The sequence below is a fragment of the Oceanobacillus damuensis genome, from assembly GCF_001618145.1.
GTDB lineage: Bacteria > Bacillota > Bacilli > Bacillales > Amphibacillaceae > Oceanobacillus > Oceanobacillus damuensis.
This window is the reverse complement of sequence record NZ_LQNF01000016.1, coordinates 1-57671: the sequence shown is the minus strand read 5'-3', so window position 1 is coordinate 57671 and position 57671 is coordinate 1. Positions and strand designations below refer to the sequence as shown.

50 protein-coding genes and 1 riboswitch (1 of these 51 running past the window's edge) are annotated in these 57671 nt (G+C 40.8%); of the genes, 36 read left to right on the top strand and 14 right to left on the bottom strand.

The genetic code is table 11. The annotated features are described in order from the left end of the window. The 14 genes from A4245_RS11525 to A4245_RS11460 all read left to right on the top strand — a co-directional run. Positions 1 to 1035 carry the 3' portion of a catalase gene (locus A4245_RS11525; protein WP_067728026.1) on the top strand. Its footprint begins 1014 nt before the window's first position, so the window shows 1035 of its 2049 coding nt (coding positions 1015–2049); its start codon lies beyond the left edge, outside the window; its stop codon occupies positions 1033 to 1035. 306 nt (positions 1036 to 1341) lie between these two features. Further along, a complete protein-coding gene (locus A4245_RS11520; protein WP_067728024.1) occupies positions 1342 to 2514 on the top strand; it encodes a ParM/StbA family protein in 1173 nt (390 codons plus the stop codon). A gap of 13 nt (positions 2515 to 2527) precedes the next feature. Continuing rightward, complete coding sequence (locus A4245_RS11515; protein WP_067728019.1) at positions 2528 to 3049, top strand: hypothetical protein; 522 nt, start codon at positions 2528 to 2530, stop codon at positions 3047 to 3049. Positions 3050 to 3170: 121 nt separating this feature from the next. Beyond that, the gene (locus A4245_RS11510; RefSeq protein ID WP_067728017.1) at positions 3171 to 3707 is read left to right on the top strand and encodes an RNA polymerase sigma factor; all 537 of its coding nucleotides are present in this window, start codon (positions 3171 to 3173) and stop codon (positions 3705 to 3707) included. Next, complete coding sequence (locus tag A4245_RS11505) at positions 3697 to 4482, top strand: hypothetical protein (RefSeq protein WP_067728015.1); 786 nt, start codon at positions 3697 to 3699, stop codon at positions 4480 to 4482. Before A4245_RS11510 ends, A4245_RS11505 begins: the two co-directional genes overlap by 11 nt. A 20-nt stretch (positions 4483 to 4502) precedes the next feature. Continuing rightward, positions 4503 to 6398, top strand: coding sequence for an asparagine synthase (glutamine-hydrolyzing) (asnB, locus tag A4245_RS11500; protein ID WP_067728013.1), 1896 nt, complete (start codon positions 4503 to 4505; stop codon positions 6396 to 6398). 120 nt (positions 6399 to 6518) lie between these two features. Beyond that, positions 6519 to 7154: a DUF421 domain-containing protein gene (locus tag A4245_RS11495; protein ID WP_067728011.1), complete on the top strand. Its 636-nt coding sequence runs from the start codon at positions 6519 to 6521 to the stop codon at positions 7152 to 7154. A gap of 203 nt (positions 7155 to 7357) precedes the next feature. After that, positions 7358 to 8203 (top strand): MBL fold metallo-hydrolase, encoded by an 846-nt coding sequence (locus A4245_RS11490; RefSeq protein WP_067728009.1) that lies wholly within the window; start codon positions 7358 to 7360, stop codon positions 8201 to 8203. Positions 8204 to 8401: 198 nt separating this feature from the next. Then, positions 8402 to 9385 carry an ABC transporter substrate-binding protein gene (locus A4245_RS11485; RefSeq protein ID WP_067728007.1) on the top strand — a complete coding sequence of 328 codons (984 nt, stop codon included), beginning with the start codon at positions 8402 to 8404 and terminating at the stop codon, positions 9383 to 9385. A gap of 185 nt (positions 9386 to 9570) precedes the next feature. After that, positions 9571 to 10563: an ABC transporter permease gene (locus A4245_RS11480; protein WP_067728005.1), complete on the top strand. Its 993-nt coding sequence runs from the start codon at positions 9571 to 9573 to the stop codon at positions 10561 to 10563. Beyond that, the gene (locus A4245_RS11475; protein ID WP_067728003.1) at positions 10556 to 11350 is read left to right on the top strand and encodes an ABC transporter ATP-binding protein; all 795 of its coding nucleotides are present in this window, start codon (positions 10556 to 10558) and stop codon (positions 11348 to 11350) included. The genes A4245_RS11480 and A4245_RS11475 overlap by 8 nt, the downstream gene beginning before the upstream one ends. A 900-nt stretch (positions 11351 to 12250) precedes the next feature. Next, positions 12251 to 12448, top strand: a riboswitch (cobalamin riboswitch). Between the two features lie 122 nt (positions 12449 to 12570). Then, entirely contained in the window at positions 12571 to 14805 is a 2235-nt protein-coding gene (locus A4245_RS11470) for a ribonucleoside-diphosphate reductase subunit alpha (RefSeq protein ID WP_067727996.1), read from the top strand. Continuing rightward, positions 14790 to 15236, top strand: coding sequence for a flavodoxin (locus tag A4245_RS11465; RefSeq protein ID WP_067727995.1), 447 nt, complete (start codon positions 14790 to 14792; stop codon positions 15234 to 15236). The genes A4245_RS11470 and A4245_RS11465 overlap by 16 nt, the downstream gene beginning before the upstream one ends. After that, positions 15217 to 16260, top strand: a complete 1044-nt coding sequence (locus A4245_RS11460) for a ribonucleotide-diphosphate reductase subunit beta (RefSeq protein WP_067727994.1) — start codon at positions 15217 to 15219, stop codon at positions 16258 to 16260. Before A4245_RS11465 ends, A4245_RS11460 begins: the two co-directional genes overlap by 20 nt. Positions 16261 to 16554: 294 nt before the next feature. Here A4245_RS11460 and A4245_RS11455 read toward each other — a convergent pair whose 3' ends face one another. Beyond that, complete coding sequence (locus tag A4245_RS11455) at positions 16555 to 17820, bottom strand: hypothetical protein (protein WP_157087711.1); 1266 nt, start codon at positions 17818 to 17820, stop codon at positions 16555 to 16557. Between the two features lie 243 nt (positions 17821 to 18063). Between A4245_RS11455 and A4245_RS11450 the strand changes: the two genes are divergently transcribed. Beyond that, positions 18064 to 18465, top strand: coding sequence for a class I SAM-dependent methyltransferase (locus A4245_RS11450; RefSeq protein ID WP_067727992.1), 402 nt, complete (start codon positions 18064 to 18066; stop codon positions 18463 to 18465). 62 nt (positions 18466 to 18527) lie between these two features. Here the strand turns inward: A4245_RS11450 and A4245_RS11445 are convergent, their stop codons facing one another. Then, positions 18528 to 19658: an N-acetylmuramoyl-L-alanine amidase family protein gene (locus tag A4245_RS11445; protein WP_067727991.1), complete on the bottom strand. Its 1131-nt coding sequence runs from the start codon at positions 19656 to 19658 to the stop codon at positions 18528 to 18530. 333 nt (positions 19659 to 19991) lie between these two features. Here A4245_RS11445 and A4245_RS20130 point away from each other — a divergent pair, with 333 nt between their 5' ends. After that, positions 19992 to 20150 carry a hypothetical protein gene (locus tag A4245_RS20130; protein ID WP_157087710.1) on the top strand — a complete coding sequence of 53 codons (159 nt, stop codon included), beginning with the start codon at positions 19992 to 19994 and terminating at the stop codon, positions 20148 to 20150. A 229-nt stretch (positions 20151 to 20379) separates the two neighbouring features. Here A4245_RS20130 and A4245_RS11440 read toward each other — a convergent pair whose 3' ends face one another. The 3 genes from A4245_RS11440 to A4245_RS11430 all read right to left on the bottom strand — a co-directional run bounded on the left by A4245_RS11440 (position 20380) and on the right by A4245_RS11430 (position 23668). Then, on the bottom strand, positions 20380 to 20910 hold the full coding sequence (locus A4245_RS11440) for a flavodoxin family protein (protein ID WP_067727990.1): 531 nt from the start codon (positions 20908 to 20910) through the stop codon (positions 20380 to 20382). A 603-nt stretch (positions 20911 to 21513) separates the two neighbouring features. After that, positions 21514 to 22743, bottom strand: coding sequence for an ABC transporter permease (locus A4245_RS11435; protein ID WP_067727989.1), 1230 nt, complete (start codon positions 22741 to 22743; stop codon positions 21514 to 21516). Next, on the bottom strand, positions 22736 to 23668 hold the full coding sequence (locus tag A4245_RS11430) for an ABC transporter ATP-binding protein (protein ID WP_067727988.1): 933 nt from the start codon (positions 23666 to 23668) through the stop codon (positions 22736 to 22738). Before A4245_RS11430 ends, A4245_RS11435 begins: the two co-directional genes overlap by 8 nt. Before the next feature lie 1061 nt (positions 23669 to 24729). Here A4245_RS11430 and A4245_RS11425 point away from each other — a divergent pair. From A4245_RS11425 to A4245_RS11400, 6 genes are all read left to right on the top strand, one after another. After that, positions 24730 to 25245 carry a DoxX family protein gene (locus A4245_RS11425; RefSeq protein WP_067727985.1) on the top strand — a complete coding sequence of 172 codons (516 nt, stop codon included), beginning with the start codon at positions 24730 to 24732 and terminating at the stop codon, positions 25243 to 25245. 200 nt (positions 25246 to 25445) lie between these two features. Beyond that, complete coding sequence (locus A4245_RS11420; protein WP_067727983.1) at positions 25446 to 26060, top strand: superoxide dismutase family protein; 615 nt, start codon at positions 25446 to 25448, stop codon at positions 26058 to 26060. Between the two features lie 138 nt (positions 26061 to 26198). After that, a complete protein-coding gene (locus tag A4245_RS20125; RefSeq protein WP_157087709.1) occupies positions 26199 to 26294 on the top strand; it encodes a putative holin-like toxin in 96 nt (31 codons plus the stop codon). Between the two features lie 524 nt (positions 26295 to 26818). After that, the gene (locus tag A4245_RS11415; RefSeq protein ID WP_067727981.1) at positions 26819 to 28003 is read left to right on the top strand and encodes an MFS transporter; all 1185 of its coding nucleotides are present in this window, start codon (positions 26819 to 26821) and stop codon (positions 28001 to 28003) included. 76 nt (positions 28004 to 28079) lie between these two features. Continuing rightward, complete coding sequence (locus A4245_RS11410) at positions 28080 to 31265, top strand: DEAD/DEAH box helicase (protein ID WP_067727979.1); 3186 nt, start codon at positions 28080 to 28082, stop codon at positions 31263 to 31265. Between the two features lie 1006 nt (positions 31266 to 32271). Beyond that, the gene (locus A4245_RS11400; protein WP_067727976.1) at positions 32272 to 32598 is read left to right on the top strand and encodes a hypothetical protein; all 327 of its coding nucleotides are present in this window, start codon (positions 32272 to 32274) and stop codon (positions 32596 to 32598) included. A gap of 81 nt (positions 32599 to 32679) precedes the next feature. Here A4245_RS11400 and A4245_RS11395 read toward each other — a convergent pair whose 3' ends face one another. Further along, positions 32680 to 33969 (bottom strand): hypothetical protein, encoded by a 1290-nt coding sequence (locus tag A4245_RS11395; protein ID WP_067727975.1) that lies wholly within the window; start codon positions 33967 to 33969, stop codon positions 32680 to 32682. Positions 33970 to 34009: 40 nt separating this feature from the next. Beyond that, a complete protein-coding gene (locus A4245_RS11390; RefSeq protein ID WP_067727974.1) occupies positions 34010 to 34798 on the bottom strand; it encodes a serine hydrolase in 789 nt (262 codons plus the stop codon). A 278-nt stretch (positions 34799 to 35076) separates the two neighbouring features. On the opposite strand from A4245_RS11390, the gene A4245_RS11385 reads away from it, so the two are divergent. Next, the gene (locus A4245_RS11385) at positions 35077 to 36705 is read left to right on the top strand and encodes a glutathione ABC transporter substrate-binding protein (RefSeq protein WP_067727973.1); all 1629 of its coding nucleotides are present in this window, start codon (positions 35077 to 35079) and stop codon (positions 36703 to 36705) included. 104 nt (positions 36706 to 36809) lie between these two features. On the opposite strand, the gene A4245_RS11380 is transcribed toward A4245_RS11385, so the two are convergent. Genes A4245_RS11380 through nikC form a run of 4 tightly spaced genes read right to left on the bottom strand, consistent with a single transcriptional unit; the run spans position 36810 to position 40767 of the window. Then, positions 36810 to 37829: an ABC transporter ATP-binding protein gene (locus A4245_RS11380; protein ID WP_067727971.1), complete on the bottom strand. Its 1020-nt coding sequence runs from the start codon at positions 37827 to 37829 to the stop codon at positions 36810 to 36812. Next, a complete protein-coding gene (locus A4245_RS11375) occupies positions 37804 to 38847 on the bottom strand; it encodes an ABC transporter ATP-binding protein (protein ID WP_067727970.1) in 1044 nt (347 codons plus the stop codon). Before A4245_RS11375 ends, A4245_RS11380 begins: the two co-directional genes overlap by 26 nt. Positions 38848 to 38891: 44 nt before the next feature. Further along, positions 38892 to 39848, bottom strand: a complete 957-nt coding sequence (locus tag A4245_RS11370; RefSeq protein ID WP_067727968.1) for an ABC transporter permease — start codon at positions 39846 to 39848, stop codon at positions 38892 to 38894. A gap of 16 nt (positions 39849 to 39864) precedes the next feature. After that, on the bottom strand, positions 39865 to 40767 hold the full coding sequence (gene nikC / locus A4245_RS11365) for a nickel transporter permease (RefSeq protein ID WP_067727955.1): 903 nt from the start codon (positions 40765 to 40767) through the stop codon (positions 39865 to 39867). 288 nt (positions 40768 to 41055) lie between these two features. Between nikC and A4245_RS11360 the strand changes: the two genes are divergently transcribed. The 9 genes from A4245_RS11360 (at position 41056) to A4245_RS11320 (ending at position 50049) form a co-directional block, all read left to right on the top strand. Then, positions 41056 to 42126: an NAD(P)H-dependent flavin oxidoreductase gene (locus A4245_RS11360; RefSeq protein ID WP_067727953.1), complete on the top strand. Its 1071-nt coding sequence runs from the start codon at positions 41056 to 41058 to the stop codon at positions 42124 to 42126. Between the two features lie 136 nt (positions 42127 to 42262). Next, positions 42263 to 43261, top strand: a complete 999-nt coding sequence (locus A4245_RS11355; protein ID WP_067727951.1) for a TAXI family TRAP transporter solute-binding subunit — start codon at positions 42263 to 42265, stop codon at positions 43259 to 43261. A gap of 89 nt (positions 43262 to 43350) precedes the next feature. Then, on the top strand, positions 43351 to 43899 hold the full coding sequence (locus A4245_RS11350; protein ID WP_067727949.1) for a DUF1850 domain-containing protein: 549 nt from the start codon (positions 43351 to 43353) through the stop codon (positions 43897 to 43899). Then, positions 43896 to 45896, top strand: coding sequence for a TRAP transporter permease (locus A4245_RS11345; RefSeq protein ID WP_067727947.1), 2001 nt, complete (start codon positions 43896 to 43898; stop codon positions 45894 to 45896). The genes A4245_RS11350 and A4245_RS11345 overlap by 4 nt, the downstream gene beginning before the upstream one ends. A gap of 107 nt (positions 45897 to 46003) precedes the next feature. Next, positions 46004 to 47356: an MATE family efflux transporter gene (locus A4245_RS11340; RefSeq protein WP_067727946.1), complete on the top strand. Its 1353-nt coding sequence runs from the start codon at positions 46004 to 46006 to the stop codon at positions 47354 to 47356. After that, entirely contained in the window at positions 47353 to 47790 is a 438-nt protein-coding gene (locus A4245_RS11335; RefSeq protein ID WP_067727944.1) for a hypothetical protein, read from the top strand. Before A4245_RS11340 ends, A4245_RS11335 begins: the two co-directional genes overlap by 4 nt. Next, positions 47787 to 48422, top strand: coding sequence for a lysozyme family protein (locus tag A4245_RS11330; RefSeq protein WP_199860679.1), 636 nt, complete (start codon positions 47787 to 47789; stop codon positions 48420 to 48422). Before A4245_RS11335 ends, A4245_RS11330 begins: the two co-directional genes overlap by 4 nt. Before the next feature lie 63 nt (positions 48423 to 48485). Further along, positions 48486 to 48863, top strand: coding sequence for a RidA family protein (locus A4245_RS11325; RefSeq protein ID WP_067727940.1), 378 nt, complete (start codon positions 48486 to 48488; stop codon positions 48861 to 48863). Between the two features lie 16 nt (positions 48864 to 48879). Next, entirely contained in the window at positions 48880 to 50049 is a 1170-nt protein-coding gene (locus A4245_RS11320; RefSeq protein WP_067727939.1) for an iron-containing alcohol dehydrogenase, read from the top strand. A gap of 685 nt (positions 50050 to 50734) precedes the next feature. Here the strand turns inward: A4245_RS11320 and A4245_RS11315 are convergent. Both A4245_RS11315 and A4245_RS11310 read right to left on the bottom strand, forming a co-directional pair. Next, positions 50735 to 50980, bottom strand: coding sequence for a YuzB family protein (locus A4245_RS11315; protein WP_067727938.1), 246 nt, complete (start codon positions 50978 to 50980; stop codon positions 50735 to 50737). 173 nt (positions 50981 to 51153) lie between these two features. Continuing rightward, positions 51154 to 52353, bottom strand: coding sequence for an MFS transporter (locus tag A4245_RS11310; protein WP_067727937.1), 1200 nt, complete (start codon positions 52351 to 52353; stop codon positions 51154 to 51156). A gap of 333 nt (positions 52354 to 52686) precedes the next feature. On the opposite strand from A4245_RS11310, the gene A4245_RS11305 reads away from it, so the two are divergent. Both A4245_RS11305 and A4245_RS11300 read left to right on the top strand, forming a co-directional pair. Next, on the top strand, positions 52687 to 53574 hold the full coding sequence (locus A4245_RS11305) for a DUF1002 domain-containing protein (protein ID WP_067727936.1): 888 nt from the start codon (positions 52687 to 52689) through the stop codon (positions 53572 to 53574). Between the two features lie 345 nt (positions 53575 to 53919). Continuing rightward, the gene (locus A4245_RS11300) at positions 53920 to 54711 is read left to right on the top strand and encodes a 3D domain-containing protein (protein ID WP_067727934.1); all 792 of its coding nucleotides are present in this window, start codon (positions 53920 to 53922) and stop codon (positions 54709 to 54711) included. A 105-nt stretch (positions 54712 to 54816) separates the two neighbouring features. Here the strand turns inward: A4245_RS11300 and A4245_RS20795 are convergent, their stop codons facing one another. Beyond that, positions 54817 to 54948, bottom strand: a complete 132-nt coding sequence (locus A4245_RS20795) for a hypothetical protein (RefSeq protein WP_267886914.1) — start codon at positions 54946 to 54948, stop codon at positions 54817 to 54819. 218 nt (positions 54949 to 55166) lie between these two features. Here A4245_RS20795 and A4245_RS11295 point away from each other — a divergent pair, with 218 nt between their 5' ends. Together A4245_RS11295 and A4245_RS11290 are read left to right on the top strand one after the other, a co-directional pair. Beyond that, entirely contained in the window at positions 55167 to 56357 is a 1191-nt protein-coding gene (locus tag A4245_RS11295; RefSeq protein ID WP_067727933.1) for a glycine C-acetyltransferase, read from the top strand. A gap of 36 nt (positions 56358 to 56393) precedes the next feature. Then, positions 56394 to 57350 (top strand): L-threonine 3-dehydrogenase, encoded by a 957-nt coding sequence (locus A4245_RS11290; protein ID WP_067727931.1) that lies wholly within the window; start codon positions 56394 to 56396, stop codon positions 57348 to 57350. Positions 57351 to 57671 lie beyond the last annotated feature (321 nt).

Sequence of the window (57671 nt, the reverse complement as noted above, 5' to 3'; positions counted from 1 at the left end):
TTTCATCCGGGACATGTCGTCCCAGGGATTGATTTTACCAATGATCCGCTTCTGCAAGGCCGGTTATTCTCCTATACCGATACACAGCTTATCCGTCTTGGCGGTCCGAACTTCCATGAACTGCCAATTAATCGTCCGGTTTGCCCATTCCACAATAATCAACGAGACGGTTACGGCAGACAGACAATCAATAAAGGTCCTGTAAGCTACCATAACAATTCCTTGGCTCAAAACACACCAGAAACCTCTACTGCTGATGAAGGTGGTTATGTTCACTATGAAGAGAAGGTGGAAGGACGTAAAGTACAGGCGAGAAGCGATAGTTTTCGGGATCATTTTTCACAGGCAGTCCTGTTTTGGAATAGTATGAGCGTTTCCGAAAAGGAGCATATTATTGAAGCATTCAGCTTTGAGCTTGGTAAGTGTAAAGAAAACAGAATCAAGGAACAAGTAGTGGATATGTTCGCTAATGTAAACCTGGAGATGGCTCAGCAGGTTGCCGTCAATTTAGGGATTAAACCGCCTGAACACGGTGGGTCCAGCATTACTAAAGCCTCTCCAGCATTGAGTCAGGAAAATACGAGGAAAACACCTGATACTAGAAAAGTAGCTGTTTTATTAACAGATGGCTACAGTGGGAAGGAAGTACATTCTATAGTAAATGATTTACAGGAGAAAGGACTTCAACCGGAAATCGTTGCTGAGCGATTAGGAATGATCACAGGTACAGAGGAAGTACAACTCGAAGCAAAACATACATTTATTACTGCTGATTCGGTGTTGTTTGATGCAGTCTATGTCGTTGGTGGAGAAGTTTCTAATTTGACATTTTTTGAGAATGCTTCTTCCTTTGTGAAAGAGGCATTCAGCCATTACAAACCAATCGGTGCTACGCATGAAGGTATTCGGATTCTTCAGGAAAATAATATGCTAAATAGTATTGGTGTCGTCTCAGGTGAAAGTGCGGAAAAATTCCTGCATGATTTTGTAGGATCAATCTCTGTTCATAGACACTGGGCAAGAGATGTAATTTAATAAGTTACAAGAATAAGGGCAGTCTGTGCTGCCCTTATTTTTTTGGGGTTTCTGACAACAGGGTAGGGGGCAGATACAATTTGATATATACAATAGTTGATTACAAAAGTGTATACTTGTATACTTAGAAAGAAATATTGTTTTCAAATATGTAAACATGTAATCAAATGCGTACACATACCGTTGTAACAATGAATACAAAATGTATACATGTAAACATAAAAGAATACATAATTAGACTCATTGTATAATCCATAGAAAACAATTATTCTATTTGTATAGGAAAATATGAGAGGGGTAGTATAAATGGTAAAATCGAGAGTCGCTGCAGTTGATGTCGGTAATGATGCGTTAAAAGGTAATTTTGGTAAATTGGAAAATGAACTCTATATCCCTAATGTTATTGCACCGGATTTAGAAGATCGCCCTGTTATTGGAATCGAGGAGTTGGATAAAAAGGAAGTACTGGAAAATATCCATATTAGGGTACACTCCCCTGCTTTGGATGAAAACAACGTTATTTATCGTGTTGGTAATCTGGCAACGAAAACTACCAATTCTCAGGAGCTCGATCCGGGAAGCAGCAAGTCTGAAGAAGATCAGACGTTAATCATGCTTTTCGCTTCATTGGCATTGGATGCTGTCAGTACAGAGGATTTCAAAGAGAAAAATGGCGTTATAGATGCTACCTATACATTAGGAACGGGACTTCCATTAAGAGAAGTGAAAGAAGGTAAGGATGTAGGATACCGTTCCCAACTGCTTGGTTCTGTGCATCAGGTGGAATTTCTTGTTACACCAAAACACCAAGGGAAAAAGGTGAACATTAAGTTTGATGAAGTGAAAGTTTATCCGGAAGGGTTTGCAGCATATGTGAACTTAATAATGGATAACGATCTAAAAGTGATTAACAAGGAACTGATTGATAAACAGATTTTAATCCAGGATATCGGAGGTTTATCAACAGATATTGCAGTCATCAGAAACCGCAATGTCGATGATGATAAAGCGCAAGGCTTCAATCTTGGTGTGTCTGAGTCCCTGGAAGCTATCAGGGAGGAAATTCGTTCGAAGCATGGTGTGGAATTGGACAGCCGTCGGGATGTAGTGGATATCATTACTAGAAAGAATGATCGTCATCATATCATGGTAAAAGGCAGCAGAACGAATGTACACGATATTACAGACCATATTTTATTGGAACTTGCCAAAAAAGAGTATCGCTTTTTAAGAAATGTATGGGCAAAAAACTCACAATCTGAAATCTGTTATTTCGTCGGCGGCGGATCGGCAGTACTTAAAGATTATATTAAAGCCCTCAACAATAAGCTTGATGGTTACAATATTGAATTCTTTGAGGATGAAAATGAAAGTATTTGGATGATGGCTAACGCCTACTATAAATTGATTACTGATTTTATTCAAAAGGCTGGCAGTAGTACGAAGACAGAAGAAAAAGCGACTTCAAAGGCAAAATAAATAGGGTGAGATCATGTCGAAAAATAGTATAGAGAGGGGACAATCAATAACATTTCGTGTTCCCTCCGATACACCTGATTATCTATTAAAACAATTGCAGAATCTGAAGGAAACCGAACGAAGAAATTTTTCAAGCAAGATTGCTGGTTTTGTTCTCAAAGGGGTCAATGAAACCTTCGTAAAGGAAAAGGAAACCGTTACGATTCCGCTGCCTAAGCAGTTGACGAAGGAACAACGGAGCTGGCTGAAGCACGAGCATTCAGAGGCGCTTATTGGAAGTATATTGTATCACTTGCTAAATGACCCGATGCGTGCGACTACCCTGCTTGCTGCTCTGAACAGTAATACAAGCAATATTAATGAAGCACTTTACCTTCAGGAAGAAACAAATACGTTGAAGGAAAAACCACCAAAACAGGACATGGACCTGGATGATTTCAGTCTGGATGGACTGAATCTGCATGAAGAGGAAACAGTTGAAGAGGAGGAAGATGAAGATCCTTTAGGCGATTTCTTCTCCAGTATGAATAAATAAACATAGTAAGTACCGGATAGGATGAATTTCTTATTCGGTACTTTTTTATTTTAATTGAAAACTTTTCGAGTATGGAAAAGGTATATATAGTATAGAGCGTTTTGCGAAGGGGGTAATACTGTTGGCTGATCCGGAAAGAAAACTTATTAGGAAGATAAAAAAGGGGAATCAGCAGGCCTTTAAGAAGCTGTACGAAATCTATGCCGACTATTCATTGCGAACAGCCTATGCTATTACGAGGAATAGCAGCGATGCATCGGATATTGTGCAGGAAACATTTATCAAGGTTTATAAAAACATTGATTCCTATGATATTACGAAGCCATTTCGGCCTTGGTTTTACCAGATATTAATGAATGAAAGCAGAAGATATATGAAGAAAAGATCCAAAGAAGGGATAAGTGTTGAAAGTGAGCAATTACTTGATCATCTACGTAACCAGATGGAAGAAGAGAAAAATTATGAAGTGCGTGAGGCAGCTATGGAGCAGCTAAATGATCATCATCGCACTGTCGTTGTATTGAAATATTTAAATGGCTTCTCAGAGAAAGACATTTCCCATGTGCTTGACCTGAATGTGAACACCGTAAAATCAAGATTATATAAAGCAAGACAACAGCTAAAGGCATTTATAGGGGGTGTTGCAGATGAGGAATGATAATTTAGATAAACAAATAAAACAACTATTAAACAAACAGACAGAGGCTGCCGTCGAACGAAAGCAAGAAACGTGGAATAAGATAAGCAATGAACTGGACGCACTGACATACAATAAAAGAGCGTATAAGAGAAAGAATCAAGGAAGGGGACTTGCTATTGCCGGATTGAGTGCAGCTATCATTGCGTTTCTGCTTTTTGGAGCAATGACAGATACAGGGCAGGCAATGATCCAAAATTTAAAGGACATATTTATTGGAGAAAAAGAAGAAGAAATCGACTTGGAGGGCCAAAAGGAAGATACGAATGTCCAATTGGAAACAAACGAAGAACTGCGCTATGTCATCTATATTGACCAAGATCGGTACAAAATGGTGGAAGGAGAAACGGCTGATCGTATCGAGACAATCGAACCGTTTGGTGACGAGTATCCAGAGGTGTATATGGAAATAACCCATGTAGAGAATACAACAACGGAAGAAGCGATTGCAAATATTATCGAACGAATTGAAAACGATGAAGAAATGGAATTATACATGGAGGAGCGTACTACAGAGCCAATTGAGGCTGAGATGGTCCAGGCAATGGGACTAGAATACACAAACGAGTTTGGGAAATTTGGCTACCAGTGGGATACGCCCATCCATCGATATTATGTGACGGACGAGGATGATGGGAGCGTATTCATTATCAAACTAGTATATTTTGTCGAGGCGGAAGAAGGACATGGAGCGAGGTTTCATTATATGCTGGAAAGCTTTCAAGTAGTTAACTAATTAAAATGGAAGGTGACACTATGTGTGGATTTATAGGAGTATTGCTGAATGAAGATGCTAAATTTAATGAGGAACATGTAAAGGCCATTGGGGAAGCGAATGATTTAATAAAGCATCGAGGACCGGATGACATGGGTTTCTATCAAGATCCACACTTATCGTTCGCCTTCCGGAGGTTAAGCATCATAGATATCGATGGGGGACATCAGCCATTTCATTTCGGTGGAGGCCGCTACAAAATGGTGTTTAATGGTGAGATTTATAATTACGTAAAACTTAGAGAACAATTGGTGGAAGAAGGTTATACATTCCATACGAATTCAGATACCGAAGTGGCAGCCAATCTGTTTTTAGCTAAAGGCATACATGCTTTTTCCGTTCTAAGAGGTATGTTTTCCATCGTTATCTGGGATGTAAAGGAAAGAAAACTGTACGGAGTGCGCGATCCTTTTGGAATCAAACCATTTTATTATATGGAAAGTGAACATGAAATGATTTTTGCCTCGGAAAAGAAAAGCATTTCCTGCTTAAGCCATATGGAATCTGTCAATTTGGCAGCTGTTCAGCATTACATGTCGTTTCAATATGTACCAGAGCCACTAACGATGACAGAAACAGTAAGAAAATTGCCTGCAGGACATTACTTTGTGAAAGAATGGGGAGAACCGGTCAAACCCCTGCCATATTTTCATGCGAAATTCAATGCTGTATTTGGCAGTGAAAGTCAGATCATTAAACGGGTCAGAGAAGTGATGCTTGAATCGGTAAAACTGCATCTGCAAAGTGACGTACCTGTAGGATCGTTTCTCTCCGGGGGGATTGATTCCACATTAATCGTGTCCATGGCAAAGCAATTCCAACCCAATATTAAAACATTCTCTGTAGGATTTGAAGAACATGGCTACTCCGAAATTGATATAGCCAAAAAAAGTGCTGACGAACTTAACGTGGAAAATATATCAAAGATTATCACCCCGGAGGAGTTCGTGGGGAGCCTTCCCGAAATCATGTGGCATATGGACGATCCATTGGCCGACCCATCATGTGTTCCACTCTACTTCGTTGCGAAAGAGGCGAGGAAGCATGTAAAGGTAGTACTGTCCGGAGAAGGTGCTGATGAGTTATTTGGGGGATATAATATTTATCGTGAACCGCAGCATTTGAGATGTTTTAACAAAATGCCAACATGGCTGCTTAAGGCGATCAATCGATTTGCAGCTGGTTTACCTGAAGGGATGAAAGGAAAAAGCTTTCTCGAGAGAGGCACTACCCCATTGAGTGAAAGGTATATTGGAAATGCAAAGATGTTTGAGGAGAACCAAAAAATGAATCTATTGAAAAATTACAGCCATGCCTATACGTATCAATCACTTACCGCGGCAATGTATCAGCAAGTCAAAAATAATCATCCTGTCGAACAGATGCAGTATATTGACATGCATACATGGCTGACTGGAGATATTTTATTAAAAGCCGATAAAATGACAATGGCCAATTCCCTTGAACTGCGGGTGCCTTTCCTTGATATGGAGGTGTATGATCTCGCAAGCAGGATTCCCGTCGAATATAAAATTGCAGATGGCACAACCAAATCGATACTTCGAAAGGCTGCACATGGTTTTGTACCAGAGCAGGTTCTGAATCGGAAAAAACTTGGATTTCCCGTTCCGATCAAGCATTGGCTGAGAGGAAGCCTTTATACATGGGCTAAGGACCTGATTATTGCCAGTGAAACAGATCATATTTTGCAAAAATCTGTCGTACTTGACTTGCTTGAAAACAATAAAGCGGGGAAAAGAGACCATTCAAGGAAAATATGGACAGTTCTCATGTTCATGCTGTGGCATCAAATATACGTGGAAAAGGTGTATGTATTTGGTGAAAAAAATTCAGAGGAACAGTTGAAAACCTCATAAATTAAAAGTGCAATCTGGTTTGCCAGGGTGCACCTATGTAAGTCGAAAGCCAGTGTGAGAATAAAAAATCCCTTTATTGTAAAACTAATCAGTAATAATATGCTTCAAAGGGGGATTACAATGGAATTTGACTGGATATGGAAGGCAATCCTGATTGTACTGGCTGGGACATTTCTTCTTAGACTGGCAGGGAGAAAGTCCATATCACAAATGACTCTGTCTCAAACGGTAATTATGATTGGTATCGGTTCATTATTAATACAACCGTTGGCAGGTAAAAGCGTATGGATGACGATCGCTGTGGGGCTTATTCTGATTTTAACGTTAATCTTAATGGAATACATTCAAATAAAGGGCGATTTTTTTGAAAGTATACTGACAGGGAAATCAGAAGTATTAGTTGAAAATGGGACACTTCAGGTCAATAATCTGAAGAAAAGAAGACTGACTGTCGATCAGCTGGAAATGAATCTCAGACAGCAAGGTATTTCCCGAATCAGTGATCTAGAATGGGCTACACTGGAGCCAAACGGTCAGATAGGTTATTTGTTAAAACAAGAAGTACAGCCGGTAACAAAAAAAGAGTTTCAGGAAATTAGTGAACTGATTGCAGCGTTACGGGCAGATCAAGCCCGCCTTGGCGAGGCCTTGCGTAAACTGGATAGTGAATCGCTTCCTGCCAATGAACAGGAAAACATATTCAGTGAAGTGAAGCGGAACAGGCATAAAAATAACCCGCCAGATCATTTAAAGTAATGGCAGGTTATTTTTATCCTTCATTAACGACTGAATAATGCTTTCACATCCACTTCTGGTAAATTAAGTATAGCAAATATTCCGCTATGAAATTAAAGAATATTATAAATAATATCTAACACCCAGGACTTTTGGATTAGATTAATTACTGTTATACAGGGGAAAATATTAATATAACAAATAGAATAGGAGGGAATTACTGAATGGCAAATGAAAATCTTGATAAGTACATGCCAATGACTTCAGTTGAAAGCGGGAACCTTCATCAAGTGGCTGAGGACGTGCATTGTTTTACAAATCAGATTGTGAATCTCTGCTTTGTAGGAAATGCAGATAACTGGGTGCTAGTTGACGCAGGAATGCCTAAGTCGGCCAAAAGAATAATCGATCAGGCGGAAAAATTATACGGAGAAAATGCAAAGCCGAAAGCACTGATTCTGACACATGGTCATTTCGATCACGTCGGTGCTGCTGAAGAGCTTGTTGAAAAATGGAATATTCCTGTTTTTGCCCATCCATTGGAGCTTCCATTTTTAACCGGAGAAAAAAGCTATCCAGATCCGGACCCGAGTGTTGAAGGTGGCATGGTTGCAAAAATTTCAGAGTTTTTCCCGGAGGAGCCAATCAATTTGAAAGGTAACATTTCGGCATTCCCTGAAGATGGGACGGTGCCCGGTTTGCCTGATTGGGAATGGCTTCATACACCTGGACACACTCCTGGTCATGTATCCCTCTTACGCAAAACGGATAAGCTCCTTATAGCTGGAGATGCATTTATCACCGTGAAGCAGGATGAGTTATGGAAGGTAATGATGCAAACGGAAGAAGTTAATGGGCCACCTCGTTACTTTACACCGGACTGGGAGGCTTCTGAATGTTCTGTTGCAAAACTTGCAGGGTTGAATCCAACGACTGCAATAACCGGACATGGAAGGCCTATGAGCGGAGAAGATTTATCTGAAGGTCTCCAAAGACTGACAACTAACTTTAAAGAAATTGCTGTACCAGATCATGGAAAATATGTAGAACAGAATAAAGAGAACAATTAACATGTTGGAGATGGCTCTTGTAATGGGCCATCTCTTCTTTAATTCTATATATAGCAATATATGATAGCGCTTACTCAAAATTATGGGTAAAATATCCTTTTCCAGACGAAGAAAAAGTTATCGCAAATGAATAAATAGTATGATATAATCACGTTTAAATATTTGGAAAACGACAATCGTCGGTAGGGGGAGAATAATATGAAAAAAATATTAATGCTGGGAATGATTATTGCAGTCATTAGCTTAGCTGCTTGCGGAGCTGATAATGATACCGAGGGATCATCTTCGGAAGGTGAGAATACATATAAAGTTGGCGCTACACAAATAGTGGAACATCCTTCACTTGATGCGGCCTACGAGGGATTTAAGGATGCTTTGGCAGATGCCGGACTTGAAGTGGAGTACGATTTTCAAAGTGCACAAAATGACCAGAACAATGTAAAACCGATTTCAGATGGCTTTGTTGCAGATGATGTCGATTTAATTTTTGCCAATTCAACACCAAGTGCGCTTGGTGCACTGCAGGCTACAAGTGATATTCCGATTGTTTTCACATCTGTTACAGATGCTGTCGATGTAGGGCTAGTTCCATCCATGGATGAAGCTGGGGAAAATATTACAGGGGTAGTTGATTTACATCCGGAACAAATTGACGCAACAGTTGAATTCATTGGCAATTACTTTGAAGGCGCATCAATTGGAATGGTATACAATGCAGGTGAACAGAACTCCGTCAATCAAGTGGAAGCGGTAAAAGCAGCAGCGGAAGACAAGGGTCTCGAAGTTGTTGAACGTACGGTTGCCAACGCAGCTGAAGTGCAACAAGCAGCAACCACACTAGTTGGAGATGCAGATGTTTTTTACATTATCACAGACAATACAGTGGTATCTGCTTTGGATAGTGTCATTGGAGTTGCAAATGATCAGGACATTCCACTGATCGTAGGTGAGCCTGATTCACTCGCTGGTGGGGGATTTGCTACATTTGGCATTGATTACCATACCATCGGATACCGTACAGGAGAGATGGCAGCAGAAATCCTGACTGGGGAAAAATCTCCAAGCGATATCCCTGCAGAATATCCGCCTGAAATTCAATTGTTCATTAACAAGCAAGCTGCAGAAGAACAAGGAATTGAATGGAATACAGAATGGGACGAAATGGCACAATTCGTAGAGTAATAGATTTTACTGGAGCCAGGTATTCATCTGGCTCCTTTCATTTAGCAGGTAAGAAAGCGTAAACTTTCCTGCTAGCATAAGTGCAACTAAGGCATTCGTCCAAAGCCTATAGGCAGTTGCCAAGTTTTCTGATCAAGTTAATCGCTTTGCACACATAACAAAGACGTAGCGGGAGGAAAAGAATTATGTTTATATCAATGTTCGGTGCTGTAGAGTCAGGAGTAATCTATGCCATTATGGCTTTAGGCGTTTACTTAACCTTCCGTGTATTGGATTTTCCTGATTTGACAGTCGATGGAAGCTTTGTAACGGGGGCGGCAGTTGCCTCCCTCTCCATTGTAAATGGTGTTCCGCCAGTTTTTGCTACACTATTGGCATTGCTTGCTGGATTTGCGGCAGGATGTATCACTGGACTATTGCATACAAAAGGAAAAGTAAATGCCCTGCTTTCAGGGATTTTAATGATGACAGCTCTTTATTCGATCAATCTTCGAATATTGGGGTCCCCGACAGTTTCTATGCTACATGAAACAACCGTGTTTGATCAGCTTAACTCGATTTGGTCCTTGACTGGAATTGATCAAGTACTGAACGGAATGCTTTCGATGTTTGGGTTGGACCGATTTCCCAAAACGTGGGGAATTGTGCTCATCATGCTCATTGTGACACTTCTGATTAAACTGGCTACAGACTATTATTTAAAAACAGAAGTCGGCCTCGCACTGAGAGCAATTGGGGATAATAAAAAAATGATTCGCAGCCTTTCTGCGAATACAGATAATTTAACCATTGCTGGAGTTGGTCTATCAAATGGTCTTGTGGCACTTTCGGGTGCATTGATAGGTCAGCTTGGAGGGTTTGCCGATGTAAACATGGGTATTGGTATGATTGTAGTCGGCCTTGCGTCTGTAATTATCGGTGAAGCATTGTTCGGTACGAAGACGATTGCAAGAGCCACCTTAGCGGTTATAGGAGGGGCAATTATCTACCGAATCATTGTCACACTTGCACTGCGTGTCGACTTTCTGGAAACGGGTGATATGAAAATGATCACTGCGGTTATTGTTATTTTCGCTTTAGTTGGCCCGAGAATTCTGCAGGCAAGAAAAGAGAAGAAACGAAGACTGCAAAAACGCCAGCAGCTCAGTGCTCAGTCAGGAGGTAATCATCATGCTTAAGATCGCTAATATTTCTGTAACGTTTAACGAAGGTACCCTTGATGAGAAAAAGGCATTGAACGGGATTGACCTGGAAATGGAACGAGGGGATTTCGTAACAGTCATCGGCAGTAACGGAGCGGGAAAATCGACCCTGATGAACGTGATTTCCGGTAATATCCTGCCAGATGTTGGAGATGTGCTTATTGATGGAAAACAAGTTGTACATTTGCCTGAATACAAACGGTCTGCATTCATCGGCCGTGTTTTCCAGGATCCGATGGCAGGAACGGCACCATCGATGACAATAGAAGAAAATCTCGCTATGGCATATTCACGTGATAAGAAACGAAAATTAAAGATTGGTGTTACAAAAAAAAGGAAGGATATCTTCCGTGAACACTTAGGAACACTTAATCTCGGTTTGGAAGACCGTTTATCTGCCAAAGTCGGTTTGCTTTCCGGTGGAGAAAGACAGGCGCTTTCCCTAATGATGGCAACATTTACCGAACCAAATATTCTTCTTCTCGATGAGCATACCGCTGCGTTGGACCCATCACGGGCTGAACTGATTACGTCACTTACCGAAAAAGTTGTGCGGGAATCTGGTCTGACAACATTGATGGTGACCCACAATATGCAGCAGGCACTGGACCTTGGCAATAGATTGATTATGATGGATAAAGGTCAAATCATTTTTGAGGCAAATGGTGAAGCTAAAAAAGAGCTGACGGTCGAGCGCCTTCTGCAGGAGTTCCAGCGGATACGCGGCGAGCAGTTTGAAGATGATCGCGTTGTGCTTGGTTAGAATTTAAATACTGGAGAGGTATTTTCCCAGATCATCCACTATAAAATAAATGGTGGTCTGTTTTAGGGAAACCTATTAATCTATGATGCAATTTCATACCAATTAAATAAGTTCAGATATTTAATAGGGCTAAGCATTAGAATGTCTTATATAATCCCCTTGCCGACTTTGGTGAAAATGTGGCTGCTTTTTTAGAGTGTTTTTTTCGTAGTGTTTGTTGCTTTGTATTCGTTGTAGTTTATGTGAACTGTGACGTAACTCAGGTTTTTTTCAGGAGATATGTGCATCTGCTGCCGTCCGGGATCGCTCTGGGCGGATGCTTTCCGCGGGCACGGCCTCAGCCCCGAAGAGAAAACCACTCTTCTGGTCTTCGGACACGTGCTTTTCCCGCAGGAGTCACCGCCCGCCGCTCACCCGGACTGGTGAAGCTGTATAATTATATTTTTATTACGGATGCAGTTTAGTAGCAGCAAACTTAACCAGCTCGGGGAAATACACGGAGACTCCAACGGGAGGCAAGGCATAGGTGAGACACTGAAATGCGTAGCATGAAGGGGCTCACCAGCCGCCCGTGGAAAGCGCAGTGTATTTCCCCGAGCGGTCGCCGAAGTAACTTATTTTACTTCGCATTTTATATCAAATGCGAAATAAAAACGATAAATATGTTAAGAGTCTAGGAGTCTGGATGTATCCAGACTCCTAAGATTTTAATAGGCAATCCCAATTTATACTAAAGCAGTGTATCTACAGCATTCCTTATTCTATAAGACCAATTTGCCAATATCATTCTACTAAAATTGCTTTCTATGAATAAGCACAAAGAAAATATTTGCTTTACTTATTTTTATATGATACTGTTTATACAAGATATTGATATTATATTATAATCAAAACACAACATATTGTATTATGAGAAAAGGTGACATACTAGCATATGTCTTAAAAGGGAACCCGGTGTAAATCCGGGACTGTCCCCGCAACTGTAAGTGTGGATGAACGAGAATAACCACTGTATTACCGCATTGAATAGGCAATATGGGAAGGACTCTAGTAAAACGAAACACAAGTCAGGAGACCTGCCTTAGCTTGAAGTTTCATACCTCCGGGATGAGAGATGATGAAACGATGGGGATAAATTTCTTTTTCTGTCGTTTTATAGCCATTCATCCATTTGGAGGGATGGCTTTTTCGTCGTACATATAAAATGGGAGGCAGATATCATGATAATAGAATCAAAAACAAACGAGGACATGATCAGAGAGATTATAAACGAGGCTTCGGAAGGTTTGTCCCTTGATACACAACAATTTGCACAGAAAGCTATTAAAACGATCAAACCGGAGACTTCACCTGAAAAAGCAGCAGACATCCTTATTAAAATTGCGCTGGAAAATATCGACGAGGCTAATCCCGAATGGACATTTGCAGCAGCGAGAATCTATTTGCGGGAATTGTATCGCCAGGCTGCGGCCAATCGGAAATATAGTGAGGATGAACGTTACGGATCATTGTATGAGCTCGTTCAAACACTGACAGATCAAGGTATTTACGCGTCTAATATCATTTCCAAATATACGAAAAAAGAAATGGAACACTTTGAAGGGATGATTCAGCCAGACAGGGATTTTCTATTTAACTATCTGGGTATCTATACAATCGCTACACGTTATTTGGCAACAGATCACAATAAAGGCATCTATGAACTTCCACAGGAACGCTGGATGATTATTGCCATGTATTTAATGCAGGATGAAGATCGAGCCATTCGAACACAGCTTGTGGAAGATGCTTATTGGGCCTTGAGTAATCTATATATGACAGTCGCCACTCCAACACTGACAAATGCGGGAAAAACACATGGACAGTTATCAAGCTGCTTCATAGATACAGTGGATGACAGCCTGCAATCAATCTATGACAGTAACACCGATATCGCAAAGCTTTCAAAGAACGGTGGAGGAATTGGTGTCTACATGGGCAAAATCCGTGCCCGAGGAAGTTCAATTAAAGGATTTAAAGGGATGTCCAGCGGGGTTGTACCTTGGATCAAGCAGTTGAATAACACAGCTGTCAGTGTGGATCAGCTCGGAACAAGAAAAGGGGCAATCGCCATTTATCTTGATGTGTGGCATCAGGACATTGAATCCTTCCTTGATCTGAAGCTGAATAACGGGGACGATCGTATGCGGGCCCATGATATATTTACTGGAGTATGCTTGCCTGACTTGTTCATGGAGCAGGTGGACAGGCGCGGGGATTGGTATTTATTTGATCCACATGAAGTACGTCAGGTGATGGGATTTTCTCTTGAAGATTTTTATGATGAAGAAAAAGGTAATGGTGAGTGGCGTCGGAAATATGAAGCGTGTGTGCAATCGGATAAGCTCAACAAAAAGAAGATAGCTGCCATTGATATTATGAAAAGAATCATGAAGTCCCAGCTTGAGTCGGGAACCCCATTTATGTTTTACCGGGATGAAGTCAACAGACAAAATGCGAATCCGCATAATGGAATGATCTATTGTTCCAATCTGTGTACCGAGATTACGCAAAACCAGTCACCGACACAGTTTATCGAGGAATTTATTGAGAATGAGAATACCATTGTCAAAAAGTATCAGTCCGGAGATTATGTCGTCTGTAATTTAAGTTCCATTAACTTAGGGAAAGCAGTACCGGATGATGTTTTGGAACGCCTGATACGAATTCAGGTGCGGATGCTTGATAACGTGATAGATATTAATACACTGCCAATTAAACAAGCGGAACTTACGAATAAAAAATATCGTGCAATTGGCCTTGGAACATTTGGCTGGCACCATCTGCTTGCACTGGAAAACATTAAATGGGAATCAGAGGAAGCTGTCGACTATGCGGATAAACTATATGAAAAAATTGCTTATCTTACCATTAAAAACAGTATGGAGCTGAGCAGGGAAAAAGGCAGCTATCCAGCATTTGAAGGCAGTAAATGGAGCACTGGTGCCTATTTTGAAGAAAAGGGTTATCAAAGTGACTCGTGGGTTGAGCTATGGGCAAAAGTTGTAAAACACGGTATGCGGAATGGCTATCTGATGGCAGTGGCTCCAAATTCCACAACTGCCATGATTGCAGGTTCAACTGCCAGCATCGATCCAATATTTAATGTCTTTTACAATGAAGAGAAAAAGGATTTTAAAATTCCGATAACGGCACCTGAGCTTAATCATCGCACATATGATATTTATCGCCGTTCTGCCTATATTGTCGACCAACGTTGGTCCGTCAGACAAAATGCCGTTAGACAGAAGCATATTGATCAAAGCATATCCTTTAACTTCTACGTGCCAAATACAATCCGGGCATCTGTTTTGCTCGATCTTCATCTTCAGGCATGGCGCGAAGGACTAAAGACAACATATTATGTACGTTCAACGTCGAATGATGTCGAAGAATGTGAGTGGTGTCAAAGTTGAGGGCTCTCGTGGCATATTTATCCTATAGTGGAAACACGAAAGAGGTCGCTGAAATTGTTGAGAGTAAACTGAAGGAAGAAAATGTTCTTGTGGATAACCATCGAATCGGAATCGATCCACCGATAGATCCTGAGTACTATGATATTATTTTTATCGGGACGTTTACATGGGAATTGGGCGCTACCCCAGATGAGGTAAAAGATTTCGTGCTCGAGATAGGCTATAAACCGGACAATATTGCAGTGTTTGGAACAGGGGACACCCAATTCGGTGGAGATGACCTGTATTGTAAAGCTGTGGATAAGCTTGGGAAGTTTTATCGAAGTAGATGGAACGGCTTGAAGATCGAACAGTCACCAAGGGGAAGTCAGGAAAGAAAAGTTGAGTCATGGGTGGAAGGAGTGCTGCAGCATGCCAAGAGCTTTGCTTGAAAAGGCTAAAACATTGGAACCATTATATCCAAATAAATCAACTGCGCTATTTGGAGGAAAATCAAGTGGAATTTTAAACTGGAATGATATTGCTTATCCACATTGGCATAAAATATATAAGCGGCTGGTAGGTAATTACTGGCAGGCGGATGAAGTGAATATGTCCAGTGATGTCAAGCAGTTTTCCAGCCTTACTGAAGAAGAGCAAGATGCATATCTTAAAATAATAGGGCTGTTGTCGACATTGGATGCACCACAAACCAGAACAGCACTTTTGATATCGTTGTATGCGACAGATCCTTCTGTTCAGTCCATTATGGCGGTAATCGCCCAGCAGGAGGCTGTTCATAATGAAAGCTATTCCTACGTGCTGTCATCGGTAGTTGCACTCGATGAACAGAATGAGGCATTTCAGCTTGGCAGAACGGATGCGATTTTGCTAAAGCGCAATGCGAATCTTATTGAGCAATATAATAATTTTGTGGATAACCCAACGATGGAAAACATTTTAAAGACACTCATTTATACTTCATTGCTGGAAGGAATGTTTTTCTATTCCGGATTTGCCTTTTTCTATAATTTGGCCCGGCAAAATAAAATGGTCGGCACCTCAACGATGATCAGCTATATTAATCGGGATGAGCTGGAGCATGGACGCTTTATAGCGGAACTGTTTCGTGCAACGCTTGCCGAGAATCCGGAATATAATACGGCGGAATTAACAGACTGGATTTATACCCATTTTAGGGAGTCCGTTGATTTGGAAATCGAATGGTCCAACTATGTATTAGCAGAAGTAGAAGGTATTGATCTTGATGAAATGGCAGGATATATAAAATTTCGCGCCAATAAAATGCTGAGAATGCTTGGATTGAGTGAAATTTACCCACAAGATGTGGATAACCCAATGAAATGGATCCGCGCCTATGTGGATAATTTTGACGGTACAAAGACAGATTTCTTTGAACAAAAATCGAGGCAGTATACAAAGACAAGCGATTTGAATGGATTTGACGATTTGTAAGCAGATGGTGAGCCCACTCCTTAGTTAATATAGGGAGTGGGCCTTATTTTGGGTTAAATGTGGTGAAATGCCATAGTTCACAGTGAAAATGCCATAGTTCACAGAAAAGATGCCATAGATCGACCAAAAGGACCCAAAGTTCACACACAAGATACCATAGTTCACATCTGAAAACTCACCAGTGCCTGTCACTCCCCGAAATTTGTCGAATTTTGCAATGTGGAACAGAAGATTAACAAAAACGGCATGATTTAGTAGAGACAGAACCTCTGGTAAATCATGCCGTTTACAACGTTACATCTCATCAAGCAATACTATTTCACCTGTAACAGCATCCACTCCATGGGAGCAGTCAATTTTACCGCATAAGATATAACTGTTCTGCGTTTTATCAAATACATAAACAGGTGAGATTTCGATATGCTCACGCAGTTTTTCAAATGCTTCCTCTTCAGATATCTTCGGTTTGTCAGCCTTTGAGAAATGATCAAACATATCTACAATCACAAGGTTATCCACATAATTAACAGCACGATCACTTTTATCGTCAATAATGAGTTTTATCTTTCTGTCAATAACACGCGCATCTGGAGAAGATGGTTTTAGTTCAGCAAAGATAAATCCTCTTTCATGCCATATTCCTGTCAGCTTCCACTTACCGCTGTCTTCAGGGAATTCACTTCGCAGAAAATCCCTGCACGCTTTCACAGCAGCTTGCTGTTTCTCGGTGCTTAATCCATCCTTATCTATGGATTTCTCCTGCTTAAAAGCTTCATCAGGTGTCACTTCCAATGAAAGATCAATTTCCTGTTTGGAAAATCCTTCTTCAATTGGCTCATCCCATTCCAAGAGGACGTCCTTTGATACAAAGGATTTTGGACTTTCAACCTCTTCGAATGAAATCGTTCGTTTCCCATCATTTGTAACAAATACGGTTGAAGTACCATAAACGGCTTCCCATTTTTCTTTATCTTCAAGTGGAATTTCCAGCAATTTTGTCTGTGATTTTGCAATTGGATCTATTTGCTCTGCTGTTAGCGCAAATGGCTCCCAGTTTAGCTGATTTTCGTTTGGAAAAGTCCCGTCAACTGAAAATAGCGAGAGTTTTCCTTCTTCATTATGTTCCAAGTCGATCGACCCGGAAGGAAATACGGCAACATTATCCACAGCTGCCTGAAAGTATAATTCTTTTTCTTCTTCATGTACCAGCTTGAATTGTCTGCCAAACTCCAACCCTGTTTCCGCTTCAATCCATTCAATGGCAGCCTCTGTATTTGCTGCAGGTGGGAAATCCGCATCTGTATTATTTTCCCCGTCAACAAATATGATTCTTTTTACCAGCTTCGTTTCGAGATCAACGTCAATGCTCACTGTTCCGGATGGGTTGTAATCTTCAACCGTCTCGTCCGCATCGTTAGGAATCCACTCCATATTTAAAATAAATGATTCTTCTTGCAACTCTGTTTCTTCCCGGAAGATATGGTGCCTTTTTAAAGAGTAATTTTCCAGCTTAAATTTTTCAGCGGTGAAATCAATAATTTCCTGTAATTTTTCCTTCATCATCCAACCCCACTTATTAAAATAATTGCCTACAGTATAACATAGGTGCCTGGCACTCCCCGAATTTTGTCGAAAACCGAACAGTGCCAGGCACCGCCCGAAATTTGTCGAATGCTGTTGGGATGTTACCTCTTTCCCTTAACGCCAGGTGAACGTTTATAGTATAAGAAAGAGGAGTAAATAACATGCATATTAAGGAAGCGGCAAAGACATTGAATACAACACCTAGGGCAACCCGATAAGATGCTCGCTGCTTGCAAGAGAAAACATCCCGAGATTGAAATCCGCAAAGGACATTTTCTCGCTTTACCTCTGATGGATAACTCTGTGGATGGAATCGTTTCAAGCTATGCATTGCATCATTTACCAGGTGAGGAAAAATTGCTAGCCTTGGAGGGAATGGATCGTGTTCAAAGGCTGAATGGGCAAATTTGCCTCGCGGATTTGATGTTTGCGGATGAGGACCATCGTAATTCGGTAATACAGAATTATCGCAATCAAGGGAATATGGAAGCGGTAGTCTCCATTGAGGATGAGTATTATGCAGACGGAGGTTTGTTGGTCAACTGGCTGACCAAGAAAAATTATATGGTGGAGACACACCAATTTATTGATATCTTAAGCATGATTTATGCAAAGAAATGAAAAATACCTGTCACTCCCCAGTTCGACAACAATCGACAAAATTCGGGAAGTGACAGGCACCATTATTCAAAATAGTGTATGAGACCGTTTGTTATGGCGTTTGCGACTTGATTTTGGTAGCCTTCTGTTTGGATGACAGCCAGATCATTTTGATTGGATAAGAATCCCAGCTCAATCAGCACAGATGGAGCTGTTGTATTTCGCAGTACCCGAAAGTTCCCCTGCATAATACCGCGGTTATTCAGATTCACGGAAGATGCCAGCGAGGATTGGATATTTTGCGCCAATTGTCGATCGGAACCGTCTCCATAATAAGTGCTTATCCCGTTTACGGATAAGACTGGAAAAGAATCATAATGCAAACTGATAAATGCGTGTGTATTGTAAGCATTGCTTATATCTATCCGATCATTGAGTGAAACAAAATGATCACCTGTTCTTGTCACGATAACGTTCGCTCCTGCGTCCTCTAAGTGTTTTGCTGCTTTCGTTGCTGTGGAGGAAACAAGATCTTTTTCATAAACTCCTCCATGAGCGATTGCTCCCGGGTCTTTCCCACCATGTCCGGGATCCAAAACAATCGTGTAGCCTTCCAAGGAACCATTTGCTGCCGGCTGTGAAGCACTACTGCCTCCACTGCTGTCTTCGCTGCTTTCATCAACAGATGCAGAGGCTACCTTAGGGGCGGCAGAGTCAGTCAACCAGGCAGCAATCCAGCCAACAGATCCATTCGCTAAGTTAACCTTATGCCAGTCACCTGATGTTTCCGCTAAGTTGTATGTATCACCTGATTGCGTTGAACCAATAATTGAATGATCCGTGCTCGGGCCTGAACGGACATTAACACTGCTTGCTGTAACGGTAATTGAATTGCCTGAATCCGATGTTTGGGTACTTTCACTTGTATTGCTGCCAGTACTCGCTGGCCAAAGATAATGCTTCGCTACCCATGCTTCTTTACCGCCATAATAGGTTTGCACCCATCCATATTGTTCCTGGAAAGCTACCACTTTATTACCTTTACTGAGATAGCCGAGGATTGCAGCGTCAGAAGCTGGCTCGCTTCTCACATTCAGAATGTTTGTTGTCACTTCATAGGCTTGTCCATCATTGGCTTGTGTTGATTCTGGAACGGCAAAAGCTAATAAGAGCAGGAAGCTGATGCCAACGATTAAATTTTTTAAGTACTTCATTTTTTCCTCCTTCTGCTACCAAGTTTAGACTATTAAATTAATAATAATAGTTAAGAGTTTCCTAAACAACAGTTATTTAAACGTTTTTCCAGAAAAACCCTACTGATAGACTAGCATAAAATGATAATTTAATCACATTTATCCATTAAGAAAGAAGGGAAAAGTGCTAACTTCCTCGAATAGCAGTATAACAATATTAAAAGGGGAAATGACTGAGTAAAAAATTATAAAAAATTGCCTATCCACATGCTAATGATCCCACAGCACTGAAAGAATATAAAAGCATATCTGCAGAATCCGACAGAACATAAAATCGTGGGAGAATCGTTTTATTTGGCGAAGAAAGAATTAGCTGTATTGAAAGCTACAGATTTTACGGCAAAACTCCCCATGTTCAGCTACTTGCTGCAGACAGCAGAAAAGGCTTGTAAATCAACACTGATTTTCGCTCCATTCGTTTATTTGTGTCAAGTGGTGCGTCTCTTCCGGTAACATTGCTGTATAAATTTGAGAAATTTTAATGCTGCAGTTATAGAAGGATATGGATTATCTATTGATTCCTCTTCTAATACATATTGATCATTCCCATTCAAGAAACCCCATTAGCCGGTGCTGAATGGGGTATATGAAACATATTATAAGAACAATAAGTAAGTCACCATGAAAAAGAGTGCGGAGATAGCATCTTTTCGCGGTGACAACCATTTTTCATGTATGAACTTCATCTGATTAGGGTGGAGGCTGCCCGTAATGCAGCTTTATCCTTAACAATTTCACCGGGTTTACTCGCCTTGCCAATCACATAGCCTTCAAAAGACATATTGTAAAACTGGCAAATATAGTTGAATTGCTGGACAAGTGGCAAGCCCTTAATCGTTGGTGTATCTCCCCCGACAGCAATAAGGTAAACTTTCTTTTTCGATAATTCCCCGCGAAAATGCTTATAACTAGGGTCCCTTAATATCTGTGACCATCGATCTATAAACGTTTTCATCGGTCCAGACATGCTGTACCAGTATATGGGGGTGGAAAATACAATTGCCTCATGTAAGAGCATCTGATCAATAAGGTCCTTATGTTGATCCTCAACAGCATCAAAGCCATTTTCATCATGCCGCTGATCGATGATCGGTATCATATTGCAGTCACGCAAATAAATATGGGTTCCTTTTTCTTTAGGCACAGCATGGTATGTTAAGTATTCTGTATTTCCATTAACACGGGTTGAACCGTGAAAAACGATTGTCTTCATATTCATCCTCCTTGAAAGTAAATGCTAAGAGGTGCTCAAGACCAGGCAATTAAAATCCAATGTTATATATTTATATGAACAATAATACGATAACATGAAAAAGAAACGTTTTCTTAAGTGACTTATGCGATGAAAGACAATCATATAACTTATGGGACATACATTGGACAGACCATGGTTCAAATCTGACGATGCTAATAAGGCGAGTGATCATAAACCGTTAAAATAAATGTGTAATGGCGGGTACCGTTGAGGCACCCACCATTCAATATAGATCAGAATCAAATAATCGATCATTATAACGTTCCATCTATTATTGTGCAGTCAAATGTGATTATCAGTCCCATACCTCACTTGCAATGATGAGGCTAACGGAAAGACTAATACAAACAGCAATCACAGCGATAAGCATGAACATTACCCCCTTATTTTGTAAGCGAATCCTTCTATATATTGATCATAAGTATATTATACAATACTTTAGATGGAAATAGGTTTAAATTATATTTGAAACGTATTCAGCCGGTTATATATCTATAGGCTGTTGGAAAATGTCAAAATATCGAGGAAATCTTACTCATCTATTTTCTGACCTCACAAAAACTAAGCACGAATCCACTTCCAGATTTCTCCTGGAGATGCATTTTTTCCATACATTAAAATGCCCACTTTAAATATCTTCCCTGCCAGCTTCATGAAAATAAGAATACTTACGATGATGATAGCAAGTGAGATGATAATTTCCATCCATGGCCATTCCTCGAGCATCGTTAGCCTCATAATCAACACACCTGGAGCGGTAAAAGGAATGTAAGTACCAATCTGTGCAACGAGTCCACTCGGATCACTAAGTACAGGTCCGATCATAATAAAAGGCAAAAATGGCAGCATCATTACCATACCCTGGAAATTACCCGCTGTCGTAACATCGGCCATTGTTGCACCAATTCCGACAAATATCGCTGCGAACATTAAATAGCTGAGAATCGCAATCCCGACGAGTAAAACAGTCTCCGGTACAAGCAGATATTCAATAATGGGAATATCGGTTTTCCAAAGGACAAATGGGAGTATCAGACCTATGAACACAACAACTTGTATTAGTCCCAATACAAAATAGCCAATTATTTTTCCCTGCATCAAATCGCCAGGCGTTAACGAAGATAATATAATTTCAGCAATCTTGTCTTTCTTTTCCTGGGAAGCACTTTGAAAAATTGCCATTCCGGTAAAAACAATCGATAACAAAATGACTCCAGCAAAGATGCCTGGCACTAAGCGTTCGACATTACCGAGTCCTGCTTCGTCTGGAGATTCGCCAACTGAAGCCGTTTCCTCTGTTGTTTCAATGAAGGCCACACCTTGCATGACAGTTGCGGCTTCCTCTTCCGATAGCCCAAGCTGGGATATTTTAATTGCCTGAAGGGGTGCACTTAATAACTGAACCTGGTTAATGAAATAGGGATCAATCTCATCACTGGTATAGACTGGGATAATACCACTTTGCAATCCAACTTCATCTATAAAAATATAGGCAGTATTTTCCTCTTTATCCAAGTCGGTAACCTCTGACTCATTTAATTCAGTCGTTTGCATTTCCCAATTTAATTCACTTTGCTCAACGACCTCCTGAAGTGCAGGGTAAACATCTAACTGATCATTTATAAAGACAGTTGTAGTCTCAGACTCCGCCGTATCAGAATCTCCAAACATACTGCCGATGAACATGAAGACAAGAAAAAGGATAGGAGTTATAAACAGTCCAATGATAAACGTTTTGTTCTTCAGGTTCCTTTTAATTTCCCACTTGGCGACTTTCATGGAGTTACGCATGAACAACACCTTCTTCCTTCAGTAAATTTTTATCTGTTGCAATATCGATGAATATTTCATGCAATGAGATTCTGTTTATTTTTAATTCGTTGATTGCTAGATGATCCGGCAGTTTTTTCAGCCATACCGATGGCTCCACATCCTTATGTAAATGCAAAACAGAAGAGTCATCCTTTTGTTCCACACGCAGCACGTCAGGAATTCGCTCCAATTCCTGGATATTGTTTATTCCATGAATGGTACATTTAAAGTTTGCATACTGTTTTTTGACATCCTCCAAGGTTCCATAGATTACTTTTTCACCTTGCTGGATCATAAACAGACGATCACACATTTCTTCCACCAGATTCATTTGATGGGAGGAAAGTAAGATTGCGGTTCCTTTGTTGGCTAGACTCCGAATTTCATCTTTAAATATTTCCTGGCTCACAGGATCAAGACCCGAAAATGGTTCATCAAGAATGAGCAGTTCGGGTTCATGAATGATGGAACCGATAAATTGGACTTTCTGGCCCATTCCTTTGGAAAGCTCCTCTACAGAGACATTTTCCTTGCCTTCCAGGTCGAATTTTTTCAAATATGCAAGAATACGAACCTTTGCTTTATCAATTGGATAGTCCTTTAAATCTGCGAGGTAAAGCAGAATATCCATTACTTTGACATTTTTATACAATCCTCTTTCTTCCGGCAAATAACCAATTTTATTTCTTGGAATACCTGTTCCATTATGATTGTGAAATGTAATGGAACCCGAGTCAGGATACATAATCCCCATAATATTTCGGATAGTTGTTGATTTTCCAGCACCATTGGGCCCGAGGATCGCCATGATTTCCCCTTTGTGCACTTCGAAGGAAATACCCTTCAGTGCTTTCTTGTCTTTGAATGACTTTTCCAACCCTTCCACAGTCACCATTGTTTCCATACCTATCTCCCCTGTTCGTAATTTAGCTTTGTGATTCTTGCTGGACGGATTAGCCAATCTTTATTTAAGTGACTTGTAATCCGGCCCGCGTATTCCTCCTTTTCATACGATTTAAAAGAGAGAAAGTTTCCTTTTTTTCAAAAGTATTTACTCAACTTTCGTACCAATAAAATGAGTTAAAACGATTAACTGGGTTGAACTTAGAAAGCCATTAAAAATCGCCTTCCTAACACGACAAAAGAAAGGCTGGTTTTCGTAATTTTTGTTCTCTTAATAAGACTCGAATTTTGTGTAAACTACAAAGTAACTTAATTAATTACAATTGTATTTGATATAATCTGTGACGCGGAATAAGTAGCTTCGGCGACCGCTCTGGGAAATACACTGCGCGCATCCTAAGGCGGCTGGTGAGCCCCTTCATGCTAACGCATTTCAGTGTCTCACCTATGCCTCTCTTCCCGTAGGAGTCTCCGTGTATTTCCCAGAGCTGGTTAGAGGATTGCTACCACTTACTACCTGTGCGATAGCTAAACTAGCAACACACAGATTTACCAGTCCGGGTGAGCGGCGGGCGGTGACTCCTGCGGGAAAAGCACGTATCCGAAGTCCTGAAGAGTGGTTTTCTCTTCGGGGCTGAGGCCGTGCCCGCGGAAAGCATCCGCCCAGAGCGATCCCGGACGGCGGCAAGAGCACCTATCTCCAAGAATAAACTCAAGTTACTTCGCATTTTATATCAAAAGCGATAATAGCCTAGCGTTAATCCAAAGGCATCTTAAGTAGTGCGTCTCCAACACTCCTAATTCTAACAGGGCTTATTTGTCAACTTCGCTCTTCAAAAGTTGAGTATTTAAAATTAGCTATGGCTACACTATACACATGGAAGATTATAGGGATGTTCAAATAATAGACACATCTTTGTTTCTAAATTGTGAACTAATTCACAAATATATTTGCAGGAGGACGAAAACCTGTTATTCTTTAAATGTACCAAGGAACACCTTTACAATATATTGTGAAACATTGAACATGATAATAAAAACATATAAAAGGAGATGGATGTAATGATTATGGATTTCATTCGCAATAACAAAGTAGCTGCCGGGGGATTGGCTTTCTTAAGGATTTATATTGGATATCAATGGATGACAGCAGGCTACGGCAAAATAACCGGTGGACAATTTGATGCTAGTGGTTTCATTCAAGGCGCGATTGCAAACTCAAGTGGTGAAGAAGCAACCGTTCAGGCATGGTGGGGGAGTTTTCTTGAAGCAGTGGCACTACCGGGAGCAGATGTGTTTACGTACATGGTAATGTGGGGAGAGTTTTTAGTTGGTGCAGCACTTATTCTGGGAATCTTTACAAATTTTGCAGCACTAATGGGTATCACAATGAACTTTGCTTTCCTATTCAGTGGAACGGTAAGCACAAATGCTCAAATGGTAGCTATAACCGTATTTATTGTTGTAGCTGGATATAATGCTGGAAGATATGGTTTAGACAGATGGGTACTGCCTTTCTTGAAAAGCCATACTCCAATCATTAAAGATAAAGTGAAAAAAGAAGTAGCTGTTGCCTGATAGTTTGCTTAAAAAGAGCCGATCCTAATGGATTGGCTCTTTTTTTGCAAAGAAGGAGTCTAAAAATAAGGAAAGCTTCTGCAGGAAGGTGATTTTTTCTTATTAGGGCAATCGGTCATACTCCACTTCACTCAGAAATGTTTAACATACTGCCAGTTTGTGAAACATACATAGTAAAACCAATGAAGGGAGATTTTAAGATGAATCGTTGGAGAGGATTTCTATTTATCCTATTAGCTGCGTTCTTTTTAAGTGCTTGTGCAACTGGAAATGAGGAAGAACAGGAAACAGGCAATCAGGACCAAACCGCAACGGAAAGTGAGTCGGGTGATGAAGAAGCGCACGAAGCAAATGATACATCTGAAGAAGAGGTATTAGTTTCTTTAGTGAACAGTGAAGGGGAAATGGTGGCTACGGCAACATTGACAGAAGGTGAGGCAGGAGTTGACATTCGTTTGGAAGGCGAAAATCTACCATCTGGCACAAAAGGCTTCCATATTCATGAAGAGGGCAAGTGTGAAACGCCAGATTTCGAATCTGCAGGAGGGCATTATAACCCGACAAACGCCGAACATGGTTTTGAACATCCGGATGGACCGCATGCAGGTGACTTATCGAATATTGAAGTTGCCGAAGACGGTACGGTAGAGGAAGAAGTTACTGCTGAGATGATTACATTAGAGAAGAATGGAGAAAATACGGTCTATACAGATGAGGGAACAGCGTTAGTTATTCATTCTGAAGAAGATGATTACAACTCACAGCCATCAGGCGATGCAGGAGATAGAATTGCATGTGGTGTTATCGGTGAATAATGAAGTAGTCAAATAGAATCAATTTAGGCAAAAACAGAATATGTGTTCTGTTTTATGTGCTAGATATGCTATAATGATTGAAGATAATGTTCTGTTAGGGATGGGTCGGCTACCCTTTGTCTGAAAGGGGGAATGCCTATGAGCATGTACGAAGTGATGATGGTGCTTGGAAGTTTTGGTACTTTTCTGATTGCATTGCTCGCATTGGTCACCACCTTGATCAATAAAAAATAGGCCATCCCTATTAGCCGTCTAAAGTTCTTAGGGAGAGGCCTGGAGCAGAAAGCAGCCGATTCCAGCTTAGGGGAACCGCTTATCTGATGGCCCAGTTACAGCTGGGCCTATTTAGTATATTTAATATCCAGATAAATTATACCATATTTAAGCTATATTGAAACGCACATGCATCCGAATCATAGGTAATTTAGTAAATTCTGTTGCAAAAAAAGATTTAGCTACTATAAAGAAAGTGCGGCATAACTTACGTCCATGCTAGATATGCAATGTTGCTAATGTAAAAAGCCACTTAGCAACCTTAGTGTCTTTCCAGAGCGTTCGCCGAATAATCTTATCCCGACTTTGTTTACGTCACGATCCACCGTTTTTTCGTTCTTTCTGAAAATAATTTCGCATACTTATGGGATATCATCAAACCTGAACAATCAGAATAAATAACCAATCAATGCCAATGGTTTCATTTCCTTTGCTCAAAGACTCCTGTATAATATGCTATTAATAAAGTGGAAAGGGAGCTTTTTATGGAACAGCAGCCTAAAATACAGGGATTCTCGAAACAAAATAAAATCTGGACACGTGATTTCCTTTTTATTTGCTTTGCTAACTTCTTTGTTTTCCTTGGTTTCCAAATGACATTGCCAACGATTCCGCTATTTGTTAAGGAACTTGGCGGTAGTGACCAAATGGTAGGGGTAATTGTAGGTATTTTTACATTCTCTGCATTACTGATCAGGCCATATGCTGGTCATGCATTGGAAACGAAAGGACGGAGGTTTGTCTATATGGCAGGGCTAAGTATGTTTGTCCTCTCCGTTGGCGCTTTTGCTTTTGCGGCAAGTATGGTTCTTCTAATTATTATCCGCATGCTTCAAGGAATCGGATGGGGGTTTTCCACAACAGCAGGAGGAACCATCGCAACCGATCTTATTCCACCGAAAAGACGTGGAGAGGGAATGGGCTACTTTGGTCTTTCTGGCAATATTGCCCTCGCATTTGGACCAGCTCTAGGGTTGACGCTTGCAGGCATCATTCCATTTTCGCACCTATTTCTAATCTGTGCTGCTTTTGGATTCATTGCATTGTTATTCTCTTCAAAAATCCGTTACAAGGCAGTCGAAGAATCACCACATAAAACACAAACAATGAAATTGGATATATTTGAAAAGACTGCATTACAGCCTTCCATACTTCTCTTTTTTATAACGGTTGCATTTGGAGGAATAGCCACATTTTTACCATTGCATGCAATGGAGCAGAATGTTTCCGGCATCCAGTTATATTTTCTCTTTTTTGCTATATTTTTAATGCTATCCAGAACATTTGCAGGCAAACTATATGATCGGAAAGGTCATATTTACATATTCCTGCCTGGGTCATTGCTTGTTTTCGTATCGATGCTTCTTCTGTCATGGCTGCCAAATACGGCGACATTACTGCTTGCTGCAAGCTTATTTGGACTTGGGTTCGGTGGGTTGCAACCGGCCCTTCAGGCATGGGCAGTCGATCGTGCGCCAGACAACCGGAAAGGCATGGCCAACGCTACTTTTTTCTCCTCATTTGATTTGGGAGTAGGTATAGGTGCGGTGGTGTTTGGCCAGATAGCTTCCTATTACAGCTATGGTGCCATTTACCTGGCATCAGCCGGCTCGGTGGTTGCAGCTGTAATAATATATATTTTTTTAGTCCTGAAAGTTCTGAAAGGATAAGTTCGATTATTTCAAAAACCAACTAAACTCGTATACAATAATAGAATCAGATACTAGAAGGTGGGTTCCTTGTATTTTGAAAAAAATAAGTGATATTAACATCCAGAAATTATTTCCAGCTATCGTCTATAGGCGAGGAATGGACTATTATAAACAAAATAAAGTGAGCGATCTTTTATATGATATAAATTACCTTGTGTGGACAGCGACGGTCCATGGTTCAGAGGATTACTTTGTGGAAATTAACATGAAGGATTTTGATAGAGGTTCCATTGAAACATATTGTGACTGCCCTGCATTTGAAACGTTTGGCTCCTGCAAGCATATAGCTGCGACACTGATCAGCATTGTCAATATGGAATCGACTGCACCGAATGCAGCTGTCAAACCTAATTATCAGCTGACAAACAGCTTTATACAAGCTTTAAGCCAGGTTCCGCAGCAGAATGGGACGTCGAATATTTTGACGGATAAAATTCCCATGCATGTCGAGTATTACTGCAGATGGAGCTTTGATAAGAAGCTGCAGCTGGAAATAAGGACCGGTGAAAAGCATTGCTATGTTGTGAAGGATGCCTTGGAGTTTTTAAGTGATGTGCTTCTTGGACGTGATCACTATTTCACGAAAAAATTTACGTATAATCCTGAAACCCATTATTTCCTGCAAAAGGATTACGAGATTTTTGAGATGCTGTTTGACATTAAACAGAATGAAAAAATTTACCAAAGCTATTCCTCCACTTTTACGTTGGAGGGAAACAGTGGTGATAAAAGATATTTAACGATTCCTCCGCTTGCCGCCAAAGAGCTTATTGAAAAACTATCCGAAAGGGACTTTACAGTTGAGACAAAGAACAAAAGCTTTCAGAATGTCATGATCGCGGAGGATTCATTGCCATTTAACTTTTCTGTAACGAAAAACGAACGCAATGATTTGATGCTGAAAATCGGAGATGCTGAAGGAGCAACGTATTTTCAATTGTATGAAATGCTGTTCCATCAAGGGATATTCTATTATCCAGCCAAAGAACAGGTTCGGATATTGGAGGAAATTTCACGATTTGGCATGAATGACCTTGAGCTTCCAATCAGCAAAGCCCAGGCGGATACTTTCTTATCGGAAGTAATGCCTTCATTAAAGAAAATCGGTAATGTCGAGTTAGAGGAAACGATCACTGCAGAGATTATCCAGGTACCATTAAGTGCAAAGCTATATCTGGAAGTGAAAAATGCCTGGATTACGGGCAAATTGGAGTACCATTACGGTGATCAGACGGTAGACCCATTCACTGGACGCAAAGAGAATAATGATGTCATCATCATTCGTGATGTGGAGAAGGAACAGCAAATTATGCAGCTGATTGAGCATGCCAATTTCCATTACAATGGGAAGGATTTATACATTGAAGCGGAGGAGGAAGAGCTATATGATTTCCTTTATCATGTATTGCCTTTGCTGAATGACTATGTTGAATTGTACTTAACACAGGATATACGCGGAATGATTGCTGAAAATGAGCCACTACCAAGTACAAGTGTGCGTCTTGAATCTTCGTCCAATCTTTTGGAAATTGGTTTTGATATTAACGGTGTAAATGACTCGGAAATTAATGAAATTCTTAATGCAGTCATCGAGAAGAAACGGTACTACCGGCTGGGCAGCGGGGAGCTATTATCGCTGGAAGGCGAAGAGTTCTCTTCCATGAAACGATTTTTCGATGATATGGATATCCATAAGAATGATCTGCATAATGGAAATGTTCATATCCCAGTGTATCGTGGTGCCCAACTGGATGAACTGATCGATACAAAAAAGAATTATGATCCGTCATTTCGGCAACTGCTGAATCATCTGAAATCACCGGAAGATCAGGTATATGAACTGCCGGAAACACTTCAGGCATCATTACGCAATTATCAAATGACAGGATTCCAGTGGTTCAAGTCATTGAGCAATTATCATCTGGGAGGAATCCTTGCCGATGATATGGGGCTGGGGAAAACGTTACAAAGCATCGCTTACATTGCATCTGAAACAGAAGGGGAAACAATTGGACCGCATGTAATCGTCGCTCCATCGTCTGTCGTCTATAATTGGAAAAATGAATTCGAAAAGTTTGCACCGAGTCTTTCTACAGTGGTTCTGACTGGCATACCTGACGAACGTCATCAATTGATTGAAAAATCGGGAGATGTTGACGTCTGGATCACCTCCTATGCAACAATGAGACAGGATATTGAATATTACCGGGAAATTACTTTCCAAACAATGATTTTGGATGAAGCACAATATATTAAAAATTATGCCACAAAAACATCAAAAGCCATTCGGGAGATAACAGCAACACGTCGGTTTGCTTTGAGTGGAACACCAATTGAAAACTCAATCGATGAATTGTGGGCGATTTTCCAGGTTGTTTTACCGGGGTTAATGCCTAACCACCGGAGCTTTAAACAATTATCAAATGAGAAAATAGCTATGCTTACTCGTCCGTTTATCTTGAGGAGACTGAAAAAGGATGTATTGAAAGAGCTTCCTGATAAGATTGAGTCGGTCCATGTCTCTGAGCTGACAAAAGAGCAGAAGGATCTATATGTCGGCTATTTGAGGCAGGTACAGCAGGAGGCGGCACAATCATTCCAAGACAATGGTTTTAACCAGAACAGGATGAAAATCCTTGCAGGTCTGACCAGGCTGCGCCAAATCTGTTGTCATCCTGCTCTGTTCATCGAAAATTATGAAGCACATTCAGGCAAGCTTGAACAATTAATGGAAACAGTGAAAACAGCAATGGAAAGTGGAAAACGTATGCTGATTTTTTCCCAGTTTACAAGCATGCATGAAATTATAAAAGAACGTTTGGAAAAAGAAGGGTATGGTTATTTTTATCTTCATGGGCAAACGCCTTCCAAAGAAAGGGTTGAGCTTAGTGAACGATTTAATAATGGAGAAAACAACATATTCCTTATCTCCCTGAAAGCTGGAGGTACCGGCTTGAATCTTACCGGGGCAGATACTGTTATTTTATATGACTTATGGTGGAATCCCGCCGTGGAAGATCAGGCTACTGGTCGGGCACACCGTTTCGGTCAGAAAAACGTGGTTCAAGTGATACGACTTGTAACAGAAGGAACGATAGAAGAAAAAATTTATGATTTACAGCAGAAGAAAAGGGAATTGATTGATCAGGTCATTCAGCCAGGTGAAACAATGCTTTCCAGTCTGAGTGAAGAAGATGTCAGAGAACTGCTGAGTCTGTAGGAGAGGCACATTTGTGTCTCTTTTTCATGTTCTGGATAGGATTCCCTTTTTTCGTTAAACCAACATTTAAACATCCAAGCGTGTGAACGGTTAAACAACTCTTTGACCTTCTTTCATACCAGGCAATTCCGGTATTAGATTTTTGCTCAACTTTCACAGAAGGAAATGGATAAGTGAGCCTTGGCAGAGAGCGTGAGTTGCACTGCTCAAGTTGACTTTGGATTAACTATTTTCACTGAGCACTCTGGATAAACCTATCCCCATCGTTCTTTTAGTTTTACAGCTTTTTATTTGCAGTTTGTGTAAGATGCGACGTAACTTCTGTTTACGCTAAATCTTTAGCTGATAATGGAAGCAAGTTACTCCGGCTACCGCTCTGGGAAATACACTGCGCATTTCGCGGGCGGCTGGTGAGCCCCTTCATGCTAACGCATTTCAGTGTCTCACCTATGCCTCTCTTCCCGCAGAAGTCTCCGTGTATTTCCCAGAGCTGGTTAGCGGATTGCTGTCACTTACTACCTGTGCAATAGCTAAACTAGTAATACACAGCTTTACCAGTCCGGGTGAGCGGCGGGCGGTGACTCCTCGAAAATACAAACCAATTTTCTTCGTGCGATGCGAATGCTGACGAAGCGTTCCTTGTCCTGCGGGAATAGCACGTGTCCGAAGACCCCGCAGAGTGGTTTTCTCGAGGAGGCTGAGGCCGTGCCCTAAGGATGCGCATCCGCCCAGAGCGATCCCGGACGGCGGCAAGAGCACTTATCTCCAAGAATAAACTTAATTTACTTCGCATTTTATATCAACTATGCAGTAATAAAAAAGAAAAATATCTTGTGAATAGCCTTTTTTCATCAGGTTTGCAAGGGGATTATTAGAGACCTTCCAAGTTTAACCCAGTTAACTGTTTAAGCTAATTTTCTTGGTGCGAATGTTGAGACTTTTGTTTGCATCGCAATAAATCGGGGAAAATAGAATAGAAATAGCGCACGAAAGGATGTTGGTTTTCATGGCAAGAAAAATACTTGCTTATTTCAAATCAGAGAATGATGCCGAATCAGCCCGTTCTGCACTAAAAACACTTAAGGTGACCAATTTAATTGTCGATCAGATTCCCGCAACAGATGAGAATCCAAGATATATACCAATTGCCCCAATAGGCCCAACCTGGGGAGTAACTGGAACAGTCGGTCTCAATAAAGTTGGTGGGGAAGAAGCTTCACAGGACAGTGATGCGCCTCTAACACATTTAATTGAAGGACAAATAGAGGAAGACGACCTTAATGATGCGATCGGAATATTAATGAAAAATAATGCGTTCGAGCTGGAAAAATAAATAATTGAAGGAGAAGGGTATGCACCACCTGCTCCTGCAGTTATTTATTTCCGTTGTTAGGCTCTATTGCTCGATTTGTTGCTATTGGTTCAGTGTAAATAATTTACGAGGCCTTCCTTTTAAATATGGACGTTCCTCACCCGATACTTTAATGACATCCCCTGAAAGCAGCTTGTTCACCGTGCGTTCAGCACTTCGCTTTGTAACTTTATAATAGCTGGCAATGTCATTTGATGAAAATGGTTCGTTATTTCTTTCCGTAATGAAGTCTATAAAATTATAGGATAGCTCATTATTCAAACGGGCTTTATGAATCAGTTCATGAAACAGACGGGATGTATCGATGTCCCGTTTGATGCCGATTGGTCCGATGATGTCTTTTCTTTCATTTACAATATAACTGAGGCTTCTTTTGTCTTTGCCGCATTTTTCCATTGCCAGCAGTGCGTGTGCTTCCGATTCTTTGGCAGTTAATCCGAGTCCGAATCCCATATCAATTGTCATATCTATCGTTGATCCAATCTCTCTCATGAGAGGGAAGTCACGATAATGGTTCTGCAGGTGATCGAGCAGCTTTTTCGTTCCCACCAGAACAAATTGGTCGTTTCTGTTATGGGAAAGAAAAGAATCCGTGCGTTGTGCAAAACCTGCTAAAATGTCTTTTAAGTGATAAAGATTTTGTTCATATGACTGTTGATTATCTTCTGATTCGGTTTCCGATTCCTTTATCCGTATATAACCGGTGACAAGCTGTGTTCCAGTAGTTTTCTTCAGGTCTGTAAGGGATTTTGCCTGTTCAATTGCCCTTTTGATGTTTATATCGGGTATGCTCATGCAGATTACTGGTATACCGGCATCTTTCATATGGGATTCCACTTCTCTGGAGCATGTAAGAACATTATCAATCTTACCTTCTTCCCAATTTTTTTTATGGAAATTGGCAATTTGATCAATATCAGGCTGGGGATCTTTCCCAAAGCTATACGAATAGATGGATTTACCTTCAAAGCCGAGCTCCTCTGCAACTTCCCTCAGATATTTACCATTGAAAATATCAATCGATATCCTGTCGAGCTCCTGATTGAAGATATTTCTTAACCGGTAGAAAGAAGTAAGAATCATATACTCATCATGGGCGATGTGCACCGCGGGAAGGCTCTTTCTTTTAATCTTGTCTTTCGCATAAATGTAGGAAAGCGACCCTGTAAATAAGTAGACATCACACATGAAAGCCCTTTCAACCAATTCCGGAACTTCCCTCGAATGAGAGTATGAAAAAGGCAGGATTTCTATTTCGACATATCCTTCAGTTAAAGCAACAACCCGGTCTATGGTTTCCGGTCGGCCAAATACCGCAATTTTTGTATTCAATTGAATACACTCCTATCTTATAAAAGTTTGCTGTTAAAAGTCAGCTGACTAAATAATTTCTTAACATCCTTCCAATTTCGGCTAGATAGTACTGTGCCATACCATTATTGCTCCAGCCTTCGGTCAGTACGGCGACCTCCATCGTGTTGCCGTTAGCTTCCATAATGGCAGCGTCATGTTCGACACCTTGTAATTCACCAGTCTTATGATATATTTTAATGGTTGAATCGTATTGGTGATAACTGGAAAGTTTACTGTTAAATTGCTGATTGCCAAGTATCTTCTTTATATTCCTTCTGCTGTTTTCTGTAAAAAAGCCATTTTCCCTTGAAAAGTGGGTGAGTAAGTTGCATACATCACAGGCTGTGGTAACGTTTTCAAAACCGTCCATTCGAGAGACCTGATCCATGAAATTTCTTCCAAGGTTCGTATTGCTGCAACCGAGCTTTCTTGCAAATTGATTTGTCTGTTCCGCGCCAATTGTTTCCAGTAAAATGTTGGAGGCAGTATTGTCGGACACAATCGTCATCAGTTCAACCAGATTCTGATAACTGTATACATGGCAGTTCGTTAAATAGCTGATGACTCCTGATCCACCGACCATTTTCTTGGAATCAATGTAAACGAGTTTGTCTAATAAAAGGGAACCGGTCTCCACCTGCTCGTACACTTTAGCCAAAATGAATAATTTAGCGAGACTAGCGGATTGTCTTGGTTTATCGGCATTTATGTTAATATTACCTTCATCGGTATGTACGGCTATGGAGAAGTTTTCTCTATCATCGTTTATTAACGAAAGCAAGGCAGATTCCAATTTTGCAAGACTCATTTCCTTCCCCCTTTCATTGGCACAAGTATGGAAGTATTATTAGCAACTATCATATTGAATTTTCTTAATATTGTCAAGAAATCACTTTAAATTTCTGTCTAATCCTCCCTCCTTAGTGACAATAAAACCGATTACATTTCCAATCTATGAAAAAATATTCAGTGAAGAAGGAGAATACAATTTGATTGTAATTTTTAGAATAATAGGTTAATATAAACATTGAGTAGCCTTTTTTACATAATTTAATGGCTATCAAAAGAAATGGGGGTCAGATTAATATGAAGTTTTCCAAAAAGTCACTTTTATTACTTGTTTTTGGTTTACTGCTGAGTGTAGTACTTGTTGCTTGTGCGAGCGAACCGGACGAGTCAGGAACAGAAGATGACAGTGCTGAAGAAACAGAAGGCACAGAAGGAACTGAAGGTGGAGATGGTACTGGTGGAAACCTGGTAATTGCCAACCTGTCTGATGCAGTATCCTTGGATCCTGCCGGTTCAAATGATGTACCTTCAAGTGATGTACAGGCAAATATTTATGAATCACTAATAAAGCAAGATGAAAATATGGAAGTACAGCCTAGCCTGGCTGAGAGCTGGGAACCTGTTGACGATTCAACTTGGGAATTCAAGCTTCGCGAAGGAGTAATATTTCATGACGGTTCCGAGTTTAATGCGGAGGTAGTTAAAGCTAACATCGAGCGTATATTGGATCCGGATGTGGCATCACCACGTGCTTTCCTTTACGATATGGTTACGGATATCGAAATAGTGGATGACTATACTGTCCGCTTTACTACTGAGTTTCCTTTCTCTCCACTTCCAGCTCACTTAGCACATAGTGGTGGAGCAATGGTATCCTTGGAACAAATAAAGGCAGACTATGCTGCAATGGAAGAAGGGGAAGAGCCAGGGAGCGTAATTAATGAAAATCCAATTGGTACAGGTTTCTTCAAGTTTGAGGAGTGGAACGCTGGAACTGATATTACACTCGTTAAAAACGAAGATTACTGGGGTGAGCCTGCAAAGCTTGACTCTGTTACATTTAAAGTTGTAAGTGAGGGGTTGACCCGTGTTGCTGAACTGGACACAGGGGAATCACATATCGCCAATCCAATCAGCCCGAATGACGTTGCACAGGTGGAAGCGATGGATGGTGCAAGTGTAGCACAGCAAGGTAGTGTTGGATTGTCTTATATTGGATTCAATATGGAAAAAGAGCCATTCGATGATCCGCTTGTCCGTCAGGCAATCAATATGGCAATAGACAGAGAACAAATTATCAACGGTATTTATGACGGTATCGGAACCCCGGCTGCAGGACCATTGGCACCGGATGTTTTCGGGTATGATGAGAATGTGTCCGGACTTGAGTATGACCCGGATGCTGCAAGAGAACTATTGGCAGAAGCAGGATATGAAGATGGATTCTCTACTACTCTATGGACAAATGATAATCAGGAACGAATTGATACAGCAACTAACATTCAGGCACAGCTTGAAGAATTCGGAATTGATATTGAAATTGAAGTTGTAGAATGGGGTGCTTACCTGGAGCAGACTGCAAATGGAGAGCACGAAATGTTTATCCTTGGCTGGTCAACTGTTACTGGGGATGCGGACTATGGATTGTATGCATTACTTCACTCTGATAACATCGGAGAACCAGGTAACCGCACATTTACTGCAGACCCTGAGTTAGATGCTTTGCTAGATCAAGCACGTCAGGAGCCAGATCCAGATACACGTCTTGAATTATACAGTGAGATTCAGGAAATGCTTGTAGATATCGCACCGATGCTTTATGTTCATCACCAGGATTATATATTGGGTGTAAGTGATTCAGTTAAGGGACTAACCCAACTTCCAACGGGTATCCTTCAATTGCAGGAAGTTTATATCGAACAATAAACGTGAATAGGAATAAGCTCAGAATGGTGAATTCACCATTCTGAGCTTATTTTTTTAAAAGTAAAAGACTCTATTCGCTATGAATAGAGTCTTTTTTCAACGTATTAAACAACCGTCGGCTGATGCTCCCCGTTTTTGATTTCTTCCATATAATGGCAGGCGGCCATGTGGCCATCCGTCATTCCGTCTCCATTGCGAAGTTCTGGTACCTCTGTTCTGCAGAGGTCTGTGGCAAATGGGCAGCGTGTATGGAATCTGCAGCCGGCAGGTGGATCAATTGGAGAAGGCACATCCCCCTTTAGGATGATTCGCTCTCTTTTAACCTCTGTATTTGTACTAGGGATTGCAGAAAGCAGTGCCTTCGTATATGGATGCATCTGATTGTTGAACAATGATTTTTTATCAGCTATTTCAACGATTTTTCCTAGATACATAACAATTATTCTATCAGAAATGTGACGGACAACTCCTAAGTCGTGGGAAATAAACAGGTACGTCAATTTAAAGTCACGCTGAAGCTTTTTAAGCAGATTAATGACCTGAGCCTGGATGGATACGTCCAACGCTGATACAGCTTCATCGGCAATGATCAGCTGAGGGTCAACAGAAAGTGCTCTGGCAATGCCAATTCTTTGACGTTGGCCTCCACTGAATTCATGTGGGAGACGATCAGCCTGATGGGGCCCTAGACCGACAGTTTGCATCAGTTCAAGAACACGGTCATTACGTTCCTGTTTCGGTACGGAATTTTGTATTTCCATTGCTTCCGTCAGTATCTGACGTACTGTATGGCGCGGATTGATGGATGCGTATGGATCCTGGAAAATAATCTGCATATCTTTTCTTACTTTATTCATCTCTTTTTTACTGTAATCAAGCAGATTATTCCCGTCAAATTCCACTTCACCACTTGTTGGTTCATCAAGTCTGAGGATTGCTCTCCCAGTTGTTGATTTTCCGCAACCGGACTCACCTACAATACTTAACGTTTCACCTTCATAAATGGTAAAGGATACACCGTCAACAGCTTTTACATGATTTACAGTTCTGCCTAAGATTCCGCCTTTGATAGGGAAATATTGTTTTAAGTCGGTAACTTTAAGTAGTTCTTTCTGTTTCTGCATGAACATCCACCTCCGGATCGCCATTCCATTCATCTGAATAGATCCAGCAACGAATTTGGTTACCTTCTTCATCTGTTATCAGGTCAGGCAGGTTCTCTCTGCAAAGATCTGTAGCAAACGGGCAGCGAGGGGCAAATCGGCACCCTTTCGGCATTTCTGCAGGACTTGGCACAGAACCTCTAATAACGGAAAGGTCGCCCTCTATATCATGGTCGTGCGGTGGAATTGATTTCATCAAACCAACTGTATAAGGGTGTTTAGGTGACTTGAATAAGGTTTTCGCATCTGTGAATTCCACTACTTTACCGGCATACATGACAGCTACATAGTCACATGTCTCTGCAACGACACCGAGGTCGTGGGTAATCAATAAAATCCCCATACCGAGACGTTCCTGTAAATCCTTCATCAAATCCAGAATTTGTGCCTGAATTGTTACATCCAACGCGGTTGTTGGCTCGTCAGCAATAAGCAAATCCGGATCACAGGCGAGCGCCATTGCAATCATTACTCTTTGTCTCATACCGCCGGATAGTTCATGTGGATATTGATCGACACGTTTTTCAGGTGAAGGGATTCCAACAAGCTTCAGCATTTCAATGGAACGCTCTTTTGCCTGTTTTTTGTTTAATCCCTGATGTATTTTGTAAGATTCGCTAATTTGCTGTCCTACTGTAAAGGTAGGGTTCAGGGATGTCATCGGCTCCTGAAATATCATGGATATTTCGTTTCCGCGTATTTTACGCATTTGAGCTTCAGTTTTGTCCAGAAGGTTTTCGCCCTTGAAGCGGATTTCGCCACCAACAATTTTCCCTGGGTCTTCAATTAAACGGAGAATGGAGAGGGAAGTAATACTCTTTCCCGAACCAGATTCACCAACGACACCAAGAATCTTTCCTTTAGGAATGGTAAATGAAACACCATCAACAGCCTTAACTTCAAGATCTTTAGTGAAAAATGAAGTCTGTAAATCTTTTATTTCCAATATATTTTCATACGTATTGGGTGCGCTTGTCATATTGGTTCTCCTTTCTGTTAATCTATTGGTATGGTCTGAGATTTTTAGTCCAGGTCAATTCGTTTATTCAAGTATCTGTACGTAATATCTACAATTAAGTTAACAATTACAAACAAGAGTGCAACTACTAAAATAGTACCTTGTACAACTGGGAAATCCCTAGCTTTTATAGAATCAATAATCAATTTACCCATTCCGTTTACAGCGAATACAGATTCAGTAAGCACAGCGCCACCAAGCAATCCGCCGAATTGAAGTCCGACAACGGTAACAACAGGAATCAGTGCATTTTTTAATGCATGCTGGTATACGACAATTCGCTCCTTAACACCTTTGGCCCTCGCTGTACGTATATAATCCTGGCCAATAACATCCAGCATGCTTGAGCGTGTCATTCTAGCGATAATCGCCGCACTGCCTGTACCAAGTGTGATAACCGGCAGGACGACCTGTTGGAAGCTTCCCCAGCCAGAGGGCTTAAACCAGCTTGTATCACTGATAAATGGAACCCAGCTCGGTAAATCGATACCGATGGCAAACCATTGTATTAACATGAGTCCCAACCAGAAATTAGGCATCGATAGTCCAAAAAGCGCAATAAGCATGAGAGAAGTGTCAGCAAATGAGTATTTTCTCGTTGCAGAAATGACGCCTGCAATCAATCCGATAAAAACTGCTACGATTGTACTGTATACGGCAAGTTCCACGGTCACCCAAAAGCGTGCACCAATTTCGCTTGTGACATCTCTGCCACTGCGCATGGAATTGCCAAGGTCTCCCTGCAGTGCATCACCTATATAGGAAAGATACTGAACAGGCAACGGGTCGTTCAAGCCTAATCTTTCTCTGATATTTTCCACCTGTTCTTTCGGGGCACTTTCACCAGCCATAATTTGCGCAGGGTCACCTGGAACGAGATGCATCATACTGAATACTAAGATAGAAACCCCTATCAGCACTGGGATAGTTTGAATGATTCTCCTGATAATATATTTAAACAAGACCGTTCACCTCTTTCTATTCTTTCGTTTTAGGATCAAATGCATCTCTTAAACCATCACCAAGCATGTTGAAGGCAAGTACAACGGCTACGATTGCAAGTCCGGGAAATAGTGCCACATGTGGTGCATTGTAAAGGAAGTTCCGTCCATCACTCAGCATGGCTCCCCATTCTGGTGTAGGAGGTTGTGCACCTAATCCGAGGAAGGATAGACCACTGGCGGATAGAATAGCTGTTGCGATATTAAGCGTTGCTTGTACGATAATTGGTGAAGTTATATTAGGGAATATATGTTTGAATATGATTCTCGCATCACTGGCTCCCAGGGCTTTCATAGCGTCAATGTACTCCAGCTTTTTAACCGATAAAGTTGAGCCGCGGACAATCCTCGCAAATACAGGGATAGACGAAATTGCTACCGCGATAATTACATTTACCAGGCTTCCGCCAAGTACGGTAACGATTGCAAGGGCAAGAAGAATTCCAGGAAACGCAAGCAGGATATCCATCAGCCTCATGATAATACTGTCGATGCGTCCACCGTAATAACCGGCGATAATTCCAAATAATACCCCGACGGTTGCTCCAAGCAGAACAGAAAAGAAACCAACCAATAATGTGAGGCCTGTTCCATGTATTATCCTGCTGAAAATGTCACGCCCGAAGTTATCCGTGCCAAACCAATGCTCAAATGAAGGCGGTTGCAGTTTATTAACCATAATTTGTGTTTGTGGGGCATAGGGAGTTATATATGGGCCGATTAATGCAACAAGGATAAAGAAAAGAATGAGAAAGCCGCCAATCATGGCCGATTTATTTTTCTTCAGCTTCCGGAGAACAATATTCCAGTTTCTGAACCGTGGATTAGGAGGCTTTACAGCAGTTCTGGGATTGTCTATATGTTCTGTCGAATGGCTCATCTATTTATTTACATCCTCTCTATAATATATTGGTGTTTCATAGGTTTGCTATTTTTTGATTATACCACGAAAAAGAGGTTTTACAATATGGGTATAACTGTATTATGAAAGTCTAATAGAATCTTGCTCTATAGGATGGAAGCTCCTCATCCCAGGATTTCCGACATACTACGATACATAGAAGAAAACTGTCGAAAAATAATATTTATATAAATTCCATTAGTCATTATATTCAGTATATGGTATTCTGGGAAAGAAGAAATTATTTAGAGAAGGAGCTCATTTACCATGGAACAATTGCTCGAGAAAATGAATATAGAGAAACCTATTATTCAAGCTGGCATGGCCGGTGGAATCACGACACCGGAGCTGGTGGCTGCTGTTTCAAATGCAGGTGCACTCGGCACAATTGGAGCAGGATATATGAGCCCATCTTCTTTAAAGAAAACAATTTCTGAAGTGAAACAGAGAACCGACCGTCCGTTTGCGGTAAATATTTTTGCAACGAATCTGGAAGTGTTTTCTACGGAAATTAAGGAAATGCAGCAGCTATTGAATGCCTACAGGAAGGAACTTGGCATAGAAATGGGGAGGGAGCAGGTAAAGGTAAAAGACTATTTGCAGGAAAAAGTCTATACGGTAATCAAGGAAAAAATCCCTGTGGTCAGTACGGCGTTTGGAGTGCTATCATCGCTTCTGATCGACCGATTGAAGCAGCGTGATGTTTTGCTTGTAGGAATGGCGACGAATTTGGATGAAGCATTGCTGCTGCAGGACGCTGGGTACGACTTCATCGTGGCCCAAGGCTATGAAGCCGGAGGACACCGGGGAACTTTTAATACAGATCAGTATCCTGATGGGTGTGATATTAGCCTGAATGTGCTTGTTCAGTCATTTCTTGAGAATATTTCTCTTCCAGTAATCGCTGCAGGAGGAATCCATGCAAAAGAACAGATTGAAGGGTTTTTAAAGCAGGGAGCTTCAGGTGTTCAGCTTGGTACACGGTTCCTGATGGCGAAAGAAGCGGGAACGAACGACTCTTACAGACGTGCCCTTGTTAAAGCTGACTATGGTGATACGGTCATTACGAATGTATTTTCCGGCAGACCTGCAAGGGCACTTGGCAACCGTTTTATAAATGAATTGGAACAAAGTGGAATAGACCGTCTGCCTTTTCCTATTCAGAATGAACTGACAAAAGACATACGTGCAGCTGGTGCCTCCTATGCTAATGCGGAAGTGCAATCTCTATGGGCTGGACAGGGTGTAGGCGCAATCAAGGAAGAAGAGACAGTGGAGGAGATAATCAGTTCGTTATTCCACCAAGAAAATATCCATCTAGAAAAAGTCGATTCCTAGGCCAAAAGAATGGATTTTACAGATTAAGAGTGTTATGACTTTACAATTCTATTAAGTTGGCAATTATTTGACAATAATATGAAACTGAGTGTAAGATATCCTTACTATAAAATTAATTAAAAAGGGGAGTTTTTTTATGAAAAAGAGAAACTTGTTTTTGAAAGCGATATTATTATCTGCAATGGTTCTTTTCCTCGCCGCATGTGGTGGGGATGACAATGAGGCTTCAGAAGGCGAAGGGAATGGCGATGCTGGCGATGCTCCAGACTTCCTGCAAATGCTGACAGGCGGAACAAGTGGTACATACTACCCGCTCGGTGGAGAAATGGCTACGAACATTACAGAAGCAACAGGTATTCAGACAGATGCCGTTTCATCTAATGCATCGGCTGATAATGTAATCGCATTACAGGAGGGCGAAGCGGAACTTGCCTTTGTACAGACAGATGTTGTGGCCAATGCAATTGAAGGCGTCAATGCTTTTGAAGGAAATCCGGTTGACAACGTGCTTGCTGTCGGATCACTTTATCCTGAAACAATTCAAATTGTGACAACAGCAGACTCAGGTATTGAATCTGTTGAAGATTTAGCTGGTAAAACAGTATCTGTAGGGGCTCCTGGATCAGGAACCTACGTCAATGCAGAACAGATTCTCGAAGTTCACGGAATGAGTATGGACGATATCGATGCTCAAAACCTTGATTTTGGTGAATCTACTGGCGGAATTCAGGATGGAAACATCGATGCGGCATTTATTACGGCAGGAACGCCAACAGGGGCTGTAGAAGGCTTATCCGCTACAGTAGACGTTTCAATTGTACCGATTGCCCAGGATAAGATTGATGAAATGATTGAACAGTATCCTTACTATGCAGAGGATGCAATCGAAGCAGGAACTTACGGACTGGATGAAGAGGTAAAAACCGTAGCTGTACTGGCAATGCTTGCTGTGGCAGAGGATGTTCCTGAAGATACAGTATATGAACTTACAAAAGCGGTTTATGAAAATGCGTCAAGCATGGCTCATGACAAATCTCAATTCATTACTCTTGAAACTGCTTTAGACGGTATTGGTATTGACTTACACCCAGGCGCACAAAAATACTTCGATGAAGAAGGAATTAGTGCAGAATAGGATAATAAAATAAAAAGAAATGGCCGACTGTCCACCTTTGGCTGTCGGCTGTTTTTTGATTTTAACTTGCTTCATAGGTGGATCAGCATATGAAACATAGAATAAAAATGATAATGGTAATTACTATATTACTTAGTTTAATAGGATTTTCCCTGTTTTTCCCTTTTCTTACTGCATTGGTATTTTATGAAAAAAACACCAACGACTTAGTAGCGTTTCTCCCAATTTCAGCAGGAGACACATTCCAGCTGATTTTCACCCACTCAATACACTTGACAGATGTTGTTGAAAAATATGTAGTGATGGACAACCATGACATGAAACAATACGAGATTGTTTATGAGGAATTTGGCATTGGTATGCCTTCAAATGCCCAGGAAGGCGAAACATTTGTCTATGAAAATGGGAAATATCATGTAAAAGATCTGGATAATTACTTTTCCTCGATGAAGGTCAGAAATGGAAAAACGGTTTCTGAGAACCGTCTTGCATGGGAATCCGCCTCACCCGATAAAAACACCTCTGGAGAAACGCACGTCGTATGGTTAAATGACTATTTCGAACCAGGTGCATGGTTTACCTTGAAAGTTGAAGAACTAACCCTATGGGAGTATTTGGAAGGAGTGAAAATTCAATGAGTGAAACGAAAGATCCGAATCAGTTAACGAAAGAACAACAGGAATTATTGGAGAAATATGATGCTGAGTCAAATACTCGTGATGTAGGCGGAATAGTCGGCAAAGTGATCTTTTTTACGTTAATCGCCTTCTCGCTATTCCAGATTTACACAGGAATTTTCGGGCAATATACGGCGTATCTTCAACGCACCATTCACTTGGGCTTTGCGTTATCATTGATATTTCTGTTGTTTCCCGCAAGAAGAAAAACAAAAAAATCATCCATACCTTGGTATGACTATATACTTGTTCTGTTATCGATAATTGTCTGTGGCTATTGGCCGGTATTCTATGATACCCTTGTCCAGCAAATTGGAAGCATCAATGGAACACAGTTAATCATAGGGGGAGTGGCTATATTGCTCGTCCTGGAAGCCGCCAGAAGAGCAGTCGGTCTCCCGATCACAATAATAGCCATACTATTTCTCACCTATGCGTTATTGGGTCCGAATATGCCTGGTATGCTTGCCCATAGAGGGTTGAGTTTGAACCAATTGGTCGACTCAATGTTTTTTACAACGGAAGGAATTTTAGGCACACCATTACAGGTATCCTCCACCTATATTTTCCTGTTCCTTTTATTTGGTGCATTTCTGGTACAGACAGGTGTTGGGCAGTATTTTAATGACCTGGCTATTTCCATAGCGGGGAAACGTACAGGCGGGCCTGCGAAGGTAGCTATTTTTTCTAGTGCATTAAACGGAACAATATCAGGAAGTTCAGTAGCGAATACGGTAACCACCGGTTCGTATACGATTCCGATGATGAAAAAACTTGGGTATCACAAAAACTTTGCTGGAGCAGTAGAAGCAGCTGCATCTACAGGCGGCCAGATTATGCCGCCAATCATGGGTGCGGCAGCATTTCTGATGATTGAATTTGCCGGAGAAAGCTACTGGAATATAGCTAAAGCGGCGACAATCCCTGCTATCTTATATTTTGCTGGAATATGGATCATGACTCATCTTGAGGCAAAAAGAATCGGTCTGTATGGTCTGCCTGACAAAGATATACCACCTAAAGCAACTGTACTCAAAAAAATTCACTTATTACTGCCGATTTTGGCTATTGTATACTTTTTATTCGTAGGAGTCAGTGTGGAAAGAGCAGCACTTTATGGAATTTTAACAACAATTATTGTCAGCCTGTTCAGGAAAGATACACGCATCACTCCAAGTAAGTTTATCGTGGCATTGCAGTCAGGTGCCAGAACCGCCTTGGGTGTTGCTGCTGCAACTGCGTGTGCAGGTATTATTGTAGGTGTTGTGACCAAGACCGGGTTAGGTCTTAAGCTAGGAAATAGTCTCGTAAGCATTGCCGGTACACTTGCCAATTCAATTGAAGCACAATTGCTTTTAACGTTATTCTTTACGATGATCGCTTCGATCATCTTAGGGATGGGATCACCGACTACAGCGAACTACATTATTACGTCAACGATAGCATTGCCTGCAATCCTGGCATTGAATGATAATCTTGAGGTTGCCATCCCGGTACTTGCTGCACATATGTTTGTGTTCTATTTTGGTATTGTCGCGGACATCACACCTCCAGTAGCGCTGGCTGCCTTTGCGGCAACAGGGATATCCGGGGGTGAGCCGATACGAACTGGGTTTAATGCAGCAAAGCTGGCAATCGCAGCATTTATTATTCCGTACATGTTTGTGCTAAACCCTACTCTGCTGATGATTGACGCCAGCTTTTTGGATGTCACCTGGGCTTTACTGACGGCACTAGTAGGTATGATAGCCATTGGGGCCTGTATGATTGGCTATTGGTACAAGCCGCTTAATTGGTTTGAAAGAATCATTACACTGGTAACAGGGTTCATGCTCCTCTATCCAGAAGGAAATACGGATCTTTTCGGTCTGGGAATATTTGCCGTACTTCTGGTGATTCAAATCATTAAAAGAGAAGATAAAAACGACCAATTGAGACGGTTGGGAAGAGAAGCATAGATGAAAATATATTATAATGAAGGTGATTGAGTATATATACTCGGTCACCTTCATTTTCTGTTAATCTATAAGTAAAAAAACAATTGTTTTATAAAGGCTGGTTTCTTATGAAAAAGCAACATGATTTTACGCAAGGAAATATTTTAAGGCAATTATTTATTTTCTCCGGTCCGATCATACTCACAAACCTGCTGCAAACATCCTATCAGTTTATTGACAGCCTCTGGGTCGGTAACCTGCTCGGTGCAAATGCACTAGGTGCAATAGGTGTATCAAGCACGATTATTTTTATTGTGCTTTCATTTATTATCGGATTAAACAATGCTGCACTGACAATATTGTCGCAACAGAAGGGCAAAGACAATGAAGAGGGGTTAAAAAGCTATCTGAATGCATTTGTGGTGTTATTGACGACAATTGCCATCATACTTGGACCTGTCGGCTATCTGTTTTCCGAACAATTTCTATGGCTCCTTGGTACGCCAGAAGAAATGATGGTCCAGGCAAATGCCTATCTTCAAATTAATTTCCTTGGGATCCTATTCCTGTTTGGTTATAACTTTATAAGTACCGTATTACGCTCTCTTGGCGACAGCAAAACACCGCTTCGCTTCGTAACAATTGCCGTACTTTTGAACATCTTTTTGGATCCTCTTTTAATAAGTGGCTTTGATTGGGGAGTGGAGGGTGCTGCATACGCAACGATCCTTTCCCAAGGAATTGCATTTTTATATGGAGTTTTTTATATGCTGCATAAAAAACTTGCTCCATTCAGTCTCCCAAAACTGCCAGCCAAATCAGAAGTTCGTTTGATTCTGAATCTGGGAATTCCCTCTGGCTTGCAGATGTCCGTAATCTCTGCAGGTTCCGCTGCAATCATGAGTGTTGTCACGGTTTTTGGCGGCGGAGTCGTAGCTGGTTTCAGTGCAGCACAGCGTCTTGATAGTGTACTGATGCTCCCGGCCCATGCTCTCAGTACAGCGGTTAGCAGTATGGCAGGACAAAATATAGGAGTTAAAAATTGGCGTCGTGTTAAAGACATTGCTAAATATGGCGTGCTATACAATTTTTCTGTTATGCTTCTCGTAGGAATCATAGTTGCCTTTTTTGCAGAATACGGTATAAAATTATTTATTCGTGAAGAAGAGGCAATTGAATTTGGCACAAGATATTTGCAGATTATTGCACTATGTTATCCGTTTTTGGGTATTAATTTCATTCTGAATGGAATAGTCAGAGCAGCAGGCGCAATGTATCAGGTACTCATTTTGAATATCATCTCGTTTTGGGTTTTACGCTACCCACTCACCGCGTTATTTGCTGGGATTTTTGGTGACATTGGAATTGCGGTGGGGATGGGAATGAGCTTTATCATCAGCAGCATGGTTGCCATTCTTTATTATCGCTTCGGTAAATGGAGGGAGAAGGATTTGTTTAAAACGAGTGGAGCTAATCAATGAAACTAGTTATCAGGCTATTTATGACAGGTATTATATCAGGTTTAATACTCGGAGGATTTTTAAAGCTTGCTGAGCAGTGGACAAGCAAAAAAGTATATGTTCTTTTGATGAATATTGATTATTTTCCAGTTGTTGGAGAGTGGGTTTTAAGTGGGACAATGGAATTCTCTTTGCACTTGATTGTGTCCGTAGTGCTTGTATATGTCTTGTATATTTGGCTCAAGTCTAGAAATATCCAGACAAGACCAAAGCCGTATATCATCATTAATACGCTAATCGGTGGTTTGCTTTATGGTACGACAGCTTTATCGGAGCGGACACCTCGGATTGCTGATCTCGAAGCTTTATTTTATTGGCTTGCGGGGCATATGCTGTATGGTTTTGTCGTTTGGATTCTTATAGTTGTAACAGTTGAAAAGGAAAGATCAGCATGAAAATCAACAAAAAAATGAAACAGGCTTTAAACCAGGTTCTGGGAATAGCTCTAGTGCTTATTGGTGCGTTTCTATTACTGTCATTCCTGACATATGAGAATCCCCTTAATGTTTCGGAAAAGAAATCCCCTATGATCAGTGACGAGGTTTGGAACTACAAACCGGTCGTGGAAAAATATGCCACAGAGTATGAAGTTTCTGAGTATGCAGATGTACTTCTGGCAATGATGATGCAGGAATCCGGGGGGAGAGGGTCTGACCCGATGCAATCCTCTGAGAGCTATTGTGGGAAAAAAGGATGTATCAACGATCCCGAATTATCTATAAAACAAGGAGTCTATTATTTTTCAAAAACTTTGAAAGATGCGAATGGCGACCTGCAATTGGCGGTTCAATCCTATAACTTTGGACGAGGATTTATTGATTATGTAAGAAAAGAAAAGGGTACATATTCAGAAGAGGCTGCCATCGATTTTTCAAGGGAAATGTACGAGACTGCGCCCGACCAATCGATCTATACATGTCTTCGTGAAGAGGCCAAGCAGTATGAGGCATGCTACGGAGACATATACTATGTTCGTTCTGTTATGCAATACAGGGATGTATTAGCAATGGAATTGAGAAACTGGTAAGATAAAGAAAAGCGCAGATAAACCTAGACAAAACAACATATTAACCTATTAGGAGGAGTTAAAATGGTAAAAGCAATCTACACAGAAAAAGCACCAGCAGCAATTGGTCCATATTCCCAGGCAATACAGGCAGGTGACTTCCTATACGTTTCAGGGCAAATCCCAATTAATCCACAATCCGGTGAAGTAGTTGAAGGAATTGCAAATCAGACAAAACAAGTACTTGAAAATTTAAAAGCAATTCTTGATGAGGCAGGTACTGACTTTTCACAAGTTGTTAAATTCACCATTTATCTATCATCAATGGATGATTTTACGAAAGTGAATGAAATCTATGGTGGATTTTTAACAGAGCCGTATCCAGCGAGAGCAACGGTTGAGGTAAGCCGCCTGCCTAAAGATGTTTTAATTGAAATGGACGTTATCGCATATACCAAATAATCAGGAGGAATTCTTCATGGAAAATTTTACGTATCAGAATCCGACAAAACTTATTTTTGGTAAAGGACAAATTGAAAAGCTGTCTGAGGAAATAAAACTTTACGGGAAGCGTGTTCTAATCGTTTACGGTGGAGGAAGCATAAAAAGAAATGGAATATATGATAAAGTTATTAATGAATTAGGTAAAATGGGCGCTGAAATATTTGAATTGTCAGGTGTAGAACCAAACCCGCGTATTTCTACAGTCCGTAAAGGCGTGAAAATCTGTAAGGACGAAGCAATTGAATTTCTTTTGGCAGTAGGTGGAGGAAGTACGATCGATTGCACAAAGGCAATCGCGGTTGGAGCAACGACAGAGGAAGATATGTGGGATGTTGTTACGAAGAAGGTCCAGGTGGAAGGAGCATTACCGTTCGGTACAGTTTTAACACTTGCCGCCACTGGATCGGAAATGAATGCAGGATCGGTAATCACAAACTGGGAAACCAATGAAAAGCATGGGTGGGGGACAGCCTATACATACCCTAAATTTTCCATTTTGGATCCAGAGAACACTTTTTCTGTTCCGCGTGATCAAACGATCTACGGGATCGTTGATATGATGTCACATGTATTGGAGCATTATTTCCATAAGGCGACAAATACACCTGTTCAGGATCGTTTCTGTGAAAGTATTCTATTAACCGTAATGGAAACTGCACCAAAGCTTCTGGAAGACCCGGAAAATTACGATTACCGCTCAACAATCATGCTTAGTGGGACGCTTGCATTAAATAATATGCTGAATATGGGATTCCGAGGTGATTGGGCAACACATAATCTGGAGCATGCGGTATCGGCAGTACACGATATCCCGCATGGTGGAGGATTAGCCATCTTGTTCCCAAACTGGATGAAACATGTTCTGGATGAAGAAAATGCTCCTCGATTTAAACAGCTTGCCGTTCGTGTATTTGGAGTAGATACTACTGGAAAGTCAGATAAGGAAGCGGCACTGGAAGGAATTGACAGGCTCCGTGAATTCTGGACCAGCATTGGCGCCCCATCAACTCTTAGGGATTATGATATTGATGAAAGCACAATTGAATTAATGGCTGAAAAAACAGTTGTAGCCCAACCGGAGTATGGCAGATATAAAATTCTTACCAAACAGGATTCGCTTGATATTTTTAAAGCAAGTCTTTAATTTTACGCGTTGATGGAACTGCGTTATCTGTCCTATCGAAAAGCTGTTGTAAGTGACACAATATGGGTAAACTGCGAAGTAACATCTGTGTGAGATCTCTAATGAAAACAAGTTGCTTCGGCAGCCGCAGCCCGTATACACTTCGCTTTCCGCGGGCGGCTGGTGAGCCCCTTCATGCTAGCGCATTTCAGTGTCTCACCTATGCCTTTCCTCCCGCTGGAGTCTACGTGTATACGGGCTGCTGGTATGGTGTTTTATCAAAATAAATAATTTTGCGCAAGAACAATCAACACATTTGATTTACTTTCAGTGCACGACGTAAATTCTTCCGTAATCAATAGCTATTGGAAGGATAATAATTGGCAGTAATCTTCTAATCAGCTCTGGGAAATACACGGAGACTTCTGCGGGAGCAGAGGCATAGGTGAGACAACGAAGCGCTTTAGCGCAAGTTGGCTCACCAGCCGCCCGCGAAAAGCGCAGTGTATTTCCCAGAGCGGTCGCCGAAGTATCTCGCTTCCATTATTCGTGCCAAAGTTCTAATACAAATAGTAGTTACTTCGCATTATATATCTACTGCGAAGCAAAAAAGGTAAGAAAAGATGCTTAATCCTAAATAAAGATAATTCGACAATATATTTCCTGGGAAATAATTATTGTCGAAAAAAGAAAAGAACCGGCTGTTTTATTGATATACAGCCAGTTCTTTTCTTATTTCTTCTCTTATTTTTTCAAGACATTCTTCCGGGGTTTTACCCCAAACCCGCTTATTGTTAACAAGCGCATATGGACGTACGGCACATAGACCGCAAAATGAAAGACACTCATTCATAAGCACTGCAACTTCAGGAAACTCTGCTTCAATGATACCTTCTATATCTAAAGTAGTGATTGCATTACCGTCACAGACTTCCACAACGACTATGCCCATTGCTATCACTTCTTTCTTTAATAGGTTTTAATAGGACACTGTTAGTTTTAGCATATTTACCGAAACAATTCAATTATTCGGTTCATGATCGGCTCGGAAACATTCATGAAAAGCGGTAAGCAATGATGCTTTCTGTCCTGATTGCGTTGGTAACCCTAAGCATTGAGTTATAATCACCGAGATGAAAAAGAATGAGAATCCTTTGGTGAATTTTCATACTTATACCAGGCAACTAACATGATAACTCCACTAAGTATGAGCAGCATGCTTGTGATGAAGAACACTGATGGGAATCCCCACGCAGCAGCAACGATACCTCCGAGGGCAGGTCCGATAATGTTTCCGAGGAAACGCAGGCTTGTGTTATACCCAAGTACTTCTCCCTGCATGGATAAAGGTGCCTCCTGCCTGATATAAGCAATTCGTAACGGCACAATACCACCAATCGAAACGCCAAGCAGAAATCTTAAAATGACAAGCTGCCAAATATTAGTTACAAATGCACCAGGTAAATAAACGAAACCAGCCACGAATAAGAGAGCGATCAATATTTTGATGTAACCGAGTCGGTCCCCGAGCGTGCCCCATTTACGAGACATAATCAAGTTGCCGAGCCCAGCTGCAGAGAAAGCCAGCCCTGCAAAAAATGCTATATTTGCAGGACCATGAATTTCCTCCACAAATAGAGATAGAATCGGCTGTATGCTGAAATGAGCTATTTGTACGAGAGCAGAGAGCAGCATAACAACTAGCAGTACGGGCCTTTGTATAATATACTGTAAGACTTCTCTGCTGCTGTACGATTTATAATCATTTTTATCATTGGATAATTTGAGTCTCACTTCTTTCACACCGAACATTACAAGAACTCCGGAAATAAAGATGGTTATCGATACCCATTTAAATGTAGTTGTATACCCAAAAGCATCTGCTAATACGCCACCTAGCATCGGCCCCATTAGCATACCCGTTATACTTCCTGTCTGAAGTGTACCGAGAATCTTTCCTGCTTCCTCCTTTGGTGTCTGCGTTGATATGAATGCCTGGGACATCGGAATAAATCCTGTCACGATACCCATAAACAGCCGTAATAAAAAAAGCTGCCATACTGTTGTGGCAAACCCCATAAGAAAAACGGATAGTCCAATTCCAAATGCTGAAATAATCAGGATGTTTTTTCTGCCATATTGATCTCCAATTCTTCCCCAAATGGGAGAGAAGAGGAATGCAGCAATAAACGTTACTCCGAATGTTAACCCCGACCATGTCTGTACATAAGAATCGGAGAAGTCACCCATTGAATCAATATATAGTGAGATAAATGGAATAACCATTGTCATACTGCCACTGACAAAAAAGTTGGCAAACCACATAATAGCCAAATTTCGCTTTACGGTTTGGTCTGTATCTTTGATTCCAAAGACCTTCTTTCTTCATTTTATTTCGCTACCCTAAATATACATCAACACGAAATTTATTTAAAGGTTTCTGCTCACCTAATTACCGTTCTTAAGAAATTAACGGAGAAAATATGTGCATACGAAGCGAAAAACGTTATAATAGAATGACAAACAAGTGATCTTATTTACCTGTACAAGCATACTATTAGTATAGACTGAACAAAAGCGGGCGTGGCTGTTTAGGTGAAAGAGTTAATTGCTGCCAAATTTGTACTTTCTTATTCTTTGAAAAAGGGGATATTAACGATGAAACATAAATTTAAAAGGTTTGGACTGTGTCTTCTGGCATTTACACTAATGATCGGACTTGCTGTTCCGGTTTCAGCAGCTTCTAACACGATCCTGATTTATGGTGAGAAATTAAGTGAGTCACAACGGGAGGAGGTTCGTAATCTTCTTGATATATCCGACAATGAAACAGTAGAAGAACATGATGTAACAGGTCAGGACTATGCAGATTTTATCAATGGAAATCCCAATTCCAACATGTATTCCTCCGCAAGAATCATTCTTGAAGATGAAGGTTCTGGGCTGAATGTCAATATTATCACACCGGAAAACATTACGGAGGTGACCGGAGCGATGTATGAAAATGCCCTTCTGACTGCAGGAGCAGAAAATGCAACCGTTGATGTTGTTTCTCCAGTACAGGTGAGCGGGCATTCTGCATTAACCGGGATCTATAAAGCGTATAATGTAGAAGGCGAGGAACTTGACAAAGAACGCATGGAGCTTGCGAATGACGAATTGAACGTTGCAACAGATCTTGCTGAAAATGAAGATGTCTCCCAGGAGGATGTAAGTACACTTCTTACTGAAATTAAACAAATGATTGCCGAACAAAACCCGGCCACGAGGGAAGATGTGGAGCAGATTGTCAGCAAACAATTGGAAAACCTGGAAATTAACTTAAGTGAAGAGGATCGTCAAATGCTCATTAATCTGGTAGATAAAATGCGCGATTTGAATATTGACTTTGGTGCAGTAAAGAACCAGCTGGAGGATATTGCAAATACGATTTCCGACAAAGCAGATGAACTTGGACTTGATGCAGGATTCTGGGAAAAAGTAGCTAATTTTTTCAGTGAAATTTTTGCATCGCTAAGCAACTTTCTTAAAGGGTTATTTAATTAATGACTGGCAGCAATAAAATAACACGAACAAAAGGACTCATGAAGAACTGAGTCCTTTTGTTATGCCTGGTCTGTGGTTGATAGATGCTTCAAAAAATGACAGCATCAAAAATAGCGATTGCTGTTTTCAAGATAGTAAAGTAGAACTGTTTCATAATGACTTTTTTCTGTGTATTTTGTAATGTATTAGGGATAACAAGGTACTTATGTATCAAATCTATTACATTTGTAATATATAAAGAGATTTTGGTAATTCTTGTAATACACTTTTAAACCTCCTGTAACTGCTTTCCCGAAACTGCTGTGATACGATAGAGACTGTCAGAAAATCAAGGAGGTAAATCAGATGAAAAAATTAGTAGCAGCAATCGTTGCAGGTATCTTTATTACTGGCACGGCTGCAACAACAGTTTCAGCTGAAGAACATCAGGTACAAAATGGAGAAAGTCTATGGAAAATAGCAAACAAGCACAACACTACTGTTGAAGAGTTGATAGATATAAATGATTTAAAATCTACGGTGATCCACCCGAAAGAATTGTTGTTTATTAACGATACATATTCGGTAAAACGTGGAGATACATTGAACAGTATTGCTAGAGAATATAACATATCAGCAGATGAGTTAATCGAATGGAATGACTTAAAAACTGATTTAATCGTTATTGGACAAGATTTATATATTAAAGGTGTAAATGTAGACAGTGAAGATGCAAAACCAGCTGAAACAGTAGCAGCAACAGAAGAAGCTCCAGTAAAAGCACAGAATCAATCAAGCCAAAGTACTGAAAATGAAGCAACAGTCAAATCCCAGGAAGTAGCGGAAAACACAGAACAGGAAACGGAAGGTAAAACTATTTCCGTATCTGCAACTGCATACACTGCAGGTTGTGAAGGATGCTCAGGCGTTACCTATACTGGCGTGGATCTTAACAAAAATCCCAATGCCAAAGTAATTGCTGTTGACCCTAATGTAATTCCATTAGGATCGGAAGTATATGTTGAAGGATATGGCTATGCAACAGCAGCCGATATCGGCAGTGCCATTAAAGGAAACAAAATTGACCTGCATGTCCCTACTAAAGGTGAAGCTTTCGAATGGGGCGTAAAAACAGTTGACGTAACGATTGTCGACTAATCATATTTTCGTGTCCCAATCGTTTCTTGCCAGTAGTTGAAAAAGGAAAGCACTTATATTATGTGCTTTCCTTTTTTGTATGGAATCTAAACATATATGATCTAGTTATAGTTTAATTTCAGTGGAATAACCTTTTTCTTCAATAACTTCATTTGGCTCTTCTGTGTAATCATTATATCCTGCAATACCAATTCCGACAATAATCATTGCAAATAATGCCAGTAATACCTTTCTCATTTAACACTTCCTCCAGCAATTAATATATTTACTATCAGTATAATAGATGCAAGCACAAATCACCATAGGAAAATACAGTAAAAAAGAAATAGTATTCACTTTGGTAGGCAAAATTAAAAATCAAAACACATTAAACATTTAGAATTGTTTGTGTTAAACTTGAAAAAAGGTACACATTTGCAAGAAAATCATTATAAAAACGAAGGAGGGTTCATCATATGACCAGTAAAGCGCTGGACAGTTTCCTCAACGACAATATTGCCGATTTGAAAGCCAGAGGACTTTATAATGAAATCGATACCATTCAGGGTGCGAACGGTCCTGTAATCCGTATTGATGGAAAAGAACTCATCAATTTATCTTCCAATAACTATCTTGGCTTGGCAACAGATGAGCGGCTGAAAAAACCGGCTAAAGAAGCAATTGATTCCCATGGTGTTGGTGCCGGAGCGGTTCGTACAATAAATGGTACACTTGACCTTCATATAAATCTTGAAAAAAAAATTGCCCAGTTTAAAGGGACAGAAGCGGCGATTTCCTATCAGTCTGGGTTTAATTGTAATATGGCTGCGATTTCTGCAGTGATGGACAAAAACGATGCTATTTTGTCCGATTCCTTAAATCACGCATCGATTATCGATGGCTGCCGTCTTTCAAAAGCTAAAATTATCCGTTTCGAACATTCCGATATGGCTGACTTGCGCCAAAAGGCTAAAGAAGCAGTTGAATCTGGCGAATATAACAAAATAATGGTTATTACCGATGGCGTATTTTCAATGGACGGAGATATTGCGAATCTACCTGAAATCGTTAAGATTGCGGAAGAATTCGATCTGATAACATATGTGGATGATGCCCACGGATCAGGTGTTACAGGCAAAGGCGCAGGTACGGTAAAACATTTCGGTTTACAGGATAAAGTTGATTTTCAAATGGGGACGTTGTCAAAAGCAATTGGCGCTATCGGCGGGTATGTGGCTGGCAGGCAAAATCTCATTGATTGGCTGAAGGTTCGTTCAAGACCATTCCTTTTTTCAACAGCAGTTTCCCCGGCAGATGCAATCGCAAGTACAAGAGCAATTGAACTGTTGATGGAAAGCACAGAATTAAATGAAAAGCTTTGGGAAAATGGGAATTATCTAAAGAAGGGCTTAAAAAAATTAGGCTTTCATATCGGCAATAGTGAAACACCAATTACACCTTGCATAATCGGTGATGAGAAAAATGCCCAGAAATTCAGCAAAAGGCTGTATGAAGAGGGAGTATATGCTAAATCGATCGTATTCCCTACCGTACCACGAGGTACAGGAAGGGTTCGTAATATGCCAACAGCTGCCCATACAAAAGAAATGCTTGATGAAGCAATTTCCGTATATGAAAAAGTAGGCAAAGAAATGGGACTGATTTGATTAACATATGACAATCTGGTTAGAGGGGTTGTTGAAATGAAAAAGATTCTAGTAACTGGGGCTCTTGGTCAAATCGGGTCAGAGCTGACTGGTAGATTGCGGGAGATATATGGAGCGGAAAATGTCATTGGTACGGATATACGAAAAGTTGATGGCGTGGAGGATGAAGGACCATTTGAGGCTGTTGACGTAACAGATGGGGAACAATTATGGAATGTGGCGAAAAAGTATGAAGCGGATACAATGATGCACCTTGCCGCACTACTATCTGCAAAGGCAGAAGCGTTTCCAAGAATAGCATGGGATATAAATATGGGAGGCCTGATTAATGCCCTGGAAACAGCAAAAGAACTTAACATGAAATTTTTTACACCAAGCTCCATCGGTGCATTTGGACCAACCACTCCCAAGGATGGAACACCGCAGAATACATTACAGCGTCCTACAACAATGTACGGAGTGAATAAAGTGGCAGGAGAACTCCTATGTGATTATTATCATCACCGATTTGGTGTGGATACCCGCGGTGTCCGTTTTCCAGGGCTGATTTCCCATGTAGCACCACCTGGCGGGGGTACGACAGATTATGCTGTTGAAATTTACTATGAAGCGGTGAAGAAAAAGGAATACACGTCATATATTGCAAAAGGGACATATATGGATATGATGTATATGCCGGATGCACTGGATGCAATCATTCAACTAATGGAAGCGGATACAGAGAGGCTTATCCATCGCAATGCATTCAATATTTCTGCTATGTCCGCGGAACCAGAAGATTTCGCAAAGGCAATTCAAAAACATATTCCCGAGTTCAAGCTGGCATATAAAGTTGACCCAATAAGGCAAAATATTGCAGAAAGCTGGCCAAATTCGTTAGATTCTACCGCTGCAACGAAGGAATGGGGATTTAAAGCGAAGTATGATATTGATCGGATGACTGCCGACATGCTGGGCAAAATCAGCCAAAAGGCATCAGCTGCCGGAAAATAATCTGGACGGCTGAAATCTCTTAAAAAAATAGGGATTTGCTGGCTTGAATCCGATTCGGGAAATAATAACTCACCATTCGCACCAAGAAAATTAGCTTAAACAGTTAACTGGGTTAAACTTCGAATGTTTCTAATAATCCCCTTGTGAATCTGATGAAAATAAGGCTATTTATCAAGATGGTATGCTTTTTAATTATTGCATAGTAGATATAAAATGCGACGTAACATCTATGTTGAGTCTCTAACCTGGTAATGGAAGCAAGTGACTTCGGCAGCCGCAGCCCGTATACACTTCGCTTTTGGTGTGACCCCCAATAGTTGG

Coding starts and splice junctions, on each gene's coding strand:
- A4245_RS11520 (WP_067728024.1), top strand. CDS start 1,342: ATGGTAAAATCGAGAGTCGCTGCAGTTGATGTCGGTAATGATGCGTTA.
- A4245_RS11515 (WP_067728019.1), top strand. CDS start 2,528: ATGTCGAAAAATAGTATAGAGAGGGGACAATCAATAACATTTCGTGTT.
- A4245_RS11505 (WP_067728015.1), top strand. CDS start 3,697: ATGAGGAATGATAATTTAGATAAACAAATAAAACAACTATTAAACAAA.
- asnB (WP_067728013.1), top strand. CDS start 4,503: ATGTGTGGATTTATAGGAGTATTGCTGAATGAAGATGCTAAATTTAAT.
- A4245_RS11495 (WP_067728011.1), top strand. CDS start 6,519: ATGGAATTTGACTGGATATGGAAGGCAATCCTGATTGTACTGGCTGGG.
- A4245_RS11490 (WP_067728009.1), top strand. CDS start 7,358: ATGGCAAATGAAAATCTTGATAAGTACATGCCAATGACTTCAGTTGAA.
- A4245_RS11485 (WP_067728007.1), top strand. CDS start 8,402: ATGAAAAAAATATTAATGCTGGGAATGATTATTGCAGTCATTAGCTTA.
- A4245_RS11480 (WP_067728005.1), top strand. CDS start 9,571: ATGTTTATATCAATGTTCGGTGCTGTAGAGTCAGGAGTAATCTATGCC.
- A4245_RS11475 (WP_067728003.1), top strand. CDS start 10,556: ATGCTTAAGATCGCTAATATTTCTGTAACGTTTAACGAAGGTACCCTT.
- A4245_RS11470 (WP_067727996.1), top strand. CDS start 12,571: ATGATAATAGAATCAAAAACAAACGAGGACATGATCAGAGAGATTATA.
- A4245_RS11460 (WP_067727994.1), top strand. CDS start 15,217: ATGCCAAGAGCTTTGCTTGAAAAGGCTAAAACATTGGAACCATTATAT.
- A4245_RS11455 (WP_157087711.1), bottom strand. CDS start 17,820: ATGAAGGAAAAATTACAGGAAATTATTGATTTCACCGCTGAAAAATTT.
- A4245_RS11450 (WP_067727992.1), top strand. CDS start 18,064: ATGCTCGCTGCTTGCAAGAGAAAACATCCCGAGATTGAAATCCGCAAA.
- A4245_RS11445 (WP_067727991.1), bottom strand. CDS start 19,658: ATGAAGTACTTAAAAAATTTAATCGTTGGCATCAGCTTCCTGCTCTTA.
- A4245_RS11440 (WP_067727990.1), bottom strand. CDS start 20,910: ATGAAGACAATCGTTTTTCACGGTTCAACCCGTGTTAATGGAAATACA.
- A4245_RS11435 (WP_067727989.1), bottom strand. CDS start 22,743: ATGCGTAACTCCATGAAAGTCGCCAAGTGGGAAATTAAAAGGAACCTG.
- A4245_RS11430 (WP_067727988.1), bottom strand. CDS start 23,668: ATGGAAACAATGGTGACTGTGGAAGGGTTGGAAAAGTCATTCAAAGAC.
- A4245_RS11425 (WP_067727985.1), top strand. CDS start 24,730: ATGATTATGGATTTCATTCGCAATAACAAAGTAGCTGCCGGGGGATTG.
- A4245_RS11420 (WP_067727983.1), top strand. CDS start 25,446: ATGAATCGTTGGAGAGGATTTCTATTTATCCTATTAGCTGCGTTCTTT.
- A4245_RS20125 (WP_157087709.1), top strand. CDS start 26,199: ATGAGCATGTACGAAGTGATGATGGTGCTTGGAAGTTTTGGTACTTTT.
- A4245_RS11415 (WP_067727981.1), top strand. CDS start 26,819: ATGGAACAGCAGCCTAAAATACAGGGATTCTCGAAACAAAATAAAATC.
- A4245_RS11400 (WP_067727976.1), top strand. CDS start 32,272: ATGGCAAGAAAAATACTTGCTTATTTCAAATCAGAGAATGATGCCGAA.
- A4245_RS11390 (WP_067727974.1), bottom strand. CDS start 34,798: ATGAGTCTTGCAAAATTGGAATCTGCCTTGCTTTCGTTAATAAACGAT.
- A4245_RS11385 (WP_067727973.1), top strand. CDS start 35,077: ATGAAGTTTTCCAAAAAGTCACTTTTATTACTTGTTTTTGGTTTACTG.
- A4245_RS11380 (WP_067727971.1), bottom strand. CDS start 37,829: ATGCAGAAACAGAAAGAACTACTTAAAGTTACCGACTTAAAACAATAT.
- A4245_RS11375 (WP_067727970.1), bottom strand. CDS start 38,847: ATGACAAGCGCACCCAATACGTATGAAAATATATTGGAAATAAAAGAT.
- nikC (WP_067727955.1), bottom strand. CDS start 40,767: ATGAGCCATTCGACAGAACATATAGACAATCCCAGAACTGCTGTAAAG.
- A4245_RS11360 (WP_067727953.1), top strand. CDS start 41,056: ATGGAACAATTGCTCGAGAAAATGAATATAGAGAAACCTATTATTCAA.
- A4245_RS11355 (WP_067727951.1), top strand. CDS start 42,263: ATGAAAAAGAGAAACTTGTTTTTGAAAGCGATATTATTATCTGCAATG.
- A4245_RS11350 (WP_067727949.1), top strand. CDS start 43,351: ATGAAACATAGAATAAAAATGATAATGGTAATTACTATATTACTTAGT.
- A4245_RS11345 (WP_067727947.1), top strand. CDS start 43,896: ATGAGTGAAACGAAAGATCCGAATCAGTTAACGAAAGAACAACAGGAA.
- A4245_RS11340 (WP_067727946.1), top strand. CDS start 46,004: ATGAAAAAGCAACATGATTTTACGCAAGGAAATATTTTAAGGCAATTA.
- A4245_RS11335 (WP_067727944.1), top strand. CDS start 47,353: ATGAAACTAGTTATCAGGCTATTTATGACAGGTATTATATCAGGTTTA.
- A4245_RS11330 (WP_199860679.1), top strand. CDS start 47,787: ATGAAAATCAACAAAAAAATGAAACAGGCTTTAAACCAGGTTCTGGGA.
- A4245_RS11325 (WP_067727940.1), top strand. CDS start 48,486: ATGGTAAAAGCAATCTACACAGAAAAAGCACCAGCAGCAATTGGTCCA.
- A4245_RS11320 (WP_067727939.1), top strand. CDS start 48,880: ATGGAAAATTTTACGTATCAGAATCCGACAAAACTTATTTTTGGTAAA.
- A4245_RS11315 (WP_067727938.1), bottom strand. CDS start 50,980: ATGGGCATAGTCGTTGTGGAAGTCTGTGACGGTAATGCAATCACTACT.
- A4245_RS11310 (WP_067727937.1), bottom strand. CDS start 52,353: ATGTGGTTTGCCAACTTTTTTGTCAGTGGCAGTATGACAATGGTTATT.
- A4245_RS11305 (WP_067727936.1), top strand. CDS start 52,687: ATGAAACATAAATTTAAAAGGTTTGGACTGTGTCTTCTGGCATTTACA.
- A4245_RS11300 (WP_067727934.1), top strand. CDS start 53,920: ATGAAAAAATTAGTAGCAGCAATCGTTGCAGGTATCTTTATTACTGGC.
- A4245_RS20795 (WP_267886914.1), bottom strand. CDS start 54,948: ATGAGAAAGGTATTACTGGCATTATTTGCAATGATTATTGTCGGAATT.
- A4245_RS11295 (WP_067727933.1), top strand. CDS start 55,167: ATGACCAGTAAAGCGCTGGACAGTTTCCTCAACGACAATATTGCCGAT.
- A4245_RS11290 (WP_067727931.1), top strand. CDS start 56,394: ATGAAAAAGATTCTAGTAACTGGGGCTCTTGGTCAAATCGGGTCAGAG.